Annotated in this window: 43 protein-coding genes (1 of these 43 running past the window's edge); 13 read left to right on the top strand and 30 right to left on the bottom strand. The window is 41.1% G+C overall.

Annotated features, from left to right (window positions below):
- From AC1XUO_RS28635 to AC1XUO_RS28620, 4 genes are all read right to left on the bottom strand, one after another.
- Positions 1-1,594, bottom strand: the 5' portion of a protein-coding gene (locus AC1XUO_RS28635) for an ATP-binding protein (protein WP_483333288.1). The gene continues 131 nt to the left of window position 1, outside the view; the window shows 1,594 of its 1,725 coding nt (coding positions 1-1,594); the start codon lies at positions 1,592-1,594; the stop codon falls past the left edge of the window.
- Positions 1,594-2,724 carry a sensor protein KdpD gene (locus AC1XUO_RS28630; RefSeq protein ID WP_483333286.1) on the bottom strand — a complete coding sequence of 377 codons (1,131 nt, stop codon included), beginning with the start codon at positions 2,722-2,724 and terminating at the stop codon, positions 1,594-1,596. The genes AC1XUO_RS28635 and AC1XUO_RS28630 overlap by 1 nt, the downstream gene beginning before the upstream one ends.
- The gene (locus AC1XUO_RS28625; protein WP_483333285.1) at positions 2,724-3,815 is read right to left on the bottom strand and encodes a porin; all 1,092 of its coding nucleotides are present in this window, start codon (positions 3,813-3,815) and stop codon (positions 2,724-2,726) included. Before AC1XUO_RS28625 ends, AC1XUO_RS28630 begins: the two co-directional genes overlap by 1 nt.
- A 77-nt stretch (positions 3,816-3,892) precedes the next feature.
- The gene (locus AC1XUO_RS28620) at positions 3,893-4,453 is read right to left on the bottom strand and encodes a K(+)-transporting ATPase subunit C (protein WP_483333284.1); all 561 of its coding nucleotides are present in this window, start codon (positions 4,451-4,453) and stop codon (positions 3,893-3,895) included.
- A gap of 43 nt (positions 4,454-4,496) precedes the next feature.
- Between AC1XUO_RS28620 and AC1XUO_RS28615 the strand changes: the two genes are divergently transcribed.
- The gene (locus tag AC1XUO_RS28615) at positions 4,497-4,727 is read left to right on the top strand and encodes a hypothetical protein (protein WP_483333283.1); all 231 of its coding nucleotides are present in this window, start codon (positions 4,497-4,499) and stop codon (positions 4,725-4,727) included.
- An 84-nt stretch (positions 4,728-4,811) separates the two neighbouring features.
- Entirely contained in the window at positions 4,812-5,075 is a 264-nt protein-coding gene (locus AC1XUO_RS28610; RefSeq protein WP_483333281.1) for a hypothetical protein, read from the top strand.
- A 73-nt stretch (positions 5,076-5,148) separates the two neighbouring features.
- On the opposite strand, the gene kdpB is transcribed toward AC1XUO_RS28610, so the two are convergent.
- From kdpB to AC1XUO_RS28570, 8 genes are all read right to left on the bottom strand, one after another.
- Entirely contained in the window at positions 5,149-7,191 is a 2,043-nt protein-coding gene (gene kdpB, locus AC1XUO_RS28605; RefSeq protein ID WP_483333280.1) for a potassium-transporting ATPase subunit KdpB, read from the bottom strand.
- A gap of 114 nt (positions 7,192-7,305) precedes the next feature.
- On the bottom strand, positions 7,306-8,994 hold the full coding sequence (gene kdpA / locus AC1XUO_RS28600) for a potassium-transporting ATPase subunit KdpA (RefSeq protein WP_483333279.1): 1,689 nt from the start codon (positions 8,992-8,994) through the stop codon (positions 7,306-7,308).
- A 46-nt stretch (positions 8,995-9,040) separates the two neighbouring features.
- Complete coding sequence (locus tag AC1XUO_RS28595) at positions 9,041-9,118, bottom strand: potassium-transporting ATPase subunit F (protein WP_137340128.1); 78 nt, start codon at positions 9,116-9,118, stop codon at positions 9,041-9,043.
- A gap of 294 nt (positions 9,119-9,412) precedes the next feature.
- On the bottom strand, positions 9,413-9,691 hold the full coding sequence (locus AC1XUO_RS28590) for a DUF7674 family protein (protein WP_483333278.1): 279 nt from the start codon (positions 9,689-9,691) through the stop codon (positions 9,413-9,415).
- Positions 9,692-9,866: 175 nt separating this feature from the next.
- Positions 9,867-12,077, bottom strand: a complete 2,211-nt coding sequence (locus tag AC1XUO_RS28585; RefSeq protein WP_483333276.1) for a xanthine dehydrogenase family protein molybdopterin-binding subunit — start codon at positions 12,075-12,077, stop codon at positions 9,867-9,869.
- Position 12,078: 1 nt separating this feature from the next.
- Positions 12,079-12,549 (bottom strand): (2Fe-2S)-binding protein, encoded by a 471-nt coding sequence (locus tag AC1XUO_RS28580; RefSeq protein ID WP_483333275.1) that lies wholly within the window; start codon positions 12,547-12,549, stop codon positions 12,079-12,081.
- Positions 12,550-12,673: 124 nt separating this feature from the next.
- Positions 12,674-14,389: a GMC oxidoreductase gene (locus AC1XUO_RS28575; RefSeq protein WP_483333274.1), complete on the bottom strand. Its 1,716-nt coding sequence runs from the start codon at positions 14,387-14,389 to the stop codon at positions 12,674-12,676.
- 39 nt (positions 14,390-14,428) lie between these two features.
- A complete protein-coding gene (locus AC1XUO_RS28570) occupies positions 14,429-14,959 on the bottom strand; it encodes a gluconate 2-dehydrogenase subunit 3 family protein (RefSeq protein ID WP_483333273.1) in 531 nt (176 codons plus the stop codon).
- Positions 14,960-15,228: 269 nt separating this feature from the next.
- Here AC1XUO_RS28570 and AC1XUO_RS28565 point away from each other — a divergent pair, with 269 nt between their 5' ends.
- From AC1XUO_RS28565 to AC1XUO_RS28550, 4 genes are read left to right on the top strand one after another with little or no spacing between them, the layout of a single operon-like run.
- Positions 15,229-15,702 carry a MarR family winged helix-turn-helix transcriptional regulator gene (locus tag AC1XUO_RS28565; protein ID WP_483333272.1) on the top strand — a complete coding sequence of 158 codons (474 nt, stop codon included), beginning with the start codon at positions 15,229-15,231 and terminating at the stop codon, positions 15,700-15,702.
- 54 nt (positions 15,703-15,756) lie between these two features.
- Complete coding sequence (locus AC1XUO_RS28560; RefSeq protein ID WP_483333271.1) at positions 15,757-17,085, top strand: TolC family protein; 1,329 nt, start codon at positions 15,757-15,759, stop codon at positions 17,083-17,085.
- A gap of 20 nt (positions 17,086-17,105) precedes the next feature.
- Positions 17,106-18,161: an efflux RND transporter periplasmic adaptor subunit gene (locus AC1XUO_RS28555; protein ID WP_483333270.1), complete on the top strand. Its 1,056-nt coding sequence runs from the start codon at positions 17,106-17,108 to the stop codon at positions 18,159-18,161.
- Positions 18,162-18,200: 39 nt separating this feature from the next.
- Positions 18,201-21,317, top strand: coding sequence for an efflux RND transporter permease subunit (locus AC1XUO_RS28550; protein ID WP_483333269.1), 3,117 nt, complete (start codon positions 18,201-18,203; stop codon positions 21,315-21,317).
- Between the two features lie 115 nt (positions 21,318-21,432).
- Here the strand turns inward: AC1XUO_RS28550 and AC1XUO_RS28545 are convergent, their stop codons facing one another.
- The 3 genes from AC1XUO_RS28545 to AC1XUO_RS28535 all read right to left on the bottom strand — a co-directional run bounded on the left by AC1XUO_RS28545 (position 21,433) and on the right by AC1XUO_RS28535 (position 23,759).
- Positions 21,433-22,095: a YiaD family glycine zipper/OmpA-like lipoprotein gene (locus tag AC1XUO_RS28545; RefSeq protein ID WP_483333268.1), complete on the bottom strand. Its 663-nt coding sequence runs from the start codon at positions 22,093-22,095 to the stop codon at positions 21,433-21,435.
- Positions 22,096-22,121: 26 nt separating this feature from the next.
- Positions 22,122-22,949 carry a tetratricopeptide repeat protein gene (locus AC1XUO_RS28540; RefSeq protein ID WP_483333267.1) on the bottom strand — a complete coding sequence of 276 codons (828 nt, stop codon included), beginning with the start codon at positions 22,947-22,949 and terminating at the stop codon, positions 22,122-22,124.
- Positions 22,950-23,075: 126 nt separating this feature from the next.
- On the bottom strand, positions 23,076-23,759 hold the full coding sequence (locus AC1XUO_RS28535; RefSeq protein WP_483333266.1) for an HAD family hydrolase: 684 nt from the start codon (positions 23,757-23,759) through the stop codon (positions 23,076-23,078).
- A gap of 500 nt (positions 23,760-24,259) precedes the next feature.
- Here AC1XUO_RS28535 and AC1XUO_RS28530 point away from each other — a divergent pair, with 500 nt between their 5' ends.
- Positions 24,260-25,117, top strand: a complete 858-nt coding sequence (locus tag AC1XUO_RS28530; RefSeq protein WP_483333265.1) for a polysaccharide deacetylase family protein — start codon at positions 24,260-24,262, stop codon at positions 25,115-25,117.
- A 41-nt stretch (positions 25,118-25,158) separates the two neighbouring features.
- Here the strand turns inward: AC1XUO_RS28530 and AC1XUO_RS28525 are convergent, their stop codons facing one another.
- Positions 25,159-25,827, bottom strand: a complete 669-nt coding sequence (locus tag AC1XUO_RS28525; RefSeq protein WP_483333264.1) for an NAD(P)-dependent oxidoreductase — start codon at positions 25,825-25,827, stop codon at positions 25,159-25,161.
- Positions 25,828-26,025: 198 nt separating this feature from the next.
- Here AC1XUO_RS28525 and AC1XUO_RS28520 point away from each other — a divergent pair, with 198 nt between their 5' ends.
- Positions 26,026-26,868, top strand: coding sequence for a CHRD domain-containing protein (locus AC1XUO_RS28520; protein ID WP_483333263.1), 843 nt, complete (start codon positions 26,026-26,028; stop codon positions 26,866-26,868).
- 124 nt (positions 26,869-26,992) lie between these two features.
- Here the strand turns inward: AC1XUO_RS28520 and AC1XUO_RS28515 are convergent, their stop codons facing one another.
- The 7 genes from AC1XUO_RS28515 to AC1XUO_RS28485 are packed head-to-tail and all read right to left on the bottom strand — an operon-like array spanning position 26,993 to position 37,145.
- Positions 26,993-27,469: a hypothetical protein gene (locus AC1XUO_RS28515; RefSeq protein WP_483333262.1), complete on the bottom strand. Its 477-nt coding sequence runs from the start codon at positions 27,467-27,469 to the stop codon at positions 26,993-26,995.
- Positions 27,466-29,175 (bottom strand): hypothetical protein, encoded by a 1,710-nt coding sequence (locus AC1XUO_RS28510; protein ID WP_483333261.1) that lies wholly within the window; start codon positions 29,173-29,175, stop codon positions 27,466-27,468. The genes AC1XUO_RS28515 and AC1XUO_RS28510 overlap by 4 nt, the downstream gene beginning before the upstream one ends.
- An 18-nt stretch (positions 29,176-29,193) precedes the next feature.
- On the bottom strand, positions 29,194-30,405 hold the full coding sequence (locus AC1XUO_RS28505) for a hypothetical protein (RefSeq protein ID WP_483333260.1): 1,212 nt from the start codon (positions 30,403-30,405) through the stop codon (positions 29,194-29,196).
- Positions 30,405-33,980, bottom strand: coding sequence for a hypothetical protein (locus AC1XUO_RS28500; RefSeq protein WP_483333259.1), 3,576 nt, complete (start codon positions 33,978-33,980; stop codon positions 30,405-30,407). Before AC1XUO_RS28500 ends, AC1XUO_RS28505 begins: the two co-directional genes overlap by 1 nt.
- A 10-nt stretch (positions 33,981-33,990) precedes the next feature.
- The gene (locus AC1XUO_RS28495; protein WP_483333258.1) at positions 33,991-35,487 is read right to left on the bottom strand and encodes a hypothetical protein; all 1,497 of its coding nucleotides are present in this window, start codon (positions 35,485-35,487) and stop codon (positions 33,991-33,993) included.
- Positions 35,488-35,508: 21 nt separating this feature from the next.
- Entirely contained in the window at positions 35,509-35,880 is a 372-nt protein-coding gene (locus AC1XUO_RS28490) for a hypothetical protein (protein ID WP_483333257.1), read from the bottom strand.
- Positions 35,881-35,885: 5 nt separating this feature from the next.
- Complete coding sequence (locus AC1XUO_RS28485; RefSeq protein WP_483333256.1) at positions 35,886-37,145, bottom strand: hypothetical protein; 1,260 nt, start codon at positions 37,143-37,145, stop codon at positions 35,886-35,888.
- A gap of 462 nt (positions 37,146-37,607) precedes the next feature.
- Between AC1XUO_RS28485 and AC1XUO_RS28480 the strand changes: the two genes are divergently transcribed.
- A complete protein-coding gene (locus AC1XUO_RS28480) occupies positions 37,608-38,603 on the top strand; it encodes an alcohol dehydrogenase catalytic domain-containing protein (RefSeq protein WP_483333255.1) in 996 nt (331 codons plus the stop codon).
- 59 nt (positions 38,604-38,662) lie between these two features.
- Here the strand turns inward: AC1XUO_RS28480 and AC1XUO_RS28475 are convergent, their stop codons facing one another.
- The 3 genes from AC1XUO_RS28475 to AC1XUO_RS28465 all read right to left on the bottom strand — a co-directional run bounded on the left by AC1XUO_RS28475 (position 38,663) and on the right by AC1XUO_RS28465 (position 45,115).
- Positions 38,663-41,908 (bottom strand): T9SS type A sorting domain-containing protein, encoded by a 3,246-nt coding sequence (locus AC1XUO_RS28475; protein ID WP_483333254.1) that lies wholly within the window; start codon positions 41,906-41,908, stop codon positions 38,663-38,665.
- Positions 41,909-42,151: 243 nt separating this feature from the next.
- A complete protein-coding gene (locus AC1XUO_RS28470; RefSeq protein WP_483333253.1) occupies positions 42,152-43,507 on the bottom strand; it encodes a hypothetical protein in 1,356 nt (451 codons plus the stop codon).
- Between the two features lie 138 nt (positions 43,508-43,645).
- Entirely contained in the window at positions 43,646-45,115 is a 1,470-nt protein-coding gene (locus tag AC1XUO_RS28465; protein ID WP_483333252.1) for a M56 family metallopeptidase, read from the bottom strand.
- A gap of 235 nt (positions 45,116-45,350) precedes the next feature.
- Here AC1XUO_RS28465 and AC1XUO_RS28460 point away from each other — a divergent pair, with 235 nt between their 5' ends.
- The gene (locus tag AC1XUO_RS28460) at positions 45,351-47,750 is read left to right on the top strand and encodes an ABC transporter permease (RefSeq protein ID WP_483333250.1); all 2,400 of its coding nucleotides are present in this window, start codon (positions 45,351-45,353) and stop codon (positions 47,748-47,750) included.
- A 96-nt stretch (positions 47,751-47,846) separates the two neighbouring features.
- Here AC1XUO_RS28460 and AC1XUO_RS28455 read toward each other — a convergent pair whose 3' ends face one another.
- Positions 47,847-50,324, bottom strand: coding sequence for a glycoside hydrolase family 95 protein (locus AC1XUO_RS28455; RefSeq protein ID WP_483333249.1), 2,478 nt, complete (start codon positions 50,322-50,324; stop codon positions 47,847-47,849).
- Positions 50,325-50,545: 221 nt separating this feature from the next.
- The gene (locus tag AC1XUO_RS28450; RefSeq protein WP_483333248.1) at positions 50,546-51,538 is read right to left on the bottom strand and encodes a YhdH/YhfP family quinone oxidoreductase; all 993 of its coding nucleotides are present in this window, start codon (positions 51,536-51,538) and stop codon (positions 50,546-50,548) included.
- Positions 51,539-51,688: 150 nt separating this feature from the next.
- Between AC1XUO_RS28450 and ampC the strand changes: the two genes are divergently transcribed.
- Positions 51,689-52,876 (top strand): class C beta-lactamase, encoded by a 1,188-nt coding sequence (gene ampC, locus AC1XUO_RS28445; RefSeq protein WP_483333247.1) that lies wholly within the window; start codon positions 51,689-51,691, stop codon positions 52,874-52,876.
- A gap of 132 nt (positions 52,877-53,008) precedes the next feature.
- On the opposite strand, the gene AC1XUO_RS28440 is transcribed toward ampC, so the two are convergent.
- Complete coding sequence (locus AC1XUO_RS28440; protein ID WP_483333246.1) at positions 53,009-53,725, bottom strand: outer membrane lipoprotein-sorting protein; 717 nt, start codon at positions 53,723-53,725, stop codon at positions 53,009-53,011.
- Positions 53,726-53,787: 62 nt separating this feature from the next.
- Positions 53,788-56,337, bottom strand: a complete 2,550-nt coding sequence (locus tag AC1XUO_RS28435; protein WP_483333245.1) for a TonB-dependent receptor — start codon at positions 56,335-56,337, stop codon at positions 53,788-53,790.
- A gap of 447 nt (positions 56,338-56,784) precedes the next feature.
- On the opposite strand from AC1XUO_RS28435, the gene msrA reads away from it, so the two are divergent.
- Positions 56,785-57,276, top strand: a complete 492-nt coding sequence (msrA, locus tag AC1XUO_RS28430) for a peptide-methionine (S)-S-oxide reductase MsrA (protein ID WP_483333244.1) — start codon at positions 56,785-56,787, stop codon at positions 57,274-57,276.
- Positions 57,277-57,417: 141 nt separating this feature from the next.
- A partial coding sequence (locus AC1XUO_RS28425; RefSeq protein ID WP_483333242.1) for a hypothetical protein occupies positions 57,418-57,671 on the top strand: 254 nt, incomplete at its 3' end.

The following is a 57,671-nucleotide window of genomic DNA, read 5'->3' as shown; positions in this document are numbered from 1 at the left end:
CGGGAACCTGAAAATAGCGATCGAAAATTTTCTCCCGGTAACGGCTTTCAATACCTTTTCCCTGATCTTTTACAGAAAAAATAACGGCATTATTTTCCTTCTTAACACCAATTTCAATTTTAGTATCTTCCGAGGAATACCGGATCGCATTGGTAAGAAAATTGATCAATACCCAAGCCGTTTTTTCTGTATCCGCTTTTACCTCAGGGAGATTTTCGTCTGCATTCAACACCAGTTTGATCTGCTTCTGGTCGGCCTGTACTTTTACCGCCTCTGTCGCATACTGGATAATTTTGTAGGGACTCCCTTGTTGAATATTTAATTGTATATTTCCGGTTTCGACCTGTGAAAGATTCAGCAGTTCCCCTGTGATTTTCAGCAACCTGTTGCTATCATCTTTTATACTTTCAATCAATTGTTGCTGTTCTTCGTTAACCTCGCCGGTCTGTTTATTTTCCAGCAATTGAACACTCATTTTTATAGATGAAATCGGTGTTTTCAATTCGTGAGAGACCGTGGCGATAAAATTGGTTTTAGCAAAATCCAGCTCTTTGAACGGTGTTATATTTTTTAATACAATCACCTGACCAATAAATATCTTTTCCTTCTCACCTGTTGGCGTAATGGTAATATTTACAATTTCCTTTTCGAAATAACTTTCCTTGTTATCAGCGTATATTTTAAGGGGTTTTTCTTTTTCATGATCCGGTTTTGGGTTCACCAATCCTTGAACCAGCGAGCGGATCAGGTCATTATGCAATGCCACATCCACTGCTGCTTTCCCCACAACATCTTCTGCCAAAAGCCCTGAAATTTTCAAAACTTCATTGTTGGCAAACAGTATTTTTTTATTTTCGTCCAAACCCAAAACAGGCTCGTGCATGTTGTTGATCAGGGTTTCAATTCTTTTCTTTTCAAATAGTATTTTGGAAAGATTGCTGCTGTCATATTCTTCAAGCTTTTCAGCCATTGTATTAAACGAACCAGCCAATTCGCCGAACTCGTTTTTGCTGCCAAAATTCACCCGCTGAGAATAATTCTTCGCAGCAATTTCCTTTATACTTTCCGTCAGTTCTTTAATCGGATTGGCAATATTACTTGGCAGATTGACCAGCAAAGTAAAAGCAAACAAGAAGCAAAGCGTACCCGTGATCACAATCCATAAATTGGCAGAACGTGCGGTTTCTTTGGCTACCTCACTTTTACGTCGAATCGCCTCCATATTTAAACGCATCAACTCTGTGATATCTTTACGGATAACCTGATGAAGCAGCAAATTGGACGGATCCTGTTTTAACTGTGTCAAATGTTCGGAAATAGCGTCTGTTGCTTCCCGCTCCCCTATTTCCGTAACATTTTTTCGCTGCTTATTCAAGTTATCTTCAAACGTTAAAAATGCTTTTGTGCCAAGCTGCGTTTGATCCAGCGACATCAACATGTTGCGGGAATATTCGAGTGTGTTATAATTATCAACCAGAATATTTTCGGTATCGTTTTTCAAAACGTTGATATAACGCGCCGCGACCAATGACAGGATAATGATCATCAGAAACAGCAGGCCAACGCCGAGGGTTAATTTGGTTTTTATTTTCATCAGGACAAAATGACCAGGTCAATTTCAGAAACGGATAGCTTTTTCAATAACTGGTTAAAGATATTGGTGGCCAAAATTACTTTAAACAAACTCATATGCGGCTTACCAATACAAATTGTTGTGATTTGTCTTTGCTCGGCAACTTCCATAATCGTACGGGACACATGAGGACTTTCAACTCGAATTATTTCGCCTCCAAGTTCAGTCGCCAGCTTAAAATTATTAATCAGGTGACGCTGCTTATCAAGTGCAATTTTATCAGTACTTTCCTTCGGTGTTTGAACATAAAGTAACACCCAGGGACTGTTGTAATAACTTGCCAAACGGGCCGTTTTGCGGATTACGTTTTTAGAAGTTTTAGCATTACTGCTGATACAGGCCATAAATTTATTTGCCTTTAAAGCTGTCACACTCCGTGAAGTCACCTCCGTCTCCACTTTTCTGACCACCTGACTGGCCACTTCTTTCAGCGCAAGCTCACGAAGTTGCAGAATATTTCCTGATGTAAAAAAGTTATTAAGAGCAGTCGGTACTTTTTCGGCAGCATAAATTTTCCCTTCCTTCAAACGCGTAATTAATTCGTCTGCGGTAAGGTCAATGTTTACCACTTCATCGGCCTGTTGCAGCACACTATCCGGTATTCTTTCCTTAACCTCGACACCCGTAATTTGCTTGATCTCTTCATTCAGACTTTCAATATGCTGAATATTAACTGCGCTGATCACGTTGATTCCGGCATCCAGGATTTCCATGACATCCTGCCAGCGTTTGTCGTTTTTGCTGCCTTCAATGTTGGTATGGGCAAGTTCATCTACGATCACAATTTCCGGTCGAAGACTTATAACAGCCTGCAAATCGAATTCTTCCAGCTCCTTACCTTTGTAAAAAAGTTTTCGTCTTGGAATTATCGGCAAGCCTTCCAGCAGCTCGTGCGTTTCTTTACGGTTATGGGTTTCTATATAACCAATTTTCACATCAATGCCATTTCGCATCAATGTGTGGGCCTCTTGCAGCATCCGGAAGGTTTTACCTACACCGGCACTCATGCCGATGTAGATTTTAAACTTTCCTTTTCTGGATTTTTTAATCAGGTCCAGAAAATGTTTTACGTTGTTTTCTTTTTCAGTCATTAAAATGATAGTGCAACGGATGTTGTAACAAAGAAATTCCGGTTGTCGGCCCGGCCATCCTTTGTAAATATATCGTCTTTGCTGTTAAAAGCCCTTGCTTCGAGTCTGAACATTACATTTTGTGCAGGCAGGTAATCGAAGTTGGCAGAGTAGCCAAAAGTTTTAAAACCATTTGGCGTTCCTGTGCTAATAATCACCCCTTTTTCATCTGCATAATATTCACCTCTGGCAGCAATCCTGACCTTTTCATTCGGCATATACCGGGCAATCAAAACCGGAGTATACCACACATTGTAACTGCTGCTTCCTTTGCTTTTTTGTTGCACTCCAATGTCTAATCCGGCCGTCAGACCAAATTTATCCGTGAGCTGAAACTGACCGTAAAAGTTGTTAAAGTAACGCCACTGTCTGGTACTGTCCGGTTGCTCATTCCCAATATAAGTGCTCCAATTTAATGTTGCATTTGCAGAAGGTTTGTATGTTAATTGTGTTCCAAAAGCAGGCGTCTGGTTTCCAGGGATTTTCTGGATACGCTGCCAGCCGTTCAGATACATGGCCGCGGCATATAATTTTTCGTTTTGGCTGGTGTAACCAATTTTGACACCTGCCTCATAATATGGAGAATTTTCAGCCAAAACACTGCGTGTCAAATTCCAGTTGTCTTTTCCAATTGCACTTTCAAACCCAATGTGCGAAGGCATGATTCCGGCGTCAATCCAAAGGTTATTTTTCTTCGAAATTTTGAATCCCACGTTGGCTTCAAAAATATTTTTCAATAATCCTTGTTCCGCAGCCAGGTTATATTGCGGATAAGTACCGACCATCACAGCCAGATTAGCCCTTACATTTTCTGTATTATAGTTAACCTTAAAAAGTCCCAGATTTAAATTGACCTCGTTGTGCTTGTTGAAATTGTATAAAAATCCAGGACGTTCGTGGTTGGCTGGTTTATTGAAATCATAACTATAATAGGCTTCAACGTAACCTGAAAAAGTCAGAGGATTTGGTTTTGCTGTTTCAGTTGAAATGCTATCCTGGGCAATAGCAGGAATAGAAAAAATTCCTGCGGCAAACAAAATTAATTTATTCATTGTAATACGAATCAGTGTACTGAACTCTTGATTTTTTGTTGAGAATTTTAATTAATAACGTTGAGTAATTTATGCTTTTACTTAACCTGGTCAAGGGCCATGTTCAACTTCAAAACATTCACTTTGGCAGGTCCCAGAAGTCCCAGTAAAGGCGCTTCTGTGTTTTCTTCGATGAGTTTTTGAATGTTCTGCTCTGAAACCTTTCTTATTTTAGCGACCCGTTTTAGCTGAACGAGTGCAGCATTTGGAGAAATGTCAGGGTCAAGACCACTTCCGCTGGCCGTAACTAATTCCACAGGCACATCTTGTTTTTTAACTTCTGGATTGTGGACTAAAAAGGTATCGATCCTAGCCTGAACCATTTGAAGGTATTCAGGATTTGAAGGTGCCTTGTTGCTACCACCACTACCGGCTGCATTATAATCCACAGCCGATGGGCGGGAATTGAAATATTTATCCTCGGTGAAAGCCTGACCAACGTTGGTGTAATATTTTTTTCCGTTTTGAGTGATCACCTCGCCATTTCCATGGTTAGGAGCAAGTTGAGCAATTCCCCAGATGATAATTGTATAAACTCCGGCAAAGAAAACCAGCGTGATTGCAGTTAACTTGATTGCGGGAAATAGGTTCGTCTTCATGATAATTAAATTTTCGCTATTTTTGATAATAAACATTTGACTTATGTATCGTAAGGTATTTGTTGCCGAGACTGCTTCTCAATTGACCATCAACTTACCTATTGAATATCTCAACAAGGGTGTTGAAGTGATTGCTTTTGAGATAGATGACAATATTGATTCAGCTTATTTGAACAAAAAAAAGGCTACTCAAAATGCAATTCAATTCTTTAATACTTTACAAATTGACATGCGTGATTTTAAATTTGATCGTAACGAGGCTAATGAGAGATAGTTTCTTCATCGATAGCAACATCGCGGCTTGGTTTTTGAGAATAAGCTTACCATCATTAATCCCTTTTTATAAAAATTCATATTTATGGAAGCTGTACTAAAAATTAAATCTTCTGAGTTTACTGACGAATTGATTTCCAGAATCAAAGCTTTACTTAGTGTTTCAAAAGACAGCGAGGTCACTATTAGTATTACTGACAAAGCATCGCCTGGAATTCTTCGTGAAGAGACTCGTGATGCGTATTTTGCCAGGCTTGATAAATCGATTGAAGATTTCGAAAAAGGAAATGTTGTTTCGTTTAGCGGAGACAGCTTTGAACAGTTTGTCGAGCATATCTCGCAAGAATAAGCAATACTATTTTCTCTTTTCATCATTCGAATGTTTACAAACCGCCCAAAATTGCTCCTCCTTTTTGCAATAATTAAAACCAGATACTCACCAGCATATCAATCACCTTAATTCCGATAAAAGGCACTACAACACCGCCTAAACCGTAGATAAAAAGGTTTCTTCTCAACAATGCACTGGCTCCGATTGGTTTGTATGCCACACCTTTCAAGGCTAACGGAATCAGGATTGGAATGATGATCGCATTGAAAATAACAGCCGATAATATTGCACTTTCCGGACTATGAAGATCCATGATATTCAAACCTTGAAGCGCTGGAATTGAAGCGATAAATAAGGCTGGAATAATGGCGAAATATTTGGCAACGTCATTCGCAATGGAAAAGGTTGTCAGCGTACCACGTGTCATGAGCAATTGCTTTCCAATCTCAACAATCTCAATCAGTTTGGTTGGATCGTTATCCAAATCCACCATATTTCCTGCTTCTTTTGCTGCCTGGGTACCGCTGTTCATCGCTACGCCAACATCCGCCTGTGCAAGTGCCGGCGCGTCATTGGTACCATCCCCCATCATCGCAACCAGTTTTCCACTTTCCTGTTCTCTTTTGATGTAGTTCATTTTATCCTCCGGCTTGGCCTCTGCAATAAAGTCATCCACACCAGCTTTTTCAGCAATAAACTTGGCAGTAAGAGGATTATCACCCGTAACCATCACCGTTTTTACGCCCATTTTCCGAAGACGCTCGAAACGTTCACTGATACCAGGTTTGATAATATCCTGCAATTCAATCACACCCAGCACTTTTTCATTTTCTGTAACCACGAGCGGCGTTCCACCGTTGTTTGATATAGCCTTTGTTTTTTCTTCAATATCAGCCGGAAAATTATTTCCTGCTTTTATTGTCAGATTTTTCATAGAATCAAAGGCACCTTTACGAATTCTGATTTCATCAAAATCAACACCTGAGCTTCTTGTTTCAGCAGTAAATTTAATGAAGGTTGGATTACTCAGATTGGCATATGTTGACGGATTCAAATTTGCAAGTTCCAGAATTGATTTTCCTTCCGGTGTTTCATCAGCAATTGAACTTAACACTGCACATTTGATAAAATGATTGTCCGTCACACCTTTGGCCGCATAGAAATTTGTAGCCTTTCTGTTACCGATCGTGATCGTTCCGGTTTTATCCAAAAGCAAGACGTCGATATCACCAGCTGTTTCTACCGCTTTACCCGATTTGGTAATCACATTGGCGCGAAGCGCTCTGTCCATCCCGGCAATACCAATCGCTGAAAGTAAACCACCAATCGTTGTCGGAATCAGACAAACGAAAAGCGAGATAAAAGCAGCAATCGTAATCGGCGTATTGGCGTGGTCCGCGAATGGTTTCAAAGTCACACAGACAATAATAAATACAAGTGTGAAACCAGCCAAAAGGATCGTCAGTGCAATTTCGTTGGGAGTTTTCTGGCGACTGGCACCTTCTACCAAAGCGATCATTTTGTCAAGAAAACTCTCGCCCGGCTCTGTCGTTACCATGACCTTAATCTTGTCAGACAAGACCTTGGTACCGCCTGTCACACTACTTTTATCACCGCCGGCTTCACGAATTACCGGTGCACTTTCACCTGTGATCGCACTTTCGTCGATCGTGGCAAGACCTTCGATAATCTCTCCATCCGTTGCAATATTATCACCCGCTTCACAGATAAAAACATCGCCCTTTTTCATGGAAGCAGACATTACCTGTTTTGTTGAAACAGAGAACCCTGGCTTGTTTTCAATAACCAGTCTTGCCGGTGTTTCTTCTCTTGTTTTACGCAAACTATCCGCCTGCGCTTTTCCTCTTGCTTCTGCGATTCCTTCTGCGAAATTGGCAAAAAGCAGTGTCAGCAAGAGAATAAGAAAAACAGTGAAGTTATAGGCAAAACTACCCTGGGATTCTTCACCCATCAAAGTCCAGATACTTACCACCAGCATAATCACCGTTCCGATTTCCACGGTAAACATCACCGGATTACGGAACATTATTTTGGGATTCAATTTTACAAATGCCTGTTTGAGGGCTTCATTAACCAAGTCCTTCTGAAATAAGGACGTATCTTGATTTTTCATTTCATTATGGCTTTTGGCCGTTAGCGATTAGGTATTGGCTACTTTTCGATCTGTGAAAATCTGTCGCCTGAACAAATTTTCTGGTAGCCTTTAAATTATTTATGAAATCGATTCTTAACGCAACGTGAAATATTCAGCGATCGGACCGAGCGTTAGAGCCGGAAAAAAGGATAACGCTGTGATAATCACAATAACGGCCAGAATCATAATCCCAAAAGTTGAAGAGTCAGTTTTCAAAGTTCCCGCACTTTCAGGAATGTATTTTTTATTTGCCAGAAGTCCTGCAATAGCGATCGGGCCGATGATTGGAATGAATCTTGAAAGAATAAGTACAAAACCTGTTGAAATATTCCACCATAAAGTGTTATCGCCCAAACCTTCAAACCCACTACCGTTATTCGCTGAGGATGAGGTATATTCGTAGAGCATTTCCGTAAATCCGTGGAAGCCTGGGTTGGCAAGCGTGGCAGAAGTAATCGTAGGAAATGCAGCGGCCAATGCAGTACCAACCAGAATCAGGAATGGGTGAAGCAAAGCAACGATCATCGCAATTTTCATTTCACGCGCTTCAATTTTTTTACCCATAAGCTCCGGTGTTCTACCCACCATCAATCCACTGATAAACACAGCCAGAATAATGAAGATGAAAAAGTTGAGCATACCCACACCGACACCACCATAAAACGCATTGGTCATCATCGCCAGTAATTGGGTCATTCCCGAAAGTGGAGTGTAACTATCATGCATGGAGTTGACAGAACCGGTTGAAATAACGGTTGTGGCTATACTCCAAAAAGCAGAAGCGGTAGTACCAAACCTGACTTCCTTACCTTCCATCGCACCGGCATTGTTATCGATACCCATGGCGGTGATGGCGTGATTGCCACCGTTTTCCCAAATAATAGTTGGCACGGTCAGAAGTAAAAATCCGATTGTCATTACTCCGAAAATCATCCAGCTCATTTTTCTTCTTTTCAGAAAGAAACCAAAAGCAAAGATCATAGCCATTGGAATGATAATCTGTGAAATCATTTCAACCATGTTGGTCAGATAGTTCGGGTTTTCCAAAGGGTGAGCAGAATTTGCTCCATAAAATCCACCACCATTCGTACCCAAATGTTTAATTGCAACAAACGCTGCGACCGGACCTTTGGAAACCTGCACGGTATCTCCCTGCATGTTGATGATGGTATCCTTTCCATCAAAAGTCATCGGCGTACCGTTGAAAGCCAGAATTGTAGCAACAAGGATTGAAAGCGGAAGCAAGATTCTTAGACATGATTTAACCAGGAAATTGTAAAAATTACCAAGTTTTTCTGTGGTGCGTTCGCGCAAGGCCATAAACAAAACAGCCGCCGCCGCCATACCTGTCCCTGCTGTTACAAAATGCAGGAACATAAGGAATAACTGAGACAAATAACTAAGTCCCGATTCTCCGGAGTAATGCTGTAAGTTACAGTTTACAACGAATGAGATGCTTGTGTTAAATGCCAGATCAGCCGTTTGTCCCGGATTTCCGTCAGGGTTTAATGGCAACCAGCCTTGGTTCATCAGAACAAACATACCCAATACAAACCAGACCATGTTGATTGTGATGAGCGAAAACATGTGCTGTTTCCAATTCATTTCAGCTTTTAAGTCAATACCGCTGATTTTGAAAAACAGTTTTTCAATGGGGTTAAAAACAGGATCCAAGGAGGTTTTTTCGCCTGCATAAACTTTTGCAATGTACTTGCCAAACGGTATTGCGAAGGCAACCGTAAGGACAAACATGGCAATGATTCCAAATAATTCAGTGTTCATTTTTTCTATTTTTTAATTCGATTTCGTTTTCCGGTTTTCGATCCGGTTAGAACTTTTCAGGTTTGATCAACACGTAACAGATATAACCAAACACACATATTGAGACTATGAAGAGCGCTGCCATGATTAGATATTTTCAAAGAAGTTTACTGTTTTGTAGAAGAGCGCGAAACATAAAATTCCGCCAGATACTAAAAGGATTGTGATCATACTATTTTAAAATTTATTGAGTGACAGCATTTTCATTTATTAATACCAAATTTATTCCGACTTAATTAGTCATTACTTAACTCACTTTAAATCAAAAAGATAACATCATAAACACCAACCTAGACCCAGAAAAAAGCAACTCAAAATGATAGGATTTTATCAGAATGAAAGGTTTGAAGTGAAGCAGCATTTCAAGCTTTTCCATGACCTAACAGGCGTTGATTTGTTTGATGTATTCCTTTTTCAAGGCATTTGGAAGTATTTTTTCGGTGTTGAAATGTTTCAATTCAAGCATACCGGAAACAGAATATAGGTAGACGTTTGAGATCGCTCTTTGTGTTTCTTTATTACCATTGATAAACAGATTTTCAGCAACAGCGAAACATTTTTTCGCGCGCGATATATTGCCTCTGACAATCATGGTTTGGGTAAGGTCTGCGAACTTCTGCATCTGCTTGTAAATCCCTCTGGATATTTTCCTTTTCATCGTTTTTGTAAATTGATAGTTGATTTATTAGATACCAAAAACGAACCTAATCTAAATTTTACCCAACAATCGACTGACTATCAATACAATAGGAAGAATAATTAAATTACCGCATAAAAAAAGCCTATCAGATTGATAAGCTTTTTAGATTTTTTCTCAAAATGGAAACGCGCACTCAGACTTTTGCCCAATCTATTTTATCAGCCGTTAGCGGAATTTCACGAAGCCTTGAACCTGTTGCATGAAAAATTGCATTGGCGATGGCAGCAGCCGTTGGGCCCTGCGCCGCCTCTCCTGCACCGAGCGGAGGTTTTTCCGGCCGGTCAATTAGTATGACCTCAGTATCAGGGACATCTTCGAAACGAAGAATCGGATAGCTTTCCCAGGTTTTACTTTGAACACCTTTTTCATCATAAAGTACCTGTTCCAAAAGTGTCCAGCTCGCAGCCTGAATCATTCCGCCGGAAGTTTGATTGATAATCCCGTCGCTGTTGATCGTTTGCCCGGCATCAATTGCTCCAGTCAATTTTGTAACTTTAAATGATTTTTTAACCGGATCAATTGTCACTTCGGCCTTGACAGCAAAATAGGACGCTGCATTTTTGTACTGTGCGAATGCAATCCCCTCTCCAAAATTCACCTGTTTATTATTCCGCCAGCCAGCTTTATTTACCAGCGTTGTAATAACTTCTTTTGCACGCTCATCCGTCAAATGTTCCAGACGAAATTGCACAGGATCTTTCCCCGCCTTTTCGGCCAGCTCATCCATAAAGGATTCAAGCGCGAAAATATTGGCATAGGCACCCAAACTACGCAGCGCAGAGGTACGAAGCGGTCCTTTAAAATTGTGCAGGACAACTTTTCTGTTTTTTAAATTATATAATGGTATCGAGTTTCGGTGGCTTCCTCCGGAAAAACCGCCGGTCTGGAAATAAAAAGGTTTTTCCAGATCACGGGCAGCAATAAAATGGCCTGCCTTTCCTCCTGGCCTGCTGCTATGTGTATCCGACCACAATTCGGTATACCAGGAACTAATCTTTCCTGAATCATCCAAACTTGCTTTTATTTTAAAAATCATTGCCGAACCGAAAGGCTCCCAGGTATGCTCGTCTTCCCGCATCCATTGCACACGCACGTGTTTTCCCTCCATTTGCATTGCCAGTAATGCAGCATCCGCGGCCACATCGTCGGCTCCGTTATGACCATAACAACCAGCTCCCGGAACGCCGATCGTTCGGATATTTTCCTCAGGAATTTTCAAAAGATCTGACAGTGTTTTACGCAAAGGATAAACTCCCTGACTATGCGTCCAGATTGTCAACTTATTTTTTTCCCAGAAACCAATTGCGCAGGACGGACCGATGGAGCCATGGATATGATAAGGACGTTTGTAAATGGCCTCATATTTCTTCAAATCCGTTGCCAGGGCTTCTTCAACATTCCCTTCTTCTTCAACAGTTTCTGATGAGGTAGTGCTGTTTAGCATATCGGTATATAAGTCTTTTTGCAAAGGAGAAATGGACGGACTTTCCCACTTTGCCAATTGTTTCATTCGATTAAGGGCCTTTATGCTCTGGTATTCGTCAACTGTTATCGCAGCCACGAAACTGCCATTTACTACAACTTTTAAAACGCCCGGCAAAGCCAATACTTCGCTTTTCGGAAGTGATAAAAGTTTCGCGTTGTAAGTCGGCGGCCGCAATACCCTGGCATGCACCATATCCGGAAAACGAAGGTCCTGAACATAATATGGTTGAGCGGATGCCATGAGCGATAGATCTTTACGAGGAACAGGTTTGCCGATTAACTTGTAGTCCAAGGGAGATTTTACCGGTGCCTTTCCCGTCACTTCAATTTCAAACCGCCTACCATTAATCAATTCCTGATAAGAAACCGTTTGCCGATTTATTTTTGATATTACCTTTCCATTTTCTACAAAAAGGTTTTCCGCTGTCGTTCCCATTTTTTTCTCAGCCAAAGAGAGTAAATATCTCCGGGCTTCGCCGGCCGCATTCCTGATCGCTTTGCCACTTCCTTCAATGGAAGCACTGCCGGCCGTGTAACGCTCGTCTTGCGTTCGGGCAGTGTCAGCAATAACTATCTTAACTTTTTCCATGGCCACATCGAGTTCCTCCGCAGCAATCTGCATCAAAGCAGTTTTTATCCCCTGCCCCAACTCCATCTTGCCCGTTAGAACCGTTACGACGCCATCTGCATTCAGGGTAATCCAGGAATCAACAATGTTCTTTTTACCAGTATCTCCCCATAAATCAGTCTCAGTATCTTTTAATTCAAGAAAAGGGATCAAATTAAACCCTACAATCAACTGACCGGAATTCTGTAAAAACTTTCTCCTGGAAACATTAAAATTATTATGATTTTCCATATTATTCATTCATTTTCTGAGCTGCATTTTTCACCGCCTTTATCATTCTGGTATGCGTTCCACACCGGCATAATACACGTTGAAGTGCCTGCCGGATTTGCAGATCAGAGGGATTTTTGTTTTCACTTAACAAAGCCTTGGCCGAGATAATCATACCATTCAGACAATATCCACATTGGGCAGCCTGTTCTTCAATAAATGCTTCCTGAACAATATCAAGTTTATTGCCCTTTGCCAACCCCTCCAAAGTAGTAATGTCAAACTCCTGCGCCGCGGAGGCAGGAATAACGCAGGACGGATTTGCTTTTCCATTCAAAAGTACCATACAACTGCCGCAGCGTTCAATGCCACATCCGTATTTCGGACCATTCATTTGCAGATTATTTCGAAGAAAATAAAGGAGCGGCATATCAGGATCCACATCCCCCTGATAAGATTTTCCATTTACTTTTAGCGTGATTTTAGCAGCCATACAGTTTTCCTTTTTTACTGATAAACCATAAAAATCAAGCCAACCTTATGAGACTGAATGTTATAAAAAAATCCCGTCAACCAAAATAAATTGGTTAACGGGATTTCATTTCGCCAAAAATTATTTAGATATTTTTCTTTTTAAGTTCTTTAACGGCAAAATCCGCGGCTCTGGCCGTAAGTGCCATATAAGTCAATGATGGATTCACACAAGATGCCGAAACCATCGCAGCGCCATCCGTAACGAATACATTTTTAACAGAATGCATCTGGTTATTTCCATTCAAAACCGACGTTTTTGGATCACGACCCATACGAGCGGTTCCCATTTCGTGGATTGCCATACCGAGATAAGATCCGTTGTCATGCGTTTTCACATTTTTTACACCAGATTTTTCAAGCATTTCAGCGGCGTCGTTCTTCATATCCTTACGCATTTTCATTTCATTTTCGCGTAATTCTGCATCAAAAACAACCGTTGGCATTCCCCATTTGTCTTTTTTCTCTTTATTCAGGAACATTCTGTTTTCATGGTATGGCAATGTTTCACCAAAACCGCCAAAACCCATTGTCCATTGTCCTGGTGTTGTAAGATCTTCCTTGAAATCAGCACCGAAAGCAAGTTCAGCCACATTACGCTGCCAGCCCTGGCGACCTCCGCCGCCCTGGTATCCGAATCCACGAATGTAATCACGTTTGTCATTTCCAATATTCTGGTAACGCGGCACATAAATACCATTTGCACGACGACCGAAATAATATTTATCAAGATCGCCTTCCCAAACACCACTGGCACCTGTACGGAAATGGTGATCCATTAAGTTATGTCCAAGTTCACCAGAATCATTACCCAAACCATTTGGAAAACGATCCGAGGTAGAGTTCAAAAGAACTAATGAAGTACCGATGGCGCTGGCACAAACGAAAATTATTTTGGCAAAATACTCACGCTCCTCCAAAGTCACAGAATCTGTAACCTTCACGCCAGTCGCTTTTTGTTTAACCTTATCATAAACGATTTCCCTCACCACAGAATCAGGACGAAGTGTCAAAAGTCCTGTTTTTACAGCCGGTGGTAATGTACTGGATTGCGTACTGAAATAAGCGCCGTATGGACAGCCATACGAACAACGGTTCCGGTACTGACATGGAGAACGACCACCTTCCAGCTGGATTTTGTCCGGCTGTGAAAGGTTTGCAACCCTTCCAATCGTCATCGTACGACCTGGAAATTGCTTTTCAAGTCTCTTACGAACTTCTTTTTCCACATGGTACATCTCCATTGGCGGTAGGAAATCACTGTCCGGGAGTTGGGGCAAACCCAGTTTTTCACCAGAGATTCCTACATGTTTTTCAACATAAGAATACCACGGTGCGACATCTTTATAACGGATCGGCCAGTCGACCGCAATTCCGTCTTTCAGATTCGCTTCGAAATCCAGGTCACTCCAACGATACGACTGACGGCCCCACATAATCGATTTCCCACCAACGATGTTGGGTCTGAACCAGTCAAATCTTTTCTTTTCCTCGTACGGTGAATCCATATCGTTCATCCAATACTTTTCCGTCATCTCATTATACGGATAATCGCGCGAAAGAAATGGATGTGTTTCTTTTTGTTTCACCGTCAAACGACCATTATATTTCATATCCCAGGGATCCTTCAACGCGTTTTCGTAGCCGGTAACGTGTTCAAGTGGTTTTCCCTTTTCAAGCATCAATACTTTTAAACCTTTTTCAGTCAACTCCTTCGCTGCCCAACCGCCGGAAACACCCGAACCGATTACGATGGCATCGTAGGTCATATCTTTTACTGCATCAACATTTAAATTCGCCATGGTGATAATACTTTTAATAAATTTAGAAAGGTTAAAATCTTAAAGTGCCCAGGTTTTTTGTCCTTCTTTCATCGGATAAGAGCCGTCGAATCTGCCGGGAATAGGCAAATAATCCAGCGCCTGAGTCGCTCCGATTTCAGATGTGAAATAACCAGTTACTGTAAGCCCCTTCATTTGCAGAAAAAAAGGTTTGTCCGCCGTCGTGCTGCGTTTTACGATATCATTTTTCTGAGTTGCGTCAAGTGCTGCAAATCCTTTTCCGTAAACATCATTACTGCTTTTATTTAACCTCTCAACACCAGCATAAAATTTCTGCTGTTCAGCTTCAACATAACAATCACGTATGACCCGCGTGATAAATTTTTCAACGCCGGCTGCTTTGGCACCAGGCGTTTTTGTAGTTGGAATAATAACATCGGCAATTTCAGCCAGCAGCGCTTCCTGCTCTGCGGTAACTTCGACAGATGGGCCGAAATTCAGCTTTTCTCCCATCACACCAGCCATTAAAGGTGCTGAAACAACGCCTCCCATCAGAAGGGTCAATTTTTGAACGGCTTCTCTACGATTCATCTCAAAAGAAAATAGTTAATAATTGATTCAGGATTTGTTCTTGAAAGTCAGACGCAGAAGATCAACCGACGCCATGTTTTCAAATAACTTCGTAAGTTAAATAAATACAACTGTTAAATTAACAATTTTGCACACCCAATATTCGATTTTATAAATATTTTTTTCAACTTATTCCAGGTATAAGCATATTTTCGTCACACTGAAAAAAATAATGCGATAAATGGTTTAATAAATTTGGTTGATATGTCTACCTATTTTATATTTGTATCATGGATATAGAAGTTAAAGAACTGAATAAGGCCAACTACGAGCGCTTGAGCAGGATGATGATATTCAATATCATCACTGTCTCCCATCTCGTCGGCCGGAATACGAATAAGGAGCTGGCAAAAATGGGCTATACCTTGCAGGTAGAACAGCTTCAGATTTTATTTGTCGTTTATCTCCGTGAAGGCAATTCACCATCGCAGCAGGAAATTGCCAATTTCTCGCAAAAAGACAAAGGAGGCATACAACGTTCCGTACAAACGCTTGCCCGGGATGGTTACGTTAGAATCGTTGCAGACGTGAACGACCGACGGAAAAATCTGATTGAACTGACACCGGCCGGAAAATTGGTCGCAACTAAAATGATGGAATCGATAGAAGATATTGACAGAAGAATGACTGCTTCCATTACGCGTGAAGAAATTGATTCTTTGATTTCGATATCCAGGAAAATTTCGAATGTAATTAAAGAGTAAAAAAATTTGGAGATATAGTTGATATATCCACAGTAGACACATCAACCTATTAGTATGAAAAAAACATTTTTTGGAAAGATAATGATACTCCTTTCCATGCCATTCTTCGCGGAGGCGCAAACACCCTGGTCTTTAAAAAACTGCATTGATTATGGACTGAAACATTTCGGGACGGTACGCATTGCTCAATATCAAAAAGAGAATGCACGTCAGCTGTCGCGGCAGGCTTTGTCGAGTTATCTTCCTCAGATTTCCGGAACAGGCACATTTGATGATAACTTAAAATTGCAGACAACCGCCCTTCCGGCTGGTGTTTTTGGTCCTGAGCCAACACGCATCGCGCTCGGCTCGAAGTTTCAAACCAACTTTACGGCCTCTGCGGAACAGGCGATTTTTGATCAGTCTTTGTTAATTGGAATAAAAGCGAACAAGCCGAATCAGGAACGGGCTGATCTGAATGAAAGGTCGACACAGGAGGAAGTCATTTATCAGATCGCAAAAAATTATTATTCAGTTTTCGTATCTCAACAGCAAATTTCTTTGCTGGAAGATAACCTCAAAAAAACACAGCAGGTACTGGATATTTTGAAATTGCAGCGTGATAATGGGGTAATTCAGCCCGTGGATTATGACCGTACGGAAGTAAGTTACAACTCGAACAAATCACAGTTGACGCTGTCTAAAAATAATCTCACGCTCGCTTTGAATCGGTTGAAATATCAAATGGGCCTGAATCAGGATCAGGAATTATATTTAAAAGATTCGCTGCTCTTGTCGCAAATCCCAAACATACAGGATGCACAGTTTGACGCAAAAAACCTGACTGACTATCAGCTTATTGAAAATGAACTTACGCTTAACAGACTTGATCTGGATCGCATCAGAGCAGGTTACCTGCCGCGTTTAAGTTTTACCGCACGTTACGGACAGCTCGCCCTGACTAACGAGTTTAGCCAGGCTTTTAAAAATTTCTCAGGCTTTGGAGCAATCGGACTTCGTTTGAATATTCCAATCTTCGACGGTTTCAGCAGGGATGCACAGATTCAGCAGGCCAAACTTAAAGTGATGACGCAGGAAGAACAGCAAAAGTTGAACGTCCAGTCCTATCGCCTTGCTTTTAACAATTCTCAGACCCAATTGGAACAGGCGAGATACAGCACCGAAAACGATGACAGAAATGTCCAGCTGGCGCGGAAAGTTTATGATATCACGACGCTTCAATACAAAGAGGGAACTGCACCACTCACAGATCTTATCAACGCGGAAAATTCATATCGCCAGGCCCAAACTGACTATGTCAATTCGCTGATCAATTTTTATCAGGCAAGACTTGATCTGGAACAGGCACAAGGCACACTCCTACCTTTCTATAACCAACTTTGACATCACAAAAGCCTACAATAATGAAAAAGACAACGATAATAATATCACTTGCCGTTTTGGCCGTCGTAATCCTGATTGGTGCCAGGCTGGTTTCGAACAAGAAAGCAATTGACGAAAAAAATAAACCTGTAACCGTTTCAAATGCAGCAATACCAGTGACGGTTGTTGAAGTAAAAGAAGATACCGTCAGCCAATCACTTCTTAAAACGGGAAACCTTATTCCTTTCAGAGAAACGTCACTTATGGCGACAAGCCAGGGGCAGGTGTTAAAAGTGAATTTTGATCTTGGCACTAACGTTTCGAAAGGTTCTACACTGATCCAAATTGACAATAAATTAAACGAACTCGCTTTGCAGGCTACCCAGCTGAATATTGATAAGTTACAAAAAGATGTGGCCCGTTATGACAAACTGTATGCCGGAAACGCGACGACGGAATTGCAGCTGAACCAGACAAAATTTGACTATGATAACGCTGTAAATAAAGCAGAACAAATCAGAAAACAAATTCAGGATGCTACGGTAAAAGCTCCGATTAGCGGTCGAATTGTGAAGAAGGACATTGAGGTTGGTGAATTTGTAAACGCTGGTACTGTACTTGCCACAATTTTGGATGTATCCCGACTGAAAGTGCAGGTTATGGTAAATGAAAAGGATGTTTACCAACTGCGTGAAGGGCAAAAAGTGAAGGTGACTGCAGATGTGATTTCAGGAAAAATGTTTAGCGGACAAATTTCATATATCGCTCCGAGGGGTAACGAAGAGCACAGCTATCCGGTGGAAATTATGATCCCGAACTCAGGGCAATTGAAAGCCGGTACTTTTGTAAACGTAGATTTCTCTCAAAAATCAAAGGAAAAGTCGCTGCAAATTCCGAGAGTGGCATTGGTCGAAAGTATTAAAAACCCATACGTATATGTTGTAAATCAGAACGTTGCCCAGCAAAGAAAATTATCGATTGGCCGGGAGCTTGGGAATAACATTGAAGTACTGGGCGGATTACAACCGGGCGATCAGGTGGTTACGACAGGACAACTAAATCTTACGAACGGGAAAGCTGTTCAAGTTTCAAAATAGTCCGGAAGCGACTTTCGGAAATCCATTAAATATAAAATTATGTCTATAACCGAATTATCAGTTAAAAGACCACTGCTGATTACCACGATTTTCACCGTTCTGATTCTTTTCGGCGTGATCAGTTACCAGCAGCTTTCTTATAACCTTTTGCCAAAATTTGAGGCAAATGTAATCAGCGTTTCGACCACTTATCGCGGAGCATCTGCCGATGAGGTTGAAACCAACGTAACCAAAAGAATTGAGGATGCGCTTGCTTCTATCGAAGGGCTGGATCGAATCAATTCAACCTCTCAGGAAGGTGCGTCCATTGTAGTGATCCAGCTTAAAAACGGCATTGATGTGACACTGGCACAACAGGATGCACAGCGAAAAGTAGAGCAGATTATCAACCTGTTGCCGGATGAAGCAGATCGACCAACGATCAATAAATTTTCGACTGACGAACTACCTGTTCTGCGTATGGGTGTGACGGCAAACATATCGCCTTCGAAACTTTTTGACCTGATTGATGATGAATTAAAACCACAGCTTTCCAATGCCGCAGGTGTCGGCCGGATTGATTTGATTGGTGGCAATGAAAGAGAAATTCAGGTTAATGTGGATGCTCAAAAATTGAGAGCTTACAATCTTTCCATCGGGCAGATTGCTGCTGCAATTAACAATGCCAATACGAGTTACCCCGCCGGAAGTCTGGAAACGAGAGCGTCGCAACTATCAATTCGATATGATGCCTCCGTTGCCAATACAGAAGGTTTCAGAAATTTGGTCGTTTTCAGGGCAACTGATGGCGGAGAGGTTTTGTTAAAAGATGTTGCAGAAGTGGTGGATGCGACAGCAAAACCAACCGCGATTAATCACATTAACGCAATGCCGTCGATCGGTTTGCAGGTATTGAAACAGTCGGACGCGAATGCTGTGGAAGTGAGCAAACAGGTCAAAGCAAAAATAATTGATCTGGAAAAACAATACGCCTCTACCGGATTGAAATTTAATATCGCCGCAGATCAGTCAACTTATACACTGGCTTCTGCAGATGCGGTTGTATTTGATTTATTCCTGGCTGTTGCCATTGTGTCGGTGGTTATGCTGATGTTCCTGCACAGCTTCCGCTCATCTTTGTTTGTACTTGTGGCACTTCCGTCGTCGATTATCCCGACATTTATTTTGATGTATGTGCTTGGGTTTTCGCTGAACCTGATGACACTGATGGCGCTTTCGCTTGTAGTTGGTATCCTGGTCGATGACTCGATCGTGGTTTTGGAAAACATCAACCGACATCTGGAAATGGGTAAAAACCGCTGGCAGGCCGCATTAGACGGACGTAGTGAAATCGGTTTTACCGCGCTGGCGATTACACTTGTGGACGTTGTGGTTTTTGTTCCGCTGGCCATGACCGGCGGACTTATCGGGAACATTCTTCGCGAGTTTTCGCTCGTGGTTGTATTTTCAACGCTGATGAGTTTATTCGTTTCTTTCACATTAACTCCTTTGCTGGTTTCGCGTTTCGGAAAGCTTGAAGTTTTGAGCAAAACGTCCTTATGGGGAAAACTAAACTTAGGTTTTGAAAACTTTCTGACGCGGTTGCAAAACGGTTACGGAAGAATTTTGGTAAATATTCTAAATCATAAAAGATATGTATTCCTTGGTGTGTTTGCCTTGTTGATCGGTGCTATTGCTTTGGTACCAACAGGCTTTATCGGAGCTGCTTTTATGCCCGCAAGCGATCAGGGAGAATTTACTGTCCAGATTGAACTTGCCCCAACTGCATCGATATACGAAAGTAACAAAGTGGCTCAGCAGGCTGAACAAATGTTGTTAAAACATCCTGAGGTTACGAATGTTTTCAGCAATATCGGTTATAGCAGCAATAACCTGACGTCCTCATCCAACGGAAATTTATCAACGCTGAATGTCAAACTGATTGATAAAAAAGAACGCATTGCTTCCACGGAAGAATTCAGTGTGATTGTGAAAGAAGAGATTGGAAAAATTCCGGGAACAAAGGTGACGGTAAGTCCGACAGGTTTGGTTGGAACTTCTGAGGCGCCTATTCAGATTGCAGTAAAAGGTACCAACCTGGACTCGATCCGTAAAGCTTCGGCGATGGTTAAACAGGTTACTGAATCTGTTCCCGGAACTCAGGACGTAAAATTTTCTGTACAAGACCCCAAACCAGAAGTAAAAGTAAATCTGGATCGTGACCGTATGGCTCAGCTCGGAATAAATGCAGCAGAAGTTGGGATCGCTTTGCAAAACGGTTTCCGTGGAGACGACCGTTCAAAATTTAAACAAAATGGAAAAGAGTATGATATCCTTATTAGCCTTGACCAGTTTGACCGCTCAAATGCTTCCGATATAAGCCAACTTTCATTCGTTAATAACCAGGGACAATCCTTTCAGCTATCACAATTCGCGACGGTTGAAGAACAAATCGGAGAAAGTGTTTTGCAGCGGATTGACAGACTTTCATCCATTTCGGTAAACGCCCAAGTTGTGGGCCGCCCTGTTGGAACGGTAGGTTCGGATATCCAGGCGAAAGTGGCAAATTTGAAACTGCCAAATGGCATTTCTATCCAGTATCTGGGTCAGCTTCAACAGCAGGGAGACGCGTTCGGCAGCCTTGGACTAGCGCTGGTTATTGCGATCTTACTGGTATATTTTATTATGGTTGGTCTGTATGAAAGTGTGGTTTATCCGTTTGTAGTACTGTTTTCTATTCCTGTTGCCCTGATCGGTGCACTTTTAGCGCTCGCTCTGACGATGGAAAGTTTAACCGTATTTGCAATTGTCGGTATGATTATGCTTCTGGGTCTTGTGGCGAAAAACGCAATTCTAATCGTTGACTTTACAAACCACTTAAAAGAACAGGGCCATGACGTTGTCGATGCGCTGGTGGAAGCTGGAAAAGAGCGTCTTCGACCAATTTTGATGACCACACTGGCGATGGTTTTTGGTATGTTACCGATTGCCCTGGCAAGTGGCGCCGGTGCTGAAACTAAAAATGGTATGGCCTGGGTAATTATCGGAGGCCTTACAAGTTCGCTGGTTTTGACGTTATTGCTTGTGCCTTCGGCTTATCTGGTTGTGGACCGGATTAAAGCACGTTTTGAGAAGAAAAAGCCGGAAGTTCTTTCTGAGGAAGTTAGTGTAGGATAATCCGTTTTTTAGGTTTCACTTCCACGCGAAGAAAAGAAGAAAAAGGGCAAAGCTCGCGAAGTTAAACTTTGCGAGCTTTGCCCTTTTCTTTTTTGCTTTGCCTGAAAGTTAACCTTTACTTTAATTCTCCCTTCTCAGCATCTTTTTTCATATCATCATTTGCATAAATCGCCAACTCGACCCGACGATTTTTCACTCGATTTGCTTCGCTGTCATTAGGATATTTTGGCTGCCATTCACCGTACCATTTCGTTTTTAATCTTGACGACGGTATGTTCTGAGATTCCAGATAAGAGGACACTGATTCTGCCCGGCGTTCAGATAAATTCATATTCAAATTATCAGAGCCGGTGTCATCGGTATGGCCTTCCAAAAGAATCTGAGTGTCTTCATACTTGGCTAGAATCCCACCAACTTTTTTTAACTCCTGCTTTGCATCTTCACTTAATTCCGCAGAATTAATTTTAAATAACAATCCTGAATTAAACGTCAGGTTGATACCTTCTCCAACTCTTTCAACCGTCGCATCAGGAATGGCTTGTTTCAACTCCTGCGCCTGCTTATCCATATTCTTACCGATAAGATAACCGGCGGTACCACCCACAGCTGCACCAATTAAGGCTCCAATCACACTGTTTTTGTTATGCAGTCCACCGATTGCAGCACCGGCCGCCGCCCCTCCTGCGACGCCTATACCAGTCCCTTTTTGTGTATTATTTAAACTTTTACAGCCGATCAAAAAGGCTAACACTAATATTATAACGCTGTTTTTTCTCACAATCCTATTTTTAAAAATTCAATTAATTATTCACAAATCTTACTTGCCAGCAAATCAAGCTGCAAGTTCCTTAACCCCAGATCTAACGCCCTTTTTATATCTGTGCAAACAGTGCTTTTTTCTTGTTTAGTCATTCTCCTGGACAACTCATTTATATCAGTGGTAACATATTTCTGCTGCATTTGTTTAAGTCTGGCTTCCGTTCTGATCTGATAAATTTCAAGATTATTCTTACCTAGTTCCAATACTTTGTCATAAGCAGCAAAAGCGTCGTCATAATTATTGATCTTGATCATCATATCGCCTTTTTGGATATAAAATGCTGGATTTTCCGGATCAAGTTCGATCGCTTTCGTCAAATTTGTATCCGCTTCCGCCAGCATATTAAGCTGAAAATCCAGATGGGCAAGCTGTGCAAACATTTTCGCACGTGCTTTAATATTCTTATTTTTTTTGGTCAGATCAGTTATCTTAACGATGTCTGCTTTCGCATCTGCCGTCCGCCCCAACTTGTTGTATGCAAAACTTCTCGCATAATACGCAGTAACATTTTTTTCCTTACCTACCTTGATCGCATTGTTTGCTGAGGTAATAGCGTCGTCAAATTGTTTCAGACCGTTCGAGGCAATTGCCATACCGATATTCCCATCTTCCTTCGCATCCTTCGCTGAACAGTCTTTCAAAACCTTTTTAAAAGTAACCAGTGCTTCCTCGTACTGTCCCTGATCATTCTGCTTATTGCCTTCCTGAATTTGCTTGAAACACTTGTTTGACGTTGTGATAAGCTGTTGCGCCTGCATGGTCAATGGTGCCAGCGCGAAAAGCATCATAAGCGTTTTAATAGTTTTCTTCATATAATGATAATGAGTTAATAAGCCAGTCAATCGGTCATGATGATAAGCATGGAAAATTGACTGGTTCTAAAACAATAAAAATAGAGTGCCTGAGCTACGGTTATATATTTTGAAAATGAGATTGGCTTAAAGAAATGGCAAAATCTCTTTAATATTTTCGACACTCCGGAAGTTTTTATTTTCTATGGTATGTTCAATTTGTTCATGTTGCCAAGTGATATGATAAGGCACATGGATTCCATAACCACCAATATTTAAAACCGGTAAAATATCTGATTTCAAAGAGTTTCCTACCATCAGCAGATTCTCCGGAAGGATATCCAGATGCCTGATCAATTTCTTGTAATTGGCATCATCCTTCTCAGACATGATTTCGATATGATGAAAATAATGGCTTAAACCCGATTTTTTCAGCTTTCTTTCCTGATCGAGTAGATCTCCTTTGGTTGCGACAACCAGTCGGTATTTATCTTTTAGAGTTGCCAATACTTCTTCCACACCGTCCAGCAGATCAATCGGCTCATTGAGCAGGTTTTTACCCAAATCAAGGATTTTTTCTATATGTTCCATACTGATCGTTTTGTCGGAAATCTTCAAAGCTGTTTCGATCATTGAAAGCATAAAACCTTTGACTCCGTAACCATAAAGCGGAAGATTAGCAATTTCTATTTTAAGCAACTCGCGTTCCAATGCATGCGGTTGCAAATATTCACTGAGAAGATTACAAAACTCCTCTTCGGTGCGTCTGAAATAAGGCTCGTTCACCCAAAGCGTGTCATCCGCATCAAATGCAATAACTTTTATATCCATCGTTTCAAATTTTTTAGGTCAAAAGTAGGGATTTTCGAAGATGGAACGACGCGTTGGTTTACTGAAAAATTGTTCTGGTGTTTGTTGCCGCAAGGGCTGAAGCCGGATATATCTGAGTGTTAGCCACCCAGGGCTGAAGCCCAGGGTTATGAATGAACTGATCTGGAATAGAAATTAATTTTTAATAAGGATTGGATTTAGTATTATGGTGATGGAATTTATCAATATTCTTCTGGTTGCAATGGCTAAAGCCGGATATATTTGAGCATTTGCCACCCAGGGCTGAAGCCCTGGGTTATGAAGATGCTGCGGACTATGGACTTGGTTTTGAATTGAGACTCGTCAGTCAAAGGAGATTAAACATGCAACGGACTAACCCAGAGCTTCAGGCCTGGGAGCCGCTAGCCCGCCAAAGTCGCAAGGCTTTAGCCATTGAAAATATCTTGTTATTTGATAATCTCAATGTAAATTTCCATTGTCATATTTCAAAATTCATACTCATGAAAAAATTCCTGTACTTTTTGGTATTGGTTGTTTTGTCAACACAATCCTTCTCACAAAAGAATCCGCCACGACTGATTGTCAGAGGTGACGATATGGGTTATTCGCACTCAGGCAATCTTGCACTCATAAAGTGTTTTAAAGAAGGCATACAAACTTCAATAGAAGTAATTGTTCCATCTCCCTGGTTCCCGGAGGCAGTCAAATTATTGAATGAAAATCCAAAAGCAGACGTGGGAATTCATCTGGCTCTAACCAGCGAATGGGACAATATTAAATGGCGACCACTGACCGATTGCAACAGTTTGAAAGATTCAGATGGCTATTTTCTGCCCATGATTTACCCAAATAAAAATTATCCAAAAAGGTCGGTTATTGAAAACGACTGGCAGCTCTTGGATATGGAAAAAGAGTTCCGTGCACAAATTGAGATGGCAATAAAAAAGATACCACGTATCAGCCACATATCGTCTCACATGGGCTGCGCAGGTATAACCGAAGAAGTCAAGGCACTTACGCGGAAACTTGCCGGAGAATACAAAATACCCGTTGACCCTGAACCAAAAGTGGATGGTTATGTGAGTTATGACGGTCCTCGCAAAACATCAGAGGACAAGATTAATAGTTTTATCAAGATGCTTGATAAACTTGAAGCCGGCAAAACATATATTTTCGTTGACCATCCCGGACTGGATGATGCGGAGCTGAAAGCCATATCTCACATCGGATACGAAAATGTTGCTGAGGACAGACAAGGTGTTACGGATTTGTTCACAAGCAACGCAGTTAAAACTGCAATAAAAGAAAAAGGAATTCAGCTTATCGCTTACAGGGACCTCATCAATTCTGACAAATAGCAGGTAGTTTATTCATATTTATAACCAAGAGAATTCTCATTTCAGCTGGAAACGACAGGATTTTCCCGGATAAATAAATTGTCTCTTAAAACAGCCATCATAAACTTCGCGACATCTTTTCTACTTATGGTCAAAGATGGTCGGGGAACATTTTTAAAGCTCGTCTTCACGTTATTTGAATACTCAAGATTTGTGAGTCCAACGGGCCGTATTACTGTATACCTTAAATCTGAGGATTCAAAAATTTGTTCCTGTCTATCATGATCTTCGTAGGCGACACCGATATTACTATGATCAATAATCCACCGAAACCACCAGGGAATATCCTTCCGGGTATCACCAACACCCCAGGCTGAAATGACGATCACCCGGTTAATATTTAAAACTCCGCAGATTGATATAACGTTTATTGCAGTCTGTGATAGAAAATCGGATGGCGTGCGCAGTTTTGCCCAGGGAAAATCTGAATTACGGGAAATGTTCAGGGCGCTTAGCACAGCTTCACACCCACTCATAGCCATTTCCAAACTGTTTCGATCCGTGGATGTACCTTGGAAAATCGCCAGATTTTCATGCATGCGACTGAATTTGTTAACGTTCCTGACCAACACGTTAACACGGTACCCTTCCCGCAAAGCCAAATTTAGAATCAACATGCCAGTTCTTCCGCTCGCCCCAAGAATTAATATTTTTCGTGGTGAATAGTCCATTATTTATCTTCATTATTTGAGGTATCCAGAGAACGAAAAAATCTTTTACCTAAGCTCGTTAACTTCCAGACGTAAACAGCCCAGAGCCAGGATACTAACCGTAAGTTACTCACAATTAACAATTTAATAATTATAATTAAATATAATTAAAATTATAAACAGTACCTTTAAACTATAACACTAACAAAACGAACTATTATGAAAACATTTTCCAAATTGCTTTTCTGCATCTTTTTTCTCGCCATTTTTACTGCTTGCGAGGACCACAAAATTGAAAACGGAGTTGTCCAGGTAGGACTGCCGCTGAGTGCAGCCCAGGAAACAACTTTTAATCCCAGCAAGGCTACTGGAACTGCGGATGTTTCCTACAACAAAACCAACCACATGCTCACCTTTACGCTTACCTGGAACAATCTTACAGGTATACCCACAGGAGCACATATTCATGGAACTGCTTCGCGTGGGAACAATGCTCCGGTTATTTATGATTTCGCCAACCTGATACCAAAAACGCAATCAGGAACATTCACGCATACTGTCATTATTGATGGGCAAACACTGAAAGAAAGTGACCTTCTAAACGGCCTTTACTATTTTAACATACATACCGCCCAAAATCCGGGCGGAGAAATTCGCGGACAAATTGAATTTTATGATCAGACCAACGTGGTAAGCAAGAAAGGATTGGTCATGAGCGGTGCAAATGAAGTTCCTGCAAACAACAGCACTGCAACGGGTACCGCTGACGTCACCTATAACAAAACGACAAAACTTCTGAGCTTTTTCCTTACCTGGAATAATCTGGCTAACGTTCCAACCGGTTCACATATTCATGGCATCGCGGCAAACGGCAGCAACGCGCCCGTAGTTTTTGATTTTTTATCTAAAATACAGAAAACCACATCGGGTGCTTATTCAGGATCAGTAGTTGTCGACGGCACTACTATTGACGAGACAGATCTTATTGGCGGCAAATATTATTTCAATATCCATAACGCCAGTTTTCCAGGCGGAGAGATAAGAACACAGATTGAATTTTAAATAACATAAACAGAGATCGGTCGAGCTGGGCGGTCTCTGTTTTTTACACCCTCGTCATTATACTTCTAAAGTTTTATGCTCAATTGTGCAACCGCATAACTGATCTTGACCTGATTCCAAATCTTTATCCGATGTTGGAAATATGCATCACTTGTGCAGTTTCATATTCTTCTTGCTCAACGGCCAGAATTCCTTTCCTTAGTATTTCAGTTAATTCGGTTCGGTTGGTAGAAATCAAATATTTTCTATCTCCGGCATTTGAAACAGCGCGGTTTTTCTGTTTGTCATCCCCAAATTTCTTCACGACAAATGAAGCCAGTAAGATCAAACTTATACCAACAAGCAAAGCCAGTATTGGGGATATAAGCAATTTGTAATCAAGCCGGTACTTTTTAATGGCAATAAAAGAACCATAAATAACCCCAACCAACAATCCGAAAATCATCCACATCAGGACAGGCGGAATGCTGTGAGAGATGAATAGTAAGTTATCTATCGGGACGAAGAAAAATGCGCTTACCCGACCCAAAAAATTGCGCATCACGTAAACCACAAATACGATCAGCACCAATACGACAAACACAGATTTTCCGTCTTTCATATCTTCTCGTATTTTTTAACCAGACTGAAAGAAAATACTCCACCAAAAATAAACAGGACAAACAGCAAGAAAGACGACAACGGCGAATCTCCAATGATATCATCAGGATTCCCAATTTCCGGATTGTGGACCAGCCAGCCCTTATAATTTGTAAAAAGACCCAAAAGAAATCTGAAAACACCAAAATAACAGGATGTCAGAAAACCGTAAAGGGCAAGCTTCGTGATGTATGCTTTTTTCGGGAAAATAACTTTTATATCGACCGGTATGACAATGTCTTCATAAACTGAGGAAACGACCATTTCAAGATGGTAAAGCTCCTCTTTTTGGAGTGAAACTGTATTAATAATAATGTCAATATTTGCGCTCAACTTTCCTTCCAGATTATTAAATTCCAGAATATCCTTGCTGAGCGAAATGCCTTCTTTTATAAATTTAAAATAAACTTTTGCCTTAACATATCCCTCATTTTTTAGATTGATAGTAATGCGGTGATTCACCGTAACACCACCGTTTATCGACAAAAGCTGAACTTTGTCCTGATCAATTTGGAGTCTAGGTTTGTCAGAAAGCAGGTTGATAATATGAAACAAAGCCTGCACCATACCAAGCCGGATTTCCGGTTCCGAATAATAATCAGTATGTAGGATAAAAGCATAACTATCGGCTATCTGAGTATTCCAATCCTCTTTTCCGATACCGGTAAACCATTCCTGGATATGCTTAGCAGCCATAGATTCTGCAATAGCAGGCCAGATCGAAAATTCTTTTTTGGCATAATCCGCCAAAGCCTCCGGTGTCGCAAATCGTTGATTTTCAATAAAAAAAGGAAGCGTCGGATCTGTTTTATATAGGAATCTCAGAAAGCTGTTAAGATCGTACTGCGTTGAAAGATTTTTGGCTATGAATGGATCACACTCCTGAACCCATATCTGAAGAATTCCTTTTCTATACGTTTCCAGCAAAGCCTCATAACCCTTTGAAGTTTCACATGCTTTTTGTAATAAAACGGAAACGTCAGTATATAATTCATCCTCGAAACGGAATGGTAAACTGGGATTTAGTTTGTAGAGAATCCGTAAATAACGTTTTTCCGAATCAAATTCCTCTTCAATTATTCTGGCAAATTCATCGGCTCTTGAAGCACTTTTCGTTAGCGCAGTAACCAGACCTGGCAGATAATTCCCGTTCCTCAGGAAATATTTTGCATCGTCCTTATTGTTGAATGAGATATCGCCAAGTTTGCCCAGCGTATTTGCCTTTTCACCAAGCCATTCCACTTCAATCAGACTTTCCTTATATTCAAGCCAAACCGAATCCGTCATCCATTTATTCTGGATCGACAATGGATCGGCATGGTTAACTTCACGTGGTTTAAAACTTCTCTTACCTAATTCGGCAATAACATATTGTTCAACAACTTTCCTGTTAACACTATCTCCGACGAGCGATACGATTTCTTCAAACTGACCCGTCGTGAGGATTCCTTTTCGAAAAACTAGTTCAAGTTTTGTATTGATGATCTCATAAGGCCGCCAGTCAATTTCTGAATAGATCTGTTGAATAAGCTGATTAAGTTGCCCCAGATTAAGATCAAGCTCTCTACCGTCTGACACCAGATTTGGATATTCTGTTATTTTAATATCACCATGATTTAAAACTAGCAGATCCCGCAATTGCTGCCTCAGACTTTCTAATAACGCCATTTTCGTTGCATATTTCTGTTAACTAAAACTAATCTGGATCGGCTTAACGATCAGCCATTTGTTACCTTGTAGTTTTAATTCACCCGGTATATCTGTATTAATCAAACTGTTACCTGATGGAAAAGTATCATACTGACTTGTTTTTCCAAGAAAGTACGGTGAGTTTGAAAGTGCATACCGCTGCGCGTTCTGATTACCTGATATTTTAAAAGTGGCCGTAGCCGGGGTTATCAAATTGATCTCAAATATGGTCTCGCTATCCTCCTCGTCAAGCAATTCCTGAACCGAAAAACCATCTCCCAGGTCCGCGTACCGGGCATATTTTATAGAAGATTCCAACTGTGAAATGGGCACTTGCTCTACCGGCTTTTCAATTTCAGGCATGACAGAAAGTCTCTCATTCCTTTCCATTTCAACCTTTACATTATCCTGAAGAATTGTGATTTCTGCCTCTGCCTCTTTCAACTTCTGCTTCACAGCGCGTAGCTCATTGCTCAAATTCTTAGACTGAAATTCTGTACTTCCGCTCCTGTGCAAATGATCATTCAAAATTTTCTCATTTCTTTCAATAACCTGATTTTTATTGCGAAGGACCCACATCAAAAACAGAATAACAATTACTAATAGCAGAATGACGGAATATACCATATCCTTCGAAAGGTCTGGTAAAAAGGCAAAAAAGCTGGCTGATTGTGATGAATTCTCTGACATTACTTTTTCTGGTTCTAATATTTTTGATTCAACAACAGTGCCCGGTTCTTCCTCAATTTTTTGAATATCCGGCACATCTTCAATCGGCTCGGGAATGGATACTTTTTCAATAATTGATTCCAGGCTTTTTTCGTAGGCACTATAATTCTGAAATTTCTTTCGCTTACTTTTTGCTCCCGAGGTTATATCCCCTACTACCTGATTTTTGAATTTTTGAATGCTATTTTTCCATCCGTTAAAACTGGTATCAACTTTAAATTTCTGCCATTTGACAAGTAATTCATCCGCTTTTTTGATCTTATTCTTTTCAACGAATAGCTTAAGATCCTCATATCCTCGACAATCCAGGCATTCCTTTTCCGTAATATCCTTGAAAGTCTCTTTGTCAGAAGCTAAAAATTCAATTGTCTCCTTTACAATCTGAAATCTTACTTCTGAAATCTGCTTATCCGCGCCATCCTGTGCCTTTGCAGAAAATTGACAAAATAATAACACAAGGTAAACAACCCACTTCCTCATTAAACAACTGGTTTAATTTCCGTTATACTTTTTGAAAGCCGGTACAAAGCGTCTTTCAGAGCAAAGAAAAACAGTGATTCTGATATGTCATTTTCACCTTCCTGTTTGTGTAAATCCTGCAAAACTTTACGGTAACTGTCGTAGATCAAACCTTCACCGTTGAAAATATTATTGTTCCATTGCAAAAGCCTCAATGATTCTTTAAATCCGTTAATTTTGAAATCTTTCAGGAATCTGGTGATTTCAGAATTACCCAAAGTTTTTTCCAAAAACTCATTCAGATTTTTCAAAACAGCGACATTTAGCGGACTATCAATCTCAAAAGTCTCGGAAATATTAAATTTGCCGGGACCGGTTGAAAGCTTCAATTCCAGTTCAGCATTTGTTTTTGGATCAAAACCAGGATGAATGAAATCCATATTTTTTCTATATTTCTCCTTCTCATCTTCCGAAGCCAGCGCATACAGAATCGAACCATTGGCCGTAATCTCCTTCGGATTCGTATTGAGGTGAATTTTGAATCCGGATTGCAGCGTTTTAGTCGTGTAAGCATTGATGAGCAAACGCGTAAAATCTTCCAGATCGCGCTCATCTCCGCCACAAAGCAGTTTGATATACTGACTTCCCTTTCCTGTAAATGACAAATATCTCGGTAACGGATAATCCTTGATCTCAATCAGTTGTACTAAATGGAAAATAATAGCGCTGTAATGCAGATAAGGAATGATCAGCAAATCCGGATTTCCAATGGTTATGGAATCACTGAATTTAAAATCATCATAACGGAACAACAAACTTACCAGATCGTCCGCGCTAAGATTTGTGTCATCCTTTACCTTGTTGAAATATTTTATCTCATTCGGACTGATGTAGTTTTTCTTCTGATAACTCAGATAGTTTCGAATGAATCCGTTGTCTTTCAGTTTATTACGATATCCATTTCCCCAGATATCGCTCCCGGCAAAACGGAAAGAAGTGGTCAGATATTTGTCCGCCCGGTTACCGGAAGATTCCATAAACATCATCACGTCCGTCGTTCCGCCGCCAATATCAACGTTGACCACATTGGCTGTATCCTGAATGTCCGTATCAGATTTCGTCAGAAAGAAATAAGGCGCTACGGATTCCGGAATTGGATCCAATAATTTGGCCCCGGAATTTTTAAATACATCCTTGAATGCCCCGTCCAGCACTTTCCGCAATTCTGACTTAATTCCGCGTTCCATACTTAGCGGAACAGACCATACCACTTTCAGGTCAGCAGGATTACCGTAATTCAGAATTGTTTTGGCCCTGATTTGTAAGAGAATTTGTTTTAAAAATGCACTTACGCGGCTCTTATTTGAATCGTTATTGTTGTTTTCCAGCAACCATTTCAGATTGGTTGTGTAATTGATATTGCTTGCCTGAACTTCTTCCTGATCAATATAATAGCCGATATTGATGTGGCTGAACAGGGATTTATTTTGAATATTGTTAAAAGAAACAATCTCGCAGGTCGCCGTTTTGAAGGGATAGGAAATGTTTTGCCCCGGTCCTAAAAGTGGTGGCAAAAACTCCCTTCTTAACGTCAAATCCATCCAGGTGGCACTTCCGTAGACATCGAATTTATTTCCCCCCGATTCATTTTTCCCAGGTGCATTAAGCAAAACCATCTGTTGATCCGACTCGCCAATATCAAACGGTTTTGGCAGAGCTTCTCCATTTTGCATGTAGGCAATATGCGTATTCGATGTCCCGAAATCTATGGCGAAAGTAAATGCCTTGGTAAGATTATCTTTATTGAAAGTTTTTGTGTCAAAATTCGGGATGATCAATCCACTGGAATCGATGCCATTGGGATCCGTGTAAGCCAACTGGATGTAATCAAAGGCTTCCTTTATTTTGTAAAATCTGGAAGTCGAACCAGAATTTCCGGCATTAATATCGGCCCAGTTGGAACGCTCATCGACACTTGTGATCAGGTTTGTGGTGTCAGAAGCGAAATTTTTGAAAGAATAAAACTCCAATGCTTTGAGTGTCATCCGCTCATTCCGTTCCGCCAGCAGAATGGTATAATCGTTCAGCTCTTTTAATCTCGGATCCGGATCGTTGATCTGATAAAAAGGAAAAATCCCTAAATCCGAACGGTACTCGACAATGGATTTACCTTTCTCATATTTCCTTGAAAACACAATTTCAGATACACCTCTGCGGTTTTTTACAGGTATTTTCAGATTGACTGTAACCTGCCCGTCATTGACCTCGGTAGACAAGTTATACTTTAAGTCCGCCAGGTTGAAAAAGTTGAAATACTCCTTTTTTATAGGAAGCAAATATTTGAAATCTCCGCCAAAGCCGGTATAAAACTTTCCTCTGTTGATGTTATATGGCATTTCCACCAATGCGTCTTCCAGGAAATCATCGATGGTAAGAAATGGGTACGTAACCGTCGTCAGTGCATTTCCCTGTGGCAGTTTTCTTTCGAACAACGGCACGCCGCGGTGGTAAAAATCTTTGATCCTGGTTGACGAATTCCATGGAATATTTTTTTCCATATAGTCGCCCGGAATATTCATTCCATCTACCAGAACCAATGGCGGTTCTACAATTTGCTGCTCGTTTTTGTCATTGTATTGATCCCGGTATTTCGTCTCCGTAGCACGGATAATAAAATCGCTGACCGACTTAATTTTTTCCTTTTCTTTTTCCTCTTTTTGATGGAAAAAGAAAAGTCCGTTGACAGTCAGAAATTTACCATCAACATTGGTTTTTATTTTGCTGTATTCATTGTCCATCAGGCTTGTTCCCGCCTGCTGATAGTCAGGAAACTGATGTCTGAAATCCGGGAAATAGCGGTCTACCGTTTTGTTAAGATACTTCCGGAACCCGTCTGCTTTGGCAAATGCAGGTTTAAATTGCAGCGAAAGTTTGTAGATATATTCGATGAACTCGTGATCTCTTTTGAACAGCGGACGGTAATCGTTGCTGAAAAATACCTTCCCATCCGAGCTTTGGGGAATCGTTTTAATATCTCCATTTTTAATATACCTCGCCCAGTTCGGAGTTGTAAAAAACAAGGACAGCGGAGAAGTGCCGCCTAACAATTTGTTTTCATAGAAGATCAAAAACAGACTGTCCATTTCAGAAAATCTACTGTTGTCTCTGTCGTTGAAAATCTGTTCCAGCGATTTGGCCAGCAAATTATGCGGATGATCTTTACCTTTTTCTTTCAGTCTGCCGATGTTTTCCTGCACCTTCCATTCCTTAAACCAGATCTTTTTACCAGATCCAATTTCGGAATTTTTGGAATTGAACAAAAGCTGAAAAACATCCAGACAATCCGATACCAGTTGATGATAAATGGTATTCCCATCCAGAATTCCACGATCCGAAGCGACGATTTGAAAGGCAGTATCAAAAAGTTCCAGCCGCGCCATCGGTGACGGAATCGAAGTTCCGGCTTTGGATGCACCTCTGCCAAAAGCTATATTTTCAGGATCAAAACTGGCAGGATCGATGCCCGTACTTTGACTCCAATCCTGTATTTCATTGGGGTTGTAACCCGGATATTTTCTAAAAATGTATGACGACATGGCTGTTAGATTAGATCATGGATGGAAGCGCTTCCAGTTTTTTGTAACACTCCATAGCAATACGGTTGAGCAATTTGAAGAAACGTTTGTCCTGATCCGGTATACTTTTCTTCAATTCATCTTCCAGTTTCCCAAGTTCCGTTTTCAAAAATGCCTCTGAAATTCCCGGCTTGGTTACGATCCCCAAAACTTTTTTTACTTCAATCGGTTTTTCCCGCACCAGCGCATTCAAATCCTGCGTCAGATTGAAAGGCTGAAAAGTTCGTTCGTTACCAGACATTTCTACCAGCCAGTTTTTATAATGTACAGAAAAGAAAGCGGTGAGATTTTGATAAAATTCGTTGTTTGAATATTTATCAGCAAGATTTAATTCTTTGTAAAAAGCCTCGTTACGGAACTCAGGCAAGGTTTCCAGATAAATTTTCATCGCGTAAGTCAGCAATGTAAGCGGCTCCATCACCATTTTGGCGGTATTTGGATAAAAATGCCTGACGTCAATAACCTGATCTTCTTTTTTTATACCAAAATCAAAATAATGCGTTTGACCTTTGGAGGCGAAATTTCCATCCGGTTTGTTAACGAAGTCTATAATCGCAGTCGCGCCAATTAATTCTATTAAATGCGCGCTGTTTTTTTGTTCGATTCCTCCCTGTTTGTTTTCGTATTGTTTCAACGGGCGATCCCATAACTGGTAGAAACAGTTGATCTTGCCATTCAGATATTTGAGGTAATAAGAAAGCGCGGCTTCTGTTTTGGAATTAAACATATCCGAGTTGATCGCGCTTTTATTATCATCGATCACGTTGAAATAAGGCATCACTGTCAGTGCTCCATATTTATTTCCGCGTAGCTTTTCTTCCTGTTGCAGCAGTTTCACCAACTGCGGAAAACCGGACGAACCGGTACCGCCAAAAATGGAACTGACAATAAAAATCCGGTCATTTTCGCCAATACTTTTCAGTACAAACTTGAATTCTTTGGTATTGGAAAGGTTGTTAAAGACAACAGAACCGATATTCGGATTTCCTTTGAAGCCCTGATTTAATTTCAGATTAAGTTCTGTATTCGGATCGTCATGGCCGGAATTGTCATAAAGCGCCTCCAGCAAATCCATATTGATATCACCTACCAATTCACCTCTCGGGTCAAGATATTCGATGAACGACTTTTCAAGATTTTCAAATTGTAGCTGAAAAGAATCGTCCAGACCTTCTGAGTAATCGTTTTCATTAGTAATGGAACTCAGCGTATTCAGGTTTGCATTGAAGAAGCCGTCTCGAATTTCTTCGGTATTGCTGTATCCGTGAGAGCGGATGTATTTATAGGTTTTAAGCGCTGCCAGGGCCCGGCTTGTATCAGCATTATCAGCATCCACATCGATGATGATGGGGATTATTTTATTGGTGTCATTAAGTTTTGTACCAGCCGCAAGCAGCATGGTCAGCGAGCGAACGATCCTCGCCCCTGTTCCTCCAATTCCAAAAACAAACGTATTTCTTGTAGGCATAATCTGTGCTGTATCGACGGGTTAAAAGGGAGTGCGTTTGGCGAATATTGAGAACCTTTTCAACAGGATTGAAAAAAGTATGTAATAAATAAACGCATAGAGCGTGTTGACCATTGCAAACGTATAGAAGAAAGAATTTTCTTCCTCCTCTGTAACCGTCTGTGCATGGTTATAGGCCAAGCCAAAGGCAATGATCAGTAAAATGATCATGGTGATCACCCAATGTAAGGTTTTGTCCCAAACAGGCCTAGCTCTCCCTAATACGATATAGAACACCACTGCAAATGCAAAAGCAAAAACCAGCGTGAAAAGGCCCACAAAAGGATAAATATCTGATGCGAAGATCGGATCCGGATTTTGTCCGCAAAGCAGCTCATAAAGAAATTCAAACATGGAAGCTATTTTTTAACAGGTATTGAAATGTGAATAAAGTTATCATTTGAGTTTTCGTAAGCCTCCCGAACGCCATCAATCAGATGTTCGAATGCGAAGGTTTTTCCGGGAATAGAATCCAGGTTTCTGTCGTCCATGGTAGACATGGCTTTATATCCATTGTCATAAACCAGCGGAAGTTTCAGGTCTATATTTCCTTTGTCTTTGTAGATATCAGAAACTTCAATAACGATCACGTGCGTATTATTTTCCAGAAATTCCTTCTCTCTCGGCTTTAAAACGGACTTGTCAAGATCCCTGGTCAATAGAATATTTTTAATCTTGAAGTCCAGATTTTCCGATGATGTTTTCAGGTGTTGATTCAAGTAATCCGGTGCACTGATGGAATTTGGTAGCGCGGACAGATCTACTGCAATGGCAAATGTGGAAGGCTTCTTTTTGCTTGCCTCCAAATCAGAAATGCTTTTATCTTCTGCTTTCCAGTTTCCGACTCTTTCGTAGGTGTAGAAAGTTTCGAAATCAGCAATCGTTTTGTCAAACAATCCGAAATTAAGATCCAGCACAGGTTTGAAATTATTCAGATCTGCAAGATTTTTGTTGAATTTGCTGACAAGTTCTTTATTACCGATCACCCACAAATAATACGGTCTTTCCTGCCCGTCCAGCTTCAATTTCGCATTTTGATACGTGTAATAATTACCAAAAAACGCAGAGTTGAACCCATACAGCGAAGCCGAAATATTGTCTCGCTTTAATTTCAAAAAAGTAGATTTTACCAATGCTTTTAGTTCTCCCGGTGCTTTTTGTTTATTGATCTCCGAATTGCTTTTGATCACATCATCCGGATAGGACAAAATACAGTCAGATACAAAAAGTGAAATGTCATTGGAATCTGTCTTACTGGCGATCATTTCCAGGATTTTGTGCATCTCCGAACTTTTCTCACCGGCCACTTTTGTAGTAGAAATTTCGCGAATGAAATCCTTTGTAGAACCTTTATATGGCGTAAGCGAATCCGCAACGTAATAAATTTTCAGAGGCCCTTTTCCAAAAGATTCTTTTCCTTCAATATCAACCAGAAGATTTGGAATGTCCTTGACAAATTGCGTAGAGCCACTGAAATAACCAGCCATACTGGCCGAGGTTTCCATAAAAAAGTTAACGTTGCCAACTTCCTTAACAGGTGTCTTTTCTTCCTTTTGCTCTTTTTTCGTACAACTGGCACTCACGATTAACAAAGCAAGCAAATAAAAATATTTCTTCATCGATTATAATATTGTATTGAGGCTAATTGGTCACCAATATAAAGATATTTGTTGGTTGCGTCCTACATTTATTCGTTTGAATGCATTCAAAGCGGATAAACGGGCAAAACGTGACAAATTCCTGAATTAGTACGAACAGATGCGCTGATTATTTTAGCAGGTTCGCAAAGACATCAATCTTTTAAATTGCCTTACCGATTGAGCAAACAGCTCTTTGGCATTTAAAGCACATCTCCGTTCGATGACATTAACCTTTCTTATAAAATCGTTGCAGATCAACATACCATATTATCTTTTCGACAAAACCGTTAAATTGATTCTCCTTCAAATTTTGGGAATTGCTGTTTCCATGATGTAAATTAGTGGATTAATGCAAAAATTGCGCTTATAAAACTGTTGCAACGAATTCGCATCAGTGCTTACCTGCCCAGCTCCACACATCACTATAATCCGACCTCTGTTATGAAAGCAGCAGTTTTAGATCAATCGGAATTCTCAATCCGAATTGAGGAGATATCGGTTCCTGAATTAGTGCCTGGCCAGGTTCTTGTCAAGATCAAAGCTGCAAGTCTCAACCATCATGAATTGTGGCTCATGAAGAAAAAAAACCAACTTGCAAATTTCAAAATGATTCCGGGCGCTGACGGCGCTGGTGAGGTGGTGGAGATTGCCGGGCATGTCGAAAAATCATGGCTGGGCAAAAGGGTGGTAATTAACCCATCTTTGAACTGGGGGACGAGCAGAAATGTTTTCAGTAATGACTTTGAGATTTTAGGTTATCCAAAAAATGGGACTTTTGCAGAATATATTGCAATTGAGGAGCGATATATATACGAAATCCCGTCGCACCTGACCTATGAAGAAGCCGCCGCAGTACCTATGGCAGGACTGACGGCCTATCGCGCGTTGTTTACCAAAGGTCTGCTAAACCGAAAAAGTAAAATACTAATTACAGGAATTGGTGGCGGCGTTGCCTTATGGGCCTTATCATTTGCCTTAAAAATGGATGTAAAAGTATATGTTACTTCTGGCACGGATCAAAAGATACAAAAAGCCATCCTAGCCGGGGCAATCGGCGGAGTTAATTACAAGAATACTAACTGGAGAACGGAATTGGAGGAACACGCTGATTCGTTTGATCTGATTCTTGATGGTGCAGCAGGAAATGGTTTTGAAGGGTTGTTATATCTGGCCAAAGCTGGCGGAAAGATTATAAATTTTGGAAGAACAGCAGGGGCTATTTCAGCCTTTGATCCCCAACTTTTATACAGAAAGCAAATTTCAATCATAGGTACCTCCATGGGCAGCGACGATGAGTTCCGCAGTATGTTATATTATATTCTTTATCATAAAATCCACCCGATTATTGATTCGGTATTTGAATTTGATCAGCTGGAAACCGCTTTTGAAAGAATTAAAAATTCAGACCGCTTTGGAAAAATTATTTTGCGGATGTAAAACCAAAGAGCGTACCTATTGCTAGAATACGCCCTTTTTTGTATAGTAAAAATAACTTTTTATCTCGTGACAAAAACTTTTTTGGAGCTAATTGTCCCGTCAGTTTTTACAACTTTGATGACATAACTTCCAATCGGCAATTGAGCAAGTTTAATTCCATCGACCGGTATTTCGGTAAACTCTGAAATTACCTGTCCCAGCGAACTCGTTACCGTTATCAACTCAATTTCTCCTGTGTCAGATTTTATAAATAGCCTATCTGCCGCAGGATTTGGATAAACACTAATTAGGCTTTCCTGACCAAAAGTTAAACTTCTGATCCGGCTGAAAGCGAAAGTCGCGTCACGATCTACCATCTTCAGGCGGTATAAATTCTCGCCGGAAAAAGGAACTTTGTCCAAAAATGAATAAGTTATCAATTTATCACTTTCCTTACCGGCTGGTACATTTCCGATGACATTCCAGTTTCGACCATCTTTGCTTTTCTGAATTTCGAAGTAATCTGAATTGGTTTCGAGAGAGGTTGACCATGTTAGCAAAGAAACATTTTCATCTTTGCTAACATCAAATAAAACCAGAGTTACCGGCAGCGGTTGTTCTGAATTAAGAAAAAAGTAAACAGCGCCTGAATTGGGTAAAACATTGTCAAGATTCTCGTCATAGCTATCCCCCGGAACACTGGCCAGAATATATTTTCCACTGATTTGGGCACCGCTAAGACCGTTGGAAAGATCATCTTCAATCGTAAGTTTTTGCTTAACTCCCCAGTTGTCCTGCCCTCCCGTATTTTTACCTAACAGATAGGCATAGCCCAGCCCAGGAACCGGAGCGTTACCCGAACCATTTTGCATCATAGGCCTTGCTGAGATCAACGCAGTATTTCCCTCAATAGAAACATTATATCCGACCGATTCTCTTACAGTAGACTGCGTTTGTGGGTCAGTAAACGGAAGTTCCGCGCTCATAACCTTGACACTACCCCAGTTATTTTCTCCTCCTTTGTTTCTATTGTAAATATTGACGGAACCGATGCTCCAAACAAAACCTCCCGGTGACCCCACGATTGCATTCTCGCCATCAATCGCAAGTGCCTTACCATATTGTGCCCCCGGCTGGCGATCCGAGCCGACAAGTTTTTTTACGAGTCCCCAATTATCTTTGCCACCCTGATCTTTCATGAAAATATACGCTGCACCTGCATTGTCGACAAAATTCCCTTCCGACTCATCATGATCTTCTCCTAGCGCGCCAACAATTGCATAGTCGTTGCTCAAATTAACAGTGGAGCCGAAGCTATCGTAGGCTTCCCGATTCTGATTCAGCGAAAGTTTTTTCACAAATCCCCAATTGTCAAATCCACCCTGATTTTTGCTGAAGATATAAGCCGAACCAGATGTAGTCAGATTATTTGCCCCAAACTCGTCCTCGTCGTCACCAAAAGCACCAACAATCAGGTTTTCACCATTTATGCTTACTGAGTAGCCAAAATAGTCGTCTCGTGTTGGAACAGATGCTGTAATCTTTTTTAGAAATCTCCAATTGTTCACGCCTCCCTGATCTTTTTTAAAGATATAGGCGGCTCCGGCCCCATTGTTTTGCCAATAGGTACTGGCCACTGCATAATCACCGCTTATTGAAACAGAAATACCAAATAAATCTCTCTCCTGCCGGTCTGGCGCTACGATTTTTCTGACTTCTTTCCATTTCCCATTATCGTTGTATAGGATGTAAGCTGCACCGGCATTTAGAATTTTATTCTTCCCTGACGCATTCATTTCCTCATTCGAAGCTCCTACAATAGCAAAATCACCACTGATGGATATAGCAGTTCCATAGTTAGGGCTCAATTTTGCACCTGTCGAAGAAGTAACCTTCTGTTTGAATCCCCAGTTATTAACAGCACCTATATCCTTCTCGAAAAAGTAGGCGGAACCTGCTCCCGAAACTTTGAATAGGTTATCTTCATCTCTGTCGTCGTAAATCGCAGCCACAAATGCAACATTTCCACTGATTGCCAGGCTATTAGCGAATATATCAGTAATTTGTGATAGTGGGGCTGTACGTCTCGCCTCTATACCCCAGTTATCATTTCCTCCGACATTGCGCTCAAAAATGTAGATCATTCCGGTAGAATCATAAGGAGTATTATATTCCATGTCAGTTGCCAATCTGGCACCAACGATGGCTCTATTGTTCTCAATATCTATTGCAAGACCAAAATTATCGTTTTTACGGCGCACAGGTGCCATCAATTTTTTCACCTGCCCCCAATTGTTGAAAGCCCCCCAGTTCTTTTCAAAAACATAGGCTGCTCCAAATTCAAACGTACCGATGTTTTCTTGAAGGTCATCTCCTGTTGCTCCGATAATCACTAGATCATGATCTATAGCAACAGAAGCTCCAAAACCGTCGCTCTTTGAACGAATTGAAGCAGTCAGCTTTTTAAATTGTCCCCAATTGTTGTTTCCGCCAAAATCCTTGTTGAACAAATAAGCAGATCCGGCGAACAACAAATCGTTGTTTCCCTGCGAATCTCGTCCATCCCCCGGAGAACCAACAATGGCATTTCCATCACTAACTCCGACAGATATACCAAAATTATCGAACGAAACGGGCTGACTGGAGATCAGTTTCCTGACAAATCCCCAGCTTCCAACCCCTCCTTGGTCTTTTGCAAAAATGTAGGCAGAGCCTGAACTTTCCACACCACCTGTTTCCTGAGAGTCATCACCCGGAGCTCCAACAATCAAATATCCATCGCTTATTGACACCGAATATCCGAAAGTATTACCATAATTTGCCGAACGCACCGGAGCCGTTATACGTTTCACTTCTCCCCAATTATCCGCGCCTCCTTCATCCCTTCTGTAAATGTAAACAGCACCTGATCTGCTCAAACTCCCTTCTGTTTCGACAGGCGCACCTACTACAATATACTCGCCATCAATGGCAACCGAATAGCCAAAAGCCGCGTCTGCGGTTCTGCGACTGGCGGTATTTTTTCTCTGCTTAACCCATTTCCCATCGACGTTTTTGTAGATAAAGATGGCTCCTGAGTTATTCAAAGGATTGAAACCGGTAGAATCTTCATCGTCACCCGGTGAACCGGCTACGGCATAGTTCCCTGAAATTCCGACGGAATTTCCGAACTCATCATTAATGCTTCTTCCCGAAGTATACTTGTTTGTACGATCACTTGCAACCGTCTTTGTAACCTGATTCCAGTTCTGGGCTTGTATGGAATGGATTTGTGATACTAAAAATAGAATAAATAGTTTATTCAGGAGGGGTAAATAGTACTTCATTAATATAGGGTTTGAGATTATTATTGAGTAATATCAATTCGACTCACAGAAGTGAATCGAATTGCGGGCGAATATATGACATTTCGAAAATTAACAAATATAAGTAACCACTTATAATTGTTAATCAGAATAATCTGGACATCAATAATTTCATACTCAACAAGCTATCAAAAAACGGATTATTACATAAAGTATCCGTTCAGACAAATAGGAGCATTGGTAAAAAAAGTAAAAGAAAGAGATTTACCTAACCTGCATTTTCGACCAATACGGTTTTGATTCAGGCTGATTTGCATGAAGAGCGGTAACGGTATAGGAGCCTGAGGCCAGGTTTTCGGGCAGTTTGTATTTACCAACGGCATAACTTACACCGGCAACTGCCCAGGATATCACTTCAATTTCAGGGGAAAGGTTGGCCGTGTTAGCCCCGTTAACAAGCCGAAGCGTTGGCAATAGTTTGACGTCAAATGAAGAGGCAGGCAAATTGCTGCCCCAGACATATTGCGCAAGTGATGGTTTTGCGTAAAAAGCATCACCTTTGTTGAAAATCAGCGGCTGCGTATTTCGCTTGAATACCTGATTCAGATCACCCTTCCAGATCGTCTCCAGCGTATTTGTTTTTGAAGTGGAAAACTCAAAAGCACCCTTTCCCATTTCCTTTCCATTTTCATAAAAAGTGGCAAGATAAGAACCCTCCGGAATGTCCGTTGTTAAGTTTGCAGTCAAATTTTCTTTCGCCTGGAAAGTCAAATTAAGAATTTTCTGCCCTTGTGTGAAATCATTCGTGAGACCCACAGTGTAGGTTGATTTCGGATCAAAATAGCCGCCAATAAGTTTGAGTGTATCCGCTTTGACGAAAGTAAATGGCAAATTGCTTATACTGGCTCCCGGTAATCCTCTCTTCACCTGCAACCCCTCAAAAGTTAACGGACTGGTTCCTTCAAAAATAAGTTCAAGTCCAACACTAGCTGAATTAATCAAACCGGTTATATCTTCGAAATATATATTTTGCAAAGTATTTTGAACCGTCCCTTCGAAAACAGTATTCGTTGTGCGATCTGATAACCGGATTACCGGATTTACCATTTCCGGCCTGGATGGTAGCGTACCAAGCCCGGAAATAATTTTCAGGGGAATGTATGAAACACCTTTTCTAATTGAAATTTCTTTACTGGTAAGTTCAATTTTCGGATCTCCCTGAGCCTCCACATACAGGAAATATCGACGGGGAGCTGCAATCCCTTTCTTTTTTAATAATATCGTCAACGGTCTGCTGCCCTTGTACAAAAATTTCAAAGCATTGTTGCCCGTTTCCGCCGATGCACTGTCAAGGAGGTTTACATCATCATAAAGCGAAAGATTAATATTGATTTCATCACCTGAAAAGTTGGCTGGAAGTTTTATCAGAAAGTTGGATGCAACAGAGTCAAAAGTGATAACCTCAGCCTCCGGCACGGTAAGTTTTTTTAATATCTTAGTCTCATCAACAGGAAGGATTAGCTCGGGTTGAGGAGTGACTTCCTCATTGGCCGCATCCTTTTTACATTGAAAAAACAAGCCAATCGTTAGAATTAACAATAAATATGCCGGATTTTTCATGCGATAAGGGATATTCTGTGTCTGGATTATATTTTATTAATGATAAATATAACAAATATTATTCAGAATAATCGAGTAATTTCGAGGCATTAGTCATGCAGCAATGATTTACAGAGGGCCAGATTTCTCCAACATCTGTTAATATGTCTGCTTCCCTCTGAGACCGAAACGAACCGCATCAGGATCTCTGTAAATTGACTGAGCCATTTTTTCATAAGTTACAATTGAAGGGTAATTTGCCGTCTGAGGTTGGTCGGCTGAGAAATCTACGGCCTTATTAAGGTATTTCCCTATTTCTCTAATCGTTGGAAAAGCGGGATCTACCTTGTCTAAAAGAACTGCTGCATTATAATAGTATGGTTTGCGATAATCCTTTTTTCGGGCATTCTCCAACGGCTTTGTTAAGTAGGATTCTATCTCCTTTTGGCCTTTCCTTTCCGTTTTCAATGTCGAAGAAACCTTATCGCTTTTTCGTCTCAAAACAATTCTGTAATAAGGTTTGGGTTTGGAAATTTTGAATTCCTCTCCGGAAAACTTAGGATGACTGATTATAATGACACTTTTCAAAGGCACATCTGTAAGTTCAAAAACTCCGGCAACATCTGTTTTTGCAACCTTGGAGCTGTTTTTTAGCTTTATTAAAGCACCAGAAATCGCATCCCCCGCTTCATCCGTAATTCGTCCTTTTATCGAAATGACATCCTCTGAAAAGATTGTTCTCTCCACCCTGTTTACGGGAATAGATTTCTCTTTCGCAGCGGTAAGCAACAGCATCATACCGGCAACAGGAATGACGAAAAGATATCTGGCACCAGACCAGCGTGAAGTGGGATTTTTATACATCATTTGTACTCGGTTTTTAAGTAATGAGGGATTAAAAAAACGGTTGGTTAACAATTTGTATGGCTTCTCCGAAGCATAGGAAACCAAAAAGGTTGCATATCGGTCACGATCCGTGAAGCCTTGATCTGCTAAAAATTCATGTACTTCCTGCAACGAATATTTGTAAAACCACAGTATGGGGTTAAACCAAAAAAATACTTTTAATATTTCTATCAGCAAGATATCATACGAGTGTCGCTGCATTATATGAACGTATTCATGACGAATTATTGTGTCAGGATTATGCTCATAATCTTGCTGACTGACAAACATCCAGGATAAAAACGAACAGGAATTGACGGATCTTTGTCCGGAATTGTTATCGGGGAGAAGCACCATTTTATAGTTCTCGGTCTCAACCAACTCGCCCTTTTGTGTTAATCTGAAAATTTGGTAAAGTCCATGTATTAATTTACCAGTCATCAACACGACACCGATTAAATAAATTACAAAAAAGTAATCTGTCAAACTCGTGACTGGCGCGGAAGTCGGGACCGGTTCATAAATTAATTGTGCCCGCGAAACTTCTATAACCGTTTGTGGAACAATCTCTTGCGGCAGGTATGTAAAAGTAAAGATTGGTATAATCAGCGCGACGAGCAGCGTGCTGACCAGGTAACAACGATTTGCTTCAAAAAATGTAAATTTTCGAAAGAGCATCCAGTAACAACCATAAAACAAGATCCAGTAAAGATTAACCTTTCCTGCGTAAATTAAGTGGTCCATTTTCTAACCGTTTGCATTTATAAAGGTTTGAAATCCATTTATCAAATCTAAGACTATTTTATTAGTTTAAAAACTAATAAAATAGTTAAAAAATATCGAAATAAATGTTATTTTCTATCGTGCTCTAAATCAGCATCCTGACAAACGTTAAATCATGTTAAAAATATTGATCAGCACGTTCAGTGAAAACATAATGCAATAAATTGCGAGGGATACCTAAAGCAACCAGCCTTCAATGTTAAAGAGCTACCTGAAAATTGCAACTCGAAATCTCCGCGCTAACAAGACCTATACCCTTCTAAACATTGCAGGCCTGACGCTTGGCATTTCATGTGCCATTCTGATCTTCATTTTCCTTCAATTTCATCTTAGTTTTGACCGGCATCAGCCGGATGAGAATCGTTTGTATCGCGTTGTTCTGGATCTTCATCTTGATGAAAGCACGGAACATGAGCCCGGGTCATCAGTTCCTCTGGGCGCTACACTAAGCCGCGATTTCCCTCAAATTGAAAAAGCAGGTTTTATTGGCAAAATCCCAGATGTTACTATCTCGGCAGAGAACGGGAAGGAAACAAACCGATTTATTGAAAAGTCCGGTACCGTCTATGCTGACCACAATTACCTGAGTATGTTCGCCTTTGACTGGCTGACCGGCTTTAATATCGAATCTATGAAAGAGCCTTCGAGTGTTGTAATCAGCGAGAAAATTGCTTTAAAATATTTTGGTTCAAAACAGGTAACCGGGAAAACTTTACGTTTGAATAATGCAGTTAATCTTAAAATTGCCGGTGTTTTCAAAAGCAAGTATAATCCCACCGATCTGAATTTCGAGATATTAATTTCTCTTCCCACTTTGAAAATAATAGATCCTGAATATGACCAGCAGCAATTGGGATGGATCAGCAGCAGAAATTTCACATTTGTTAAATTGACATCTGGAAATGACCCTAAGCAGTTAGAAAAACTTGTTCTTCGGAATGGCGCAAAGTATTATGGAACAGATTCGAAATATTACGAGCATAAATTACAACCGTTGGCCGAGGTTCATTTTGATGAAAAATATGATGGAAAAATCAGTAAATATATGCTGTGGATTTTGAGCGGCGTTGGAGTGTTTTTATTATCTATCGCCTGCATTAACTTTATAAATCTGGCAACGGCTCTGGCATTAAAAAGGGCAAAAGAAATTGGCGTCCGAAAGGTATTAGGAGGCACGCAAAAGCAGCTTTTCTGGCAATTTATGAGCGAAACTGCCCTCATTACCGTGAGTTCCTCCATACTGTCTATGATTTTAGTGGCAGTGCTTATGACTTTCATGAACGATCTTACACAAACCAAGGCTTATCATTTAGGTGTTTTGTTTCAAACCCAATTTCTTCTTTACTGGTGTATTTCTCTTTCGATCACAATTTTGTTAGCCGGATTTTACCCTTCTGTTATTATTTCCGGTTTCAGTCCGGTCTCAGCATTAAAAGGAAAAATTGGAACTAGGCAAGTTGGCGGACTGGGTTTACGCCGTTCACTCGTCACCGTTCAGCTCTCAATTGCCCAAATTTTGGTGACGGGAACAATGGTTTTACTACTCCAATTAAAATTTTTCAAAAATGCAGACCTTGGTTTTGACCAGCAAGCGGTTGTCACACTGTCAATACCCAAACAGGACGCGACTCGCAAAATTACTCAATCCTTAAAACAAGAACTTTTGAAGTATTCAGACATAAAATCAGTAAGTTATCAATTTGAAGCACCGACTTCGAAGATGGGTTATGGCGGATCTATACGTTTCGACAATCGTTTGGAATGGGAGAAATTTGTTATACGCGACCGGTTCGGAGATGAAAACTATCTGGATACTTATAAAATGAGGCTCATTGCTGGCCAGAGTTTTATGGATAAAGATTCGCTGACTGAATTTGTTATCAATGAAGAGCTGATGCGGCGTCTCGGGATTCATGATCCGCATAAGATTTTAGGTAAAACAATGGAGGATGGTAACTCGGGATTTAAAGGACCGATTGTCGGCGTCGTTAAAAGTTTTCATCTAAAGTCATTGCAGGAAGCCATAGAACCCTGTGCGATTTTTGCAAATCCCAAACTATACAAAGAAGTTGCCATCAAAATGGATACCAAAAACCTTTCGCGCACGCTTGAAAATATTCAAAAAGCATGGACCAAAATATATCCAAATGAGGTTTTCGAATACCAATTCGTCGAGGAGAAAATTGCAAGATTATATGAAAAGGAAGAACTATTAACAAAGCTCATAGAGGCATTTGCCGGCATCGCTATCCTCATCTGCGCCTTGGGATTGTATGGAATGGTATCATATATGGTTTCTCAGCGAACGAAAGAAATTGCCATCCGTAAAGTTCTAGGCGCACGTATTGATGGTATCTTATTACTTTTCGGCAAGGAATTTATCACTTTGGTGGCACTGGCGTTTATATTGTCGGCACCGGTTACCTGGTATGCAATGAAAAACTGGCTGAATAATTTTGCTTACCGGATCGATCTTGACTGGTGGATTTTAGCCACTGGCGGAATAATAATGCTTACTATAACGCTGATGACAGTCGGTTACAAAGTCGTTGTGGCTGCGATGACGAACCCTGTCAGCAGTTTGAAAAATGAGTAGACTGCGACTTTATAAAAAAAACTTATTCGTTGTCAAATTTCATCTTAAAAATCAGAAGACAATTTGATAACGGATAAATTATTTTTTTAATACCGATTACAAAGTAAGTGTATAGGTTTTACCTTGCTGCGTCGGGAAATCGTAAAGCAAGGATTCCTTAATATTAATTTTGTTGATTTTCGCTGACGAAGATATAATCGGATCTGAAACCGGGTCTGATTGATAAAACGAATTAGAATTTTCCCCCGTAGCGGTTTTTAATTGAAAATTATTCCCATTCAATTTATTTGGAATTCGTAAGCGGCAATTTCCTCCGAGGTTTGATTTGATCACTAATCTGGAGACTTTTCCATCTTTCCATTCCAGTGAAACAATATCAAAACCACCCCGGGCGCGCAGTCCGCTGATACTTCCAATTTTCCAGCCGTCAGGAAGCGCTGGCAAAAAGTGAATCGCGCCATCATGACTTTGCAGAAGCATTTCGGCGATACCGGCAGTGCAGCCAAAATTTCCGTCTATCTGGAACGGAGGATGTGCGTCAAAAAGATTGGTGTAGGTGCCGCCTCCGCCCTTTTTACCTGCTACATTTACCGGAGTAAGTTGGTCAGTGATCAACTTGTAAGCGCGGTTACCATCCTGAAGTCTCGCCCACCAATTCACCTTCCAGCCCATTGACCAACCGGTTGAAACATCACCCCTATGCTCAAGAGAGGTTCGCGCCGCACTGAAAAGTTCTGGTGTGCGGTATGCCGAAAGCTGATGTGAAGGGAAAAGGCCATACAAATGGGAAATATGTCGGTGTTTATCTTCGGGATTATCAAGATCTTCCAGCCACTCCTGCAACTGCCCAAACTTGCCAATTTGCATCGGCGCTAAACGGGCTCTTTTTTCCTTTAATATTTTGACAAACTCAGGATCCATTCCTAATACCTCGGCCGCGCGCAGTGTGCTAGTGAATATGTCAAACACAATTTGATTATCCATCGTGTGCCCTGCGCCAATAGTCACATCCGGCCTTGAAGCAGGCGCGTTCTCGGGCGACATACTCGGCGCGACAACAAGCCACTTTTTCGTCGGTTCTTCTACAAGAAAATCAACAAAAAACTGCGCTGCACCTTTCATGGCAGGATAAACTGATTTTAAATAGCTTTTGTCACCTGAATAATTGTATTTCTCCCAAACATGCTGACTCAGCCAGGCACCTCCCATCGGCCACATGGCGTAGAAAATCGGGTCGACCGGACCGGTGATACGCCATATATCGGTGTTGTGATGTGCAACCCAGCCATTTGCCCCGTACATTTCCTTCGCTGTTTGCTGCCCTGTAACCGAAAGTTCCTTAATCATTTGAACGAGCGGGTCATGCATTTCCGTCAGATTTGTTACCTCCGCCGGCCAGTTATTCATTTCCGTGTTGATGTTGATGGTATACTTACTGCCCCAGGGCGGTCTCATTTCCTGATTCCAGATACCTTGCAAATTGGCAACCTGACCTACCGGCATACCGTTTTGTGCGGGTTGCGACGACGAGATCAGAAGATATCTCCCAAATTGAAAATAAAGCGAGACCAAACCTGGGTCGTTCCCGCCAGCAAACTTTTCAATTCTCTCGTCAGTAGAAAGATTGGCAGACTCAGACGTACCGAGATCGAGCTTTACACGGTGAAAATATTTTTGATAAGCTGTGACATGATCCCTGAAAATGGCAGCGAAAGACCTTTTCTCGGCTTTCTGAAGAAACATATCCGCCTTTGCTTCCGGATTTGCTGTCAACGTTTTATAATCAACAAAATTGGAGCCAATTGAAATCAGGATGGTAACCGCATTCGCCCCGTCAACAACCACCGAAGTATCACCAGACATTATTTTCCCTCCCTCATTTAATACTTTCACATGTGCATTAAACGCTACCTGCCCCTTGATTCCTTCTCTGTCCCCACTGATCCCCGAAAAGATTAATTTCCCATTTTTATCTGTTATCGTTTTTCCCTTTTGCGGACTATTTAAAAATCCAGTGAAAGTCAATTTTCCAGGCTTGTCGGCTGTCAAACGAATCGCAATGACCTGGTCCGGCACGGAGGCGATGACCTTTCTGGTATATTTCACGCCATCGACGGTGTAGGAAGTTGTTGTCACCGCGTTTTCAATATCGAGTTCACGGTAATAATTCGTGAAGGAATCGTGGCCCGCAAACCTCAGGTTAAGATTTCCAACCGGCTGATACATCATGCCGTTGGCCTTCTTTGATTCAATCTTCTGCGCGGCCAACTTTTGTGCCTCGGCATGTTTTCCTTCAAAAATTAATTTTCTTATCTCGGGTAATGCCGCCAGTGCATCGGGATTATCATTCCGGTTAGGTCCGCCTGACCATACCGATGTCTCGTTTAATTTCAATACTTCCTGTCCGGGGTTTCCATATACCATGGCACCAAGCCGACCATTACCGACCGGCAAAGCATCTGTCCAGGTATTTCCGGCAGGTTTGGTATACCAAAGTTTAAGAGCACCAGGTTGCTGGGCGAAGGCAGGAATTGTTAACGTAAACAGGATGAATAATGAAAAGGTCTTTTTCATGAAAAAAATTTAAGAGCGATAGGTACAGAAGGCCGGAACTGGTTCGCTCTAATCATTATTATCCTTAAAAATTTAAAGGAATCAGGCTCTGCCTCTGTGGAAGATGCAAATTTGTTGCATTTAAAAAATGTTGAAAGCGTGCTAAATAATTAAGATAGAAGCCTGTAAAAAACTGTTTCCTTCATAAAACTGATCTGAAGCGATATCAAAAAAAACATGTTTCAGTCTATATGTTTGAGGATATACCTGCCTACGGCCTTTCCATCCAGAAGTTCTTTCAGTTTTTCCGGCAACTGATCCAGATCAATTTCATGGATCATTTCGTCCAGATGCAAAGGCTTCCAATCCGTAGCCAATGCGTTCCAAACTTTTCTCCGCCAGTTGATATCGGCTTGCGCAGAATCAATACCAGCCAAAGTGGCACCCCGCAAAATAAATGGAAAAACGGAAGTATTTAAGTCAGCGGAAGCTACATTTCCACAACAGGTAACCATCCCATTTTGCCTTACCGCTTTAAGAATTCCGGATAAAATAGGACCGCCGACATTGTCGATTCCCGCTGAAAAGTCAGCAGGTGACAGTGGTTTTGTATTGTATTTTTCTAAAAAATCTTCCCGATCTAAAATTATGCTCGCGCCCAGGACAGAAGTAAGAAAGTGATTCTCTTTTTTTCCGGAAATCGCTGTTACGTCAAATCCAAGTTGCGACAAAATCGCCGTAGCCATACTGCCCACACCGCCGGTAGCTCCACTGACGACAACATTACCGGAAGTTATGCCTGAGCTTATTATTTTGTCAACAGACAGCCCTGCAGTTAAACCCGCAGTTCCTAAACTCATTGATTCTTTTAAGGAAAGACCATCTGGCAGCGGAATTGCCCATTGCGCAGGTACCCGAATATATTGCCCAAAGCCACCATAGGTGTTCATTCCCAAATCAAATCCCGTAACGATCACTTTGTCTCCTTCTCTAAAATCCTGAGATTTGGACGTTATAACAATTCCTGCTGCATCGATACCCGGGACATGAGGAAATTTTCTGGTTACTCCTTTGTTTCCTGATGCAGAAAGAGCATCCTTATAATTGAGCGAAGAATAACGCACTTTGATCAACAGATCATTTTCTGGCAAATCGTCAATTTTTAAAGATTTTATCTCATTTTTAAAAACTACATCCTGCTGGCTGACCAGCAACGCATCGAATTCTTTTGTCATAATTTTTTTTACTAAAATAACCTGAGTTTATAAGTTTTGCAACATTAAACTGACCTTTCCGTATGGAGCAATTTGTGTGGTTACGGCAATTATCAATCTAATAAATTCCTATCTTGACAAATAATTCTACTCCTATATTTCAAAAATATTATGATCAGAAATTACATCGCTGTTTTTCTCGTAATCCCTTACCTGGCCTGCGCGCAAACTGAGAAAAGAACGGCAGCTTATAATGAAAATAATACGAAAATTCAGGTTGAAATGGACAATATGATTCGTCCGGCAATGCAGGAATTTAACATTCCCGGGGTCGCGGTGGCAGTTACCATAAACGGTGAAAATTATTTTTATAATTACGGCGTTGCATCGAAAGAAACCCTGCAACCGGTAAGCAGCGAAACAATTTTTGAAATTGGCTCGATCAGCAAAACCTTTACAGCGACCATTGCGGCATACGCCGAAGTTAGCGATAAACTTTCTTTTTCAGAAAGTATAAGCAAATATCTGCCATCACTTAAAGGAAGTGCCTTCGATAATATTACGGTGCTGAATGCTGCCACACATACCACGGGCGGACTTCCACTTCAATTTCCGGACGAAATAATCGATAAAGATCAGGCTATCAAATACTTTAAAAACTGGAAGCCTAAATTTGAAGCCGGAACGCAACGCTCTTATTCGAATCCCGGCACCGGTTTACTTGGTATGGCAGCCGCCGCGAGTTTGGACCAGCCTTTTGAAAAAATTATGGAAAAAACAATCTTTCCGGCACTCGGTATGATGCACAGCTATATCACTGTGCCCCAGGCGCAAATGAAGAATTATGCTTATGGATATTCAAAAACAGACGACGCGATCCGTGTGAATCCGGGGCCGCTCGCTTCCGAAGCTTATGGAGTTAAATCAACGGCAAGCGATATGATCCGCTATGTTGATGCCAATTTACAGCTGCTGAAAATCGATCAAAAACTGCAAACAGCTATTCAAAATACGCATATCGGATATTTTAAAATCGGAGAAATGATACAGGATTTGATCTGGGAACAGTATCCCTATCCGGTTGAGGTAAGTCAGCTTTTGGCAGGAAATTCCAGTAAAATAATTTTTGAAGATAATGTGGCGACTAAGATTTACCCGCCTGTAAAATCGGATGCAAATGTGCTGATAAATAAAACGGGCTCAACGAATGGTTTTGGAGGTTACGTTGCTTTCGTTCCTGCTCGCAAAATCGGTATTGTTATCCTGGCAAATAAAAATTATCCTATCACGACAAGAGTTACAATAGCCCACCATATTCTTAACCAGCTCGATCGGCTGGCGCCACTGAAAGCGAAATGATTGGGAAAATAATAATGACTGGAGTTCGATTTAATTTTCAAAAGAAATGCATTAATCATTTCCGCGAAATGAATATTAATACAATAAAATTAGTGAGTGACCGGCAACCAGCCAGTCGCTCACTGTCAAATCTCACTTCGTTGGTTTCTTGAAAACTGACTCGTCTACTTTGCTGTTGATGATTACATTATTCGTGATGAATGTCATAACACCCATTTGAGGGTTCGTGATATCCATTGATCCCGCAAACTTAACGCCTTCGTAATCTTTATAATCAGAGAAAGTAATTTCTCCGTCCTGGCCATTCATATTGGCTTTTACTTTGCTGATTAAGTAAGTGTTGGCATCAAGAAATTCGTCAATAACCTGGCCGTCTTTTGCTGTAAGTTTTAAGTGATAAACATCTTTTTTATCGAGTTTCTCCTTACCCACCAGCTCAACTTTATTGCCTTTTTCTTTATAATCAACCAGGCCACCAAACGGATCAAGCTGGCTTTCCTGCTGTTTGATCTGATCTGCTGGCATATCCTCCGGCTCACCCGTGCCACCCATCATGGTAGGGCGGATCATCCAGCCCTTCGCGTCGTCAATGACCTGAATCATTGAATTTCCCATCACAGTAGATTCACTTCTTAAAGATTTCCCAACAACGAGTGTTGTTTTTGTGGGAATCTCCATGCCCTGAACTGCCAGGGAACGGTCTGTAACCAAGGTGGTAACACCCTTCAATTTATCCAGGCCTCCCAATGCAGCAACGTGTTTCTCAACGATTTCATCAACGGTTTGTGCGAAAGAACTTGTGGAAATGCAGGCTGCCACGAGCGCGATAAAAAGTTTGTTAGTTCTCATTGTTCAGTTCGATTTTTAGTATATAAAATTGCTAATTGATTAAAAGATTAACTTTTGAACACTTATTTTGGCTGGGCTCCCGGAGCACCGCCCTGCTGTTGTCCACCGCCGCTGCCATCGCTTTTTACGTCATCGTTATTTACTGATTTGGCTTTTCTTTTCGGGGCATCCATGGTCATTTTACCAATTTTATAGGTGAAAGTCAAACGGACGCCACGGTTGTAAAAGTACATATCATTGACCTGATTAAACTGATTAGAGAAAAGTTCAGTATGCATTTTAAAACGTTTGCTCAGAAAGTTCTCTGCCGCTAAACCAACACTTCCCTTTTTGTTGCCAAATTCTTTTTTAACACCGACTGTGTAGAATCCAAATCCACCCTGTGTACCTTGAAGCTGAATTTGTGTTCCCTGCATAAATCCGAATGCCTGTGCACCCCAGCCATTTTTAAATTGTGCCTGGGAGAAAATCCCCCCGCTCACGTTAATTCCGTTATTGCTGAGTTTTTCAACCGCATTATTTTCACCTAATGTTTGTCCCGTTAAGGTTGTATAGAAGGAATTCGCAAAGACGCCAAAATTAATTTTTGAGGTAGCAGCAATGTTGGCAAACAAATTAACGCCGTAGGCATGTTGCCGACCAATATTTTCGAAAGTTGTCACAATCGCACCTGGTAAACTATCCGATGGCTGACGGACCTGGCTGATTGCATTGTTGGTCGCGCGGCCAAAAAATGTCGCATTGATAAACACTTTTTTAATATTCTTGCTTACGCCAAGTTCAAAATTGTTCGTCAGCTCCGGCCGAAGCTCCGGATTGCCGATGGTGATATTCTGTGGGTTTGCTGAGTTAAAGTTAGGGTTTAGCTGAGCAAGTCCCGGGCGCTGAATTCTGCGGTTATAACCAAGTTTCAGCGTTGTACCTTTGATGGTTTTGGATGCGTTAACACTTGGAACCAAAACTCCATAATCTCCAACACCGATAGAACCTCCCTCACGCGTACTTGCATCAATAAAGGTATGTTCGTAACGCACACCTCCTTTGATAGTATATCTGCTTTTCGTAGTATAGGTGTAAGAAGTATAACCTGCTGCAATATTCTGGTGGTATGTCAACTGGCCGGATGGCTGATTGTTTTCCTTTACAAAATCACCGGTTGCTTCCGCAATCAGAAATTGATAATCACTCGTCACCTCGCGAAGAATTGCTTTTCCACCAAATTCCAGCAGCTGGTTTTTCTTGATCGGTGTTTGATAATCGGTTTGCAAAGTAAATTCCTGATTGATGCTTTTGTTTTCATTTCGCTGACGCGTTGTAACTGAATTATTTGCATTCAACAAATCGGCATCGAAATTATTTGTCAAATCGTTACGGCTGTACAGCGTCGAAATGCTCCACTCCTGCTGCGGTTTAAAGGTATGCAGGTAGTCGATATTGGCATCAACAGTTCCTGAGAGATTTTTTGAATCAACATTTCTGCCCGTACTTTCAGTCTGACTGCCATTCTTGAAAAGTCTGGTAATCAAATCTTGCTGATTGATCATATTGCGTACTCCGTACCGAACACCTGCTGTAATGCTTTGATTTTTTGCAAGGTCGTAGTCGAAACCCAAATTATATTGACCAAACAAGCCTTTACTATTACCATCTCCTGTTTGACGTGTCTCAGTAGCAGCACCCTCAACAATACTGGTTTGGCTTAATTCCGTTTTCGTGATCGTGTTATAAATTCCGCGTCCAAACCCACCAAGCGTAAAACCGGCTTTTCCTTTTCGGTATCCTCCGTTCAGAGATAACATGGAACCACGATTACCTACTCCGGCGTCCACATTCAGGTTCAGTCCCTGCAAGCTGTTCTTTTTTGTAATGATGTTAATTATACCCCCTGAACCTTCAGCATCATACTTTGATGACGGGCTCGTGATGACTTCAACCGTTTTAATCTGGTCAGCCGGAATTTGTTTTAATGCATCGGCAACGCTGCTGGCGACGATCGTACTAGGTTTGTTATTAATCAAAACACGAATATTCTGACTTCCACGAAGGGAAACATTTCCGTCCAGATCTACAGTTAAAAGTGGTACTTTTCGTAAAATATCTGTTGCGTCACCACCTTTTGCAGAAATATCCTTTTCTGCATTATAGACAAGACGATCCACTTTTTCTTCAATTAGGGCAGCTTGTCCGGTTACAGTTACCTCATCAAGCTGTTTTACATTTGACGATATTTTTATTGTTCCAAGGTCCAGTTCCTGACCTTTTGCCAAAGTGATATTGTCAATTGTCTTGTTTTGATATCCGATAAATGAAATCATAAGTTTAAAGTCACCGGCAACTACTTTGTTAAGAGAAAATTTGCCCTTTTCATCCGCGACTGTACCATCTATGGCCTGCCCGGTTTTTTTATTGTAGAGTGCGATACTACCAAATTCGACCGGTTTCAAAGCAGCCGAATCCACGAGCGTTCCAGCAATTTTAGCAGTACCTTTTGGAGTTTGATCACCTGCAGTGCCTGGTAAAGCTTTCGGCTTGGTTGCCCCGCCTGTCGGAAATTGAGCAAACACCGGCCATAAAATTGCAGTAAAAATAATAGTAAGAAGAAATGTCTTCATTTTTTATGGGATTGTAGATTAACACCATAAAAGTGCGAAAGAAATAAAGTATCAGGAAAATAAATATGATAAAGGTCGTAATAAAAAGGATGGATGACGACAATCACTAGATGGATTGCAATGGGCGCTGGTATCGTCAATTTTAACCACGGAAAATTATGCTTGCCAATGGCAGGTCAATAACACGCTATATAACAGATACTTAAACCCCAAAGCCGATGAGCAGATACAGGTCTTAATTAATTTGTCACTAATTATCGTTTCGATCGCTAAAAGTAGGGATACCGCGTGGTTTGTGAGCCAGAGCAACATATTCCTTTACCAAGCGAACTATCCTTTCCAAACTTTGGTATAAACCTAAATGACTAGCCAAGTTTTATAGACTCAACTGGTCATTTAAGGCACGGAATTTGTGCAAAATCCAAATAAAAATTAAAACATAATCATATGAGTACTGAAAAAGCCATTTTGGCGGGTGGTTGTTTCTGGGGAGTTGAAGAGCTTATACGGCACTATCCTGGTGTGGAATCAACCGTTGTAGGTTATACAGGGGGCGATGTTCCAAATGCAACTTACAGAAATCACGGAACGCACGCAGAGGGAATTGAAGTTTTATTCGATCCTGAGAAGTTGAGCTATCGCGCATTGCTTGAATATTTCTTTCAAATCCATGATCCGACGACACGTAACCGTCAGGGAAATGATATTGGAACCTCGTATCGTTCAGCTATTTTTTACCTGAATGAAGAGCAACGAGACGTCGCCAATTCTTTAATTACAGAAATGGACGCCTCGGGTATCTGGCCTGGAAAGGTCGTCACAGAAGTTATCCCGGCTACCGATTTCTGGAATGCAGAGAAGGAACATCAGGATTACTTGCAAAAAAATCCGGGTGGATATACCTGTCACTTTGAAAGACCAAGCTGGAAGCTGAACTAGACTTAGATGTGGTTGGCATCGATTCCAGCAACTGTATTTATTAATTAAGATTTTTTATCAAAAGACAGAAAGCGTGCTTAGGCCTGCTTTCTGTCTTTTGATATTTTATACTTCGATATATTTTTCAATAGTTACTACTGATTGCGTAACCTGATTAAAAAAGCGTGTAACCAAAAAAATCCCATCTCTTATGAAGATGGGATTTTTTTGATTGTAATGGTATTGTGGCGACTAGACTACGCGCCCCGCCTACTTTACCAGGTCGGGCCGCGTAGGTTTGACCGCGTCGCGCTGACCCAAGTATCATCGGCGGTTCTGGGCTGGGCTTTCGACCAAGCTGGCGCAGCCTGGAAGAGGTCAACAACGCAAAAAAAGACCATCCTTTTGAGATGGCC

The sequence above is a fragment of the Dyadobacter sp. HNCC25DJ186 genome (assembly GCF_056895235.1).
Note: the sequence above shows the minus strand (reverse complement) of the source record. Positions and strands in the feature narration are given on the sequence as shown.

What these genes read in the sequence shown, in the direction of transcription:
- AC1XUO_RS28630 (WP_483333286.1), bottom strand. Translation starts at nt 2,724, where the DNA reads ATGACTGAAAAAGAAAACAACGTAAAACATTTTCTGGACCTGATTAAA.
- AC1XUO_RS28625 (WP_483333285.1), bottom strand. Translation starts at nt 3,815, where the DNA reads ATGAATAAATTAATTTTGTTTGCCGCAGGAATTTTTTCTATTCCTGCT.
- AC1XUO_RS28620 (WP_483333284.1), bottom strand. Translation starts at nt 4,453, where the DNA reads ATGAAGACGAACCTATTTCCCGCAATCAAGTTAACTGCAATCACGCTG.
- AC1XUO_RS28615 (WP_483333283.1), top strand. Translation starts at nt 4,497, where the DNA reads ATGTATCGTAAGGTATTTGTTGCCGAGACTGCTTCTCAATTGACCATC.
- AC1XUO_RS28610 (WP_483333281.1), top strand. Translation starts at nt 4,812, where the DNA reads ATGGAAGCTGTACTAAAAATTAAATCTTCTGAGTTTACTGACGAATTG.
- kdpB (WP_483333280.1), bottom strand. Translation starts at nt 7,191, where the DNA reads ATGAAAAATCAAGATACGTCCTTATTTCAGAAGGACTTGGTTAATGAA.
- kdpA (WP_483333279.1), bottom strand. Translation starts at nt 8,994, where the DNA reads ATGAACACTGAATTATTTGGAATCATTGCCATGTTTGTCCTTACGGTT.
- AC1XUO_RS28595 (WP_137340128.1), bottom strand. Translation starts at nt 9,118, where the DNA reads ATGGCAGCGCTCTTCATAGTCTCAATATGTGTGTTTGGTTATATCTGT.
- AC1XUO_RS28590 (WP_483333278.1), bottom strand. Translation starts at nt 9,691, where the DNA reads ATGAAAAGGAAAATATCCAGAGGGATTTACAAGCAGATGCAGAAGTTC.
- AC1XUO_RS28585 (WP_483333276.1), bottom strand. Translation starts at nt 12,077, where the DNA reads ATGGAAAATCATAATAATTTTAATGTTTCCAGGAGAAAGTTTTTACAG.
- AC1XUO_RS28580 (WP_483333275.1), bottom strand. Translation starts at nt 12,549, where the DNA reads ATGGCTGCTAAAATCACGCTAAAAGTAAATGGAAAATCTTATCAGGGG.
- AC1XUO_RS28575 (WP_483333274.1), bottom strand. Translation starts at nt 14,389, where the DNA reads ATGGCGAATTTAAATGTTGATGCAGTAAAAGATATGACCTACGATGCC.
- AC1XUO_RS28570 (WP_483333273.1), bottom strand. Translation starts at nt 14,959, where the DNA reads ATGAATCGTAGAGAAGCCGTTCAAAAATTGACCCTTCTGATGGGAGGC.
- AC1XUO_RS28565 (WP_483333272.1), top strand. Translation starts at nt 15,229, where the DNA reads ATGGATATAGAAGTTAAAGAACTGAATAAGGCCAACTACGAGCGCTTG.
- AC1XUO_RS28560 (WP_483333271.1), top strand. Translation starts at nt 15,757, where the DNA reads ATGAAAAAAACATTTTTTGGAAAGATAATGATACTCCTTTCCATGCCA.
- AC1XUO_RS28555 (WP_483333270.1), top strand. Translation starts at nt 17,106, where the DNA reads ATGAAAAAGACAACGATAATAATATCACTTGCCGTTTTGGCCGTCGTA.
- AC1XUO_RS28550 (WP_483333269.1), top strand. Translation starts at nt 18,201, where the DNA reads ATGTCTATAACCGAATTATCAGTTAAAAGACCACTGCTGATTACCACG.
- AC1XUO_RS28540 (WP_483333267.1), bottom strand. Translation starts at nt 22,949, where the DNA reads ATGAAGAAAACTATTAAAACGCTTATGATGCTTTTCGCGCTGGCACCA.
- AC1XUO_RS28535 (WP_483333266.1), bottom strand. Translation starts at nt 23,759, where the DNA reads ATGGATATAAAAGTTATTGCATTTGATGCGGATGACACGCTTTGGGTG.
- AC1XUO_RS28530 (WP_483333265.1), top strand. Translation starts at nt 24,260, where the DNA reads ATGAAAAAATTCCTGTACTTTTTGGTATTGGTTGTTTTGTCAACACAA.
- AC1XUO_RS28525 (WP_483333264.1), bottom strand. Translation starts at nt 25,827, where the DNA reads ATGGACTATTCACCACGAAAAATATTAATTCTTGGGGCGAGCGGAAGA.
- AC1XUO_RS28520 (WP_483333263.1), top strand. Translation starts at nt 26,026, where the DNA reads ATGAAAACATTTTCCAAATTGCTTTTCTGCATCTTTTTTCTCGCCATT.
- AC1XUO_RS28515 (WP_483333262.1), bottom strand. Translation starts at nt 27,469, where the DNA reads ATGAAAGACGGAAAATCTGTGTTTGTCGTATTGGTGCTGATCGTATTT.
- AC1XUO_RS28510 (WP_483333261.1), bottom strand. Translation starts at nt 29,175, where the DNA reads ATGGCGTTATTAGAAAGTCTGAGGCAGCAATTGCGGGATCTGCTAGTT.
- AC1XUO_RS28505 (WP_483333260.1), bottom strand. Translation starts at nt 30,405, where the DNA reads ATGAGGAAGTGGGTTGTTTACCTTGTGTTATTATTTTGTCAATTTTCT.
- AC1XUO_RS28500 (WP_483333259.1), bottom strand. Translation starts at nt 33,980, where the DNA reads ATGTCGTCATACATTTTTAGAAAATATCCGGGTTACAACCCCAATGAA.
- AC1XUO_RS28495 (WP_483333258.1), bottom strand. Translation starts at nt 35,487, where the DNA reads ATGCCTACAAGAAATACGTTTGTTTTTGGAATTGGAGGAACAGGGGCG.
- AC1XUO_RS28490 (WP_483333257.1), bottom strand. Translation starts at nt 35,880, where the DNA reads ATGTTTGAATTTCTTTATGAGCTGCTTTGCGGACAAAATCCGGATCCG.
- AC1XUO_RS28485 (WP_483333256.1), bottom strand. Translation starts at nt 37,145, where the DNA reads ATGAAGAAATATTTTTATTTGCTTGCTTTGTTAATCGTGAGTGCCAGT.
- AC1XUO_RS28480 (WP_483333255.1), top strand. Translation starts at nt 37,608, where the DNA reads ATGAAAGCAGCAGTTTTAGATCAATCGGAATTCTCAATCCGAATTGAG.
- AC1XUO_RS28475 (WP_483333254.1), bottom strand. Translation starts at nt 41,908, where the DNA reads ATGAAGTACTATTTACCCCTCCTGAATAAACTATTTATTCTATTTTTA.
- AC1XUO_RS28470 (WP_483333253.1), bottom strand. Translation starts at nt 43,507, where the DNA reads ATGAAAAATCCGGCATATTTATTGTTAATTCTAACGATTGGCTTGTTT.
- AC1XUO_RS28465 (WP_483333252.1), bottom strand. Translation starts at nt 45,115, where the DNA reads ATGGACCACTTAATTTACGCAGGAAAGGTTAATCTTTACTGGATCTTG.
- AC1XUO_RS28460 (WP_483333250.1), top strand. Translation starts at nt 45,351, where the DNA reads ATGTTAAAGAGCTACCTGAAAATTGCAACTCGAAATCTCCGCGCTAAC.
- AC1XUO_RS28455 (WP_483333249.1), bottom strand. Translation starts at nt 50,324, where the DNA reads ATGAAAAAGACCTTTTCATTATTCATCCTGTTTACGTTAACAATTCCT.
- AC1XUO_RS28450 (WP_483333248.1), bottom strand. Translation starts at nt 51,538, where the DNA reads ATGACAAAAGAATTCGATGCGTTGCTGGTCAGCCAGCAGGATGTAGTT.
- ampC (WP_483333247.1), top strand. Translation starts at nt 51,689, where the DNA reads ATGATCAGAAATTACATCGCTGTTTTTCTCGTAATCCCTTACCTGGCC.
- AC1XUO_RS28440 (WP_483333246.1), bottom strand. Translation starts at nt 53,725, where the DNA reads ATGAGAACTAACAAACTTTTTATCGCGCTCGTGGCAGCCTGCATTTCC.
- AC1XUO_RS28435 (WP_483333245.1), bottom strand. Translation starts at nt 56,337, where the DNA reads ATGAAGACATTTCTTCTTACTATTATTTTTACTGCAATTTTATGGCCG.
- msrA (WP_483333244.1), top strand. Translation starts at nt 56,785, where the DNA reads ATGAGTACTGAAAAAGCCATTTTGGCGGGTGGTTGTTTCTGGGGAGTT.